The organism is Kocuria sp. ICS0012, from assembly GCF_001665945.1.
Classification (GTDB): Bacteria; Actinomycetota; Actinomycetes; order Actinomycetales; family Micrococcaceae; genus Kocuria; species Kocuria marina.
The window spans coordinates 1-40,467 of the sequence record NZ_LZMM01000020.1 but is presented as its reverse complement, the minus strand read 5'-3'; the positions used below and the strand labels follow the sequence as shown (position 1 = coordinate 40,467).

The following is a 40,467-nucleotide window of genomic DNA, read 5'->3' as shown; positions in this document are numbered from 1 at the left end:
ACACTCATAAATATACCTCATGTAAGAACTAGAGTCAAGGCCGGCGGGTGATGCGGACATGAAGAACGGCCGGGGGGGGATCCCCCCGGCCGTCCGTCTGGTGGTGGCTACTCGGTCGGTGCGCTGACCTGGTACATGATGGCCAGGGCTCCGAGCTGGCGGTGGCAGCCGTCGCAGGTGGTGGGCGCGGGGGTCTCCACCTGCTCCCCGGTCACCACGGCCCCGGCGTCGAGGTCGCACTCGATGTGTCCGTGTTCGTAGTGGTCGCGGCACGCGGTCTCATCGTTGCTGGCGATCAGCAGCGCGCAGCACTCGCACACGAAGACGAGCATCGTCTCGGTGATCTGCTTGGCGTCCATGTCCGTTCCTTTCGTTGGTGTGGCGGGCCTGTCCCCCGCCTGAACACTCATAAATATGCCTCATGTAAGAACTAGAGTCAAGGCCGGCGGCTAGTTTCCGGGCATGAAAAAGCGGCCGGGGGACCACTCCCCCGGCCGCCGTGTAGGTGGATCAGCCGGTGATTTCCTCGGTCTGACTCACGTCGAACACGCTCACCATGATGTAGGTCAATTCCTTCTCGGGCTTGCCGGTCTTGGGGTCGATCACCGGGTTTCCGTCGTCGTCCTTCTTGGTGCGCTCGGTCGGGGCCATGATCTTGATGGACCGCTCACCCTTGCGGACAGCTCGCCCCAACTCCTTCCACTTGTTGAATCCGGCGCACTGGGTCGCCCCCTCGAACTGGGAAAAGATCAGTTCCTGATTCTTGGGGCTGTAGCTGGGCATACGGGCCGCGAACGCGGCGAACCGGCGGGCGGTGTCCGGGTCGTTCTTGATCTGCTCGGCCACGGCCGCAGCCTTCTCCGAGACCTCCTTGCGCTTGGCGATGGCAGCCGCCTTGCGCTCCTGCTGCTTCTTGGTGGGCTGCTTCTTCGCGGTCTGGGTCTTGGTGGTCATCGTCTGCTGTCCTTCCCGTGTGGTGCGGGCCTGTCTCCCGCTTGAACACTTATAATCTTACCTAAAGTAAGATTAGGAAGCAAGGAGAAAGGGCAGATGATGGGCATTTTTTCGAGGCGAAGTTGGATGCTGCGCTCGGGTCCGTGCGCGGCTCGGACCAGATGGGACCGCCCGTGTAGCCTGGCCCGTCGTCCTGATAGCTGGAAGCAGGATGGGCGGAAGTGGAGCGGGGTCAAGGGTGCGCGTAGCGCATCGCGTAGCGACGCCGTAGGCGCCCTTGACGCCGCGGAGCGTGCCCATACAATTCCGCGTCAGGACGACGGACAGCGGAGGTGAGCCGTGTCGTGAACGCTCCCCCGCACATGGGAAGGCCCCCCACATACGTGAGGGGCCCTCCCATGTACCGTCATGCCGTCACAGCGGTTCAACGGCATGACGGGGTGCCGTCATAACGGTACTAAACTTCTAAAGTCTCGATGAATCCGACGATAACCTCCGACATGGTGATGTCCCGGTGCGCGGCGTACAACCGCAGCTTGTCGCGTTGCTCGGGCGTGAGAAGAATGGTGTACTTCCGTTTTTTCACGGTCGGCGCTTCTCCACTAATGGCGGGGTCGAAGCTCCCCTCGAACGCGGGCTTCTTACGAGAGGCTGTAGTCTCCGGGTTCGCCGTCGGGCGGTTTCGCCGTAACGGGTTCGGGGTCTTGCGTTCTGTCACTGTTCGTTCTCCTTCATCATGTGCAACAGGTCCAGGGCGATGTCCCCATAACCAAACAACTTGTTGGGGTAGCTCCCGCCCTGGGCGCGCAGCTTTTCACTTGGCTTGATCGGCTTGGCAAAAACGGGGATGTTCTCTTCATCCAGCGCGTCCACGGCTGATCGATAGAGGACCGTGCGTGGGTCCGTGTGAGTCAGCAGGACAATGCTGGGGACGTCCCCTAGTGCATCCAAGGTGGTCCACGCTCGGGCAATGTCCAGGGAGGCTGCCGCGGTGGGGATGATGGCTAGGTCCGCGCGCGCGGCGGCTGCGTTCATGATCTGTGGCTGCTGGGGCGGAGTGTCGATGAGGACAACATCGGTGGTGGCGGGTTCAGTCTTCAGCGTGGCCACGTTGGCGGGAGTCACGGTAAAAGGAAGGGGGTGGCCGTTCTCGGCGGTGGTGGCTGCCCACTCGCACGCGCTGCCCTGCGGGTCCGAGTCCCACACGGCCACGCTGACGTTGCGCTCTAGCGCGGCAGCTAGGTGAATGGCGGTCGTCGTTTTGGCCACGCCGCCCTTGGCGTTGGTGATCGCGATAATGAACGTCATGGGACTAGTCTGCCGTCATAACGTCAGAACGGCAAGCCGTAGTGCCGTCATGGCGGCACTACGGCGAACCGTCACGGTATAGTGAATACTATGTGTTTGCATTGACTAGAACGCACGGTGGGGCCTAAACGTCGACAGCGTATAGCGCTAGGCCGGTGGGTGCAGGTAGCTGGCTAGGGCGTGCTCCAGCTCATGCAGTTTGCCGGACTGGAGGCGGTGGAGAGTCGGGCGGCCACGGCCGCCAAGCACGTCTGTGCTAACTACCCCCTTGTCCTCCAGGAACGCGATTTGGCGCGAAAGGCTTTGCTCGGAGACACCCAGTGCGCTGCTGATGCTGGCGCGCGTTGCGGGTCCGAGGGCGAGGTGGCCCAGAATCGCCACGCGCAGAGTGTTGCCAAGTACCTGGACGGCGGCATGGACCTCCTCGCTCTGGCCAGAGATTCTCATCATGAAGGGCACGCTTCCAGTTTCTCATTACATGCAACGTCTAGAGATTCGTACAATAAAACAACCATACCGTGATAGAATGTCGTATAGCTGATGCGATGGTACAGGAGGTGATGCGGCATGGCTGATTCAGGCGGCGGGTCGATGGGTAAGAGCGTCGGCGTAGTGGGCGGTCTCGGCTGTCTGGTGGTGGTCGCGCTGGTCGCGGTTGTCCTGGTCGTTCCCCTCCTCATCGCGGTGCTGGTAGGCGGCATCGCGGGGCAATTGAGCCTCGACACGGGTAGCAGTTGCACGAACGCGGTTGCAGCGGGTGACGGCGGGAAGACCGTCAACGTCCCAAAAGATTTTCAGGAGCCGATCAAGAAGGCGGCTAAGGCATCCGGGTTGCCCGAGCAGACTGTGGCCGCTCAGATCGAGGCAGAGTCGCAGTTCAACACTCAAGCGGGTTCAAGCGCCGGCGCTCAGGGGCCGGCACAGTTCATGCCCGAGACATGGGCCCGCTACGGTCAGGGTGGCGATATTCACGACATCGAGGATGCGATGGCGGCGTATGGGCGGTACATGAAGGCTCTGCGCGAAGAGGTCAAGGATCTCGCTGGCGACGATGCGAACAAGCTCGTGCGTCTGACCCTCGCGGCGTACAACGCTGGTCCAGGGGCCGTTGAGAAGTACAAGGGTGTGCCACCGTTCGAGGAAACACAGACCTACGTCTCGAAGATCACCGGGTCAGCCCAAATGTCGTTCTCCGGCGATTGCAAGGCCGTGGAGGGCGGTAAGTCCTGGAACGGGGACTTGGGTAAAGGGGAGTGGACGGCGCCCTTGCCGGGCGGCTCCTTCACCAGTGGTTACGGCGGCCGCAATGTGCCTGGGCTGCCTGCCTGGGCACAGAACCACGTGGGTGTGGACCTCAGCACCGGGGGCGGCGCACCCATCATCGCCCCCACGGACATGACGGTCACCGGGACACTGACCAACGATCACTGCGTCATGGCCAAAATGGACAGTAAGCCGGGCTTCCAGTTTGCGTTCTGCCACATGAAGTCCCTGGACGTGAGGAAGGGCGAGAAGATCAAGCGCGGGAAGCAAATCGGCGTCGAGTCTGGGTTCATGGGAGGTAACGCCAGTGGAGCAGCGGCGCACCTGCATTTTGAGGTGTACAAGCCCAATTGTGCCGGTGGGAAGAATGGCGGGATGAATATTCCCTATGACGGGTGCAATCTTGACCCGGAACCGATTTTGAAAGAGAAAGGTGCGTGGGTGAAGTGAAGCGGTACATTCCTATCGCATTAGTGCTGTTGTGCGCCGCAGGGTGTTCTAGTAATTCGGAACCAGCACCTGTTACAAGCAGCTCAGCCGCGGCCACATCTTCCACTCGCAACCTGGCAGATGGCTCGTGCCCCACGAGTAAAGATGCAGATCGCTCTGACCCCTCCGCCACTGCGCGCTACTACGCCAGCATCGGACACTGCTGGGATTCAACGATGGACGAGAACACCATGGCAGGGGTGTTGCGCGCCAAGGACCTTATGAGCGTGTCCTGGTACGAGCAGCAAAAGCAGGGCTCGGCCGCGCGCAACACGCTACAGGTCCAGTTCGGTAGAGCGGCGAAGCACGAGGGTTACTCGGTTCCGGAGGCTACCCCTACAGGTGGAGACGTGGACGAGGACGTAGCTTCCGACAAAGCAGTACGTGGCATCACTACGTCATGGCGGTGGAAGACCCGCGACGGGTCCGAAGATATTGCGGGCGGACGAGACCAGCAAATTATTTACCTGGAAAAGCACGGGGGGCAATGGATCGTCGTAGGCGCTCGAACGACAATGACCGAGGAGCTGGACAAGGCATGAAATTCAGCATGAAAGGTGGCTCGGAAACGTCGAGCAATGTTAAGGTTCCCCGCTTCCCCGTCATCAGCCTGCGCGCCACCACGGGCGAGGTCATCGTAGAAGCACCCGGAGTGTACGAAGAATTCACGCGCGATGAGGGACAATCGCTGTTTGAAGTTGCGGAACCGGCAGCCTTGAAGGTAACGCGGGCGCTTGGTTTGCGTGTGTGCAGGGTGGTCGCCACTGACACGGCCGCTGATGATGCCACGTTTGAGCTGGTGGCCGACGTCGATCTAGAAGAGCTGCAAGAGCTGGCCTCGTATAACGGGCAGCCCGGACAATACGAGGTAGTTGCTCACCCGGAACCCGAAGCCCGCCCCTGGTACGCGCGGATGCGAGGCACGCGCGAGCCGCGCCAGTATGGTGGCCACGGCCGGATGAACCGGCGAACGGTGGGATATGTAGCTGCCGCGAGCTTACTGCTGGTTGCGGCCGCTGTGCCCGTCAGTGGTGCACTGCGACAGGAACCAGAAACCGCGCCTGAGCCGTACCACGCGGTTCCGGCTCAGCTGCCAGTACAAGCCCCTCCAGGGTGGGGGACGTATGCGGGGTGGCATCAGAACATCAATCAAGGGGCGCGCCCTGCGATCATCAATGGGGTACTACTGGTCCCGTCCGGAGGAACCGTCAGTGCCCTGGACCCCGACACGGGAGAACCGAAGTGGAGCGCAGAGGCCGGAATGGATGTGTCCGACTTCGCTCCCATGACAGAGAACGTGGTCGCGATCACCGATGGGAAAACGGTGTCGCTCCTCGATACCTCTTCGCGGCAGGTTACGGCGACTTCTATGCCCAAGGACGGTCAGATCGAGTTCGGATACGGAGACCCGGTGAAGATGACGCCATCCTCACCTGTGGTGTACGTGCTGGGGGAGGACGGGCAGTGGAGGAAACGGACGATGCCCGCTGGTTCGGAAATCGCTGGTGCCCTGGATGGTGCTGTGACAGCGGTCAGCACGGACGGACCCTCGGCCCGGGTGTGGTCGATCACCGAAGACAGCGCCACGCTGCCCAAACCGGGCACAATCACCGGTGCCGGCGGCAAGGGCGGCAAGACGTCGCCGGTGGATTCCTGCACCGGTTCCTTCGATACGGTGCTTTGCCAGGCAAAGAAAGGAACCGGGACCGAGTGGACCAGCTCCAAGATTGAGCGGAAGGGCAAGGCTACCTCAGTGACCCGGGTCCATACCGCGACATTCAAGGGGTCCTCTGCGGCGGCGGCGACGGCTCCAGAAGTAGACCGCTCAACGGGTTGGTTCCTGGCACGCGGTATTTGGGTGACGGACAAAGCACTTGTGCCGGTGGGCTCTGAGGCCCATATCGGCGGAGGCCGCGCGGTCCGGTCATCTCAAAAGGAGTCCGAGCTGCTGGACTCGCGGGGAAAGACCGTGGCCACAGGAACGAAAACAAAGACCTACCCTGCGGCGGTGAGCAAAAAGGTGACTGCCATCGTAGTAGCTGCTGACCCATCGGACCCGGCAGCTACCAACGTCTACGGACTGCCAACGAATCCGAAGGAAGAGGAATAAGTGACCGGGACACAAGGGGTGACGACGACGGCAAGGAAACGAACGATGCCAGGGAAGAAGTACCGCGGGAAAGAACGAGCGGAAACGGCACAGGAAAATGCCAATCCGTTCGTGCGGCCGGTAACGACGGTAGAAGCCGAGCCGGACTTGGACCGATCCCCGATTCTGGGCGACCAGCTCATGATGATGGGTGCTACGCACATGGTCTCGCATGACCACGAGCCCGGAAACGATGTACCCGGGGCAGCACCAGACGCCGGGCATCTGAACCTCATCGGGGCAAGTGGGGGAGTGGGAGTCAGCACCATCGCGGATGTTTGCTCGGATCGGGTAATCGACACGGGGGAGATGGACCCAATGGAGGGGGCGGCCGGCGTTGTGGTGGCGGCGGTGACGCGGCACTCGCTCCGGGCCGCGGAACAGCTGCGCGTCGATGATGCGGCCAACACCCTCCGCGGGCTGATCCTGGTACATCACCGCAGACACGAAGACGTCTCAGCTGAAACCCGCAGCTACGCCAAGCGGGTAGCACGTCTCTACCCCCGATCTTTCGAGGTCCGGTACGAACGGCGGTGGCCCGATAGCACCGGACCTGTAACAGCCTCCTGGGCACACAAGCGGCGCTTCACCTACCTGGTGAAGTCGCTCAATGCCTGGGCCGACCCAACACCCCCCACAGAGAAGGAGTGAAGGAATGCCCTCACCTACGTACTCGCCCAGCAACCACGCAAAAGCCCACCACAAGGAGAACACCATGACCTCAACTGCTACGAAGCGCCGCGTCTCGACCGCCATCGCCCTCAGCTCTGCCCTCATCCTGGGCGGCCTGTCCCCGGCGCTGGCCATCGACGGTAAGCCGACCCAGCCTCCCGGCTTCGATTTCGTCTCCACGCTCGTGGGATGGGCCCTCTACGTCGCGGCCTTCGTGCTTTTCATCTACTTCATCATTGGCATCGTCACGGCCGCCAAAGCACGGCGCTCTGGCGACCAAGAGATCACCGCCCCGCTCTGGCCGCTGCTCGGAGGCGCTGCACTGACCGTCGTGGGCGTGGTCTGGCAGAACGTCGTGGGCATCTAGGCGCTAGCCCACCAGCACACTCAGCGATGACAGAAGGGAACCGACCAGTGAACAAGAGGAACACGCGCAATCGATCCGTGGCCGCCGTAACGGTAGGGCTCGTGAGCTTGCTGGCAGTATCCGGGTGCAGCCACCAACCCACGGAGGACTACGCCTACGCCTGCCAATCCGATCTTGACCACGGGGACACATCTTCTGTCACCGACAAGGCCCCCGAAACGGACTCGTGGACACCGGGCAAGGACGGGGTGCGCTACCCGGTGTCCACGAAGTTCGGCGGCTGCGAGAATCTGAGTTCGGGATGGAAGGTCGGGCACGCGCACAACACAGCGGGCGCGTTGTTCGCCGCGACGGACTACATGGCTGGTCCTACCCGTGAAGACCAGAAGAACGCTTCAGAAGAAGACTTGAAGAAGGTCTACGCCGCGGGAGAAGTACGGGACCAGATCATCACAAGTGCCAAGGCCCCTGCCTCGCCCGAACCGACGGGGGAGGGCTACGTGACGGAATCCCCGGGAAGTGAAGGCTCCGCGCAGCTGCGCGGCTACGAAATCCAACAGGAGAACCCCGAGAAGGTTCATGTTCTGCTCTACGGGCAGTCGGACAGCGTCTTCAGCGGTACTTTCGGTCTCACGATGGTGTGGCAAGACGGGGACTGGAAGGTAGACCCGGTGTCGCCAGAGAAGCCGATGGAATTGCAGATGACCACGGCATCTGACCCAGCCGTTACCTGGAGCTCCTGATGCCAGGGTGGCTCACAGACGGCATTGGAGGGCTGATCGAGAAGGGCTTGGACGCGGCCATGCGATGGCTGCTCAAATCCCTTCTCAGCGCCCTGGAGGTAGTGCTCAACGGTATCTCCGAATGGTGGCTTGGTATCTCTGGGCCGGGTATGGGCGAAGGTTCCCCCGCCGCAGCGGTGCAAAACAGCACCCTCTACTTCGTGGCTGTGGCCGGGATCATCGGTACGGCATTCGGCATCGTGCGCGTTGTAAGGACACACTCGAAAGACGCCTCAGTAGACCTTGTAATGGCAATTTTTGCCACGGTAGCGGTGACCGCCATCGGTGGAACGGCCGCCACGTACCTACTGAAAGCTAGCGACGCGGTAGCTCCATGGCTGCTAAGCAACATCACCGGCGAAGGAGAAGACGAGCGAAAATCGCTGTATCAAATGCTCGACATCATGCCGGGAGACCAAAGCGCTAAATTCGTTATCGGGCTCGCCATTGTTTCAGTGATCTTGGTCTTAGTAGCGGCTTTGGCCTCTGTAGTAAACGCGTTGTTCGTAATTTTTAGTTATGGCATGGTGGCTGTCCTCGTGGGCTTACTGCCCATCTTGGCCGCGCAATCTCAGACACAGGCCGGAAAAGAACGCTTCTGGAAGGTGATGGGGTGGATTTTTGCGGCCGTGCTGTACAAGCCGACCGCGGCCATCATCTACGGTGTGGGTTCGCTGTGGATTAAGGGGATGGTGGCAGAAGACCAAAAAGGAGATGCGTTCGCCGAGCTGGTATCGCTTATCTCAGGGATGGTCGTCATCGTCATGGCGTGCTTGGCTTTGCCCGCACTTATCAAGATCGTGACGGTAGCTACAACGGACCAGGCCCGCGGTGTAGGAGCGGGTGGCGCGATTGCAGCCGGTGCCGGTGCGATAGCCGTGGGTTCACTGGGGTTAGCTGCCGCAGCGGGGGGTGGTGCCGCCAGTGGCGCTAGTGCCGCGTCTACTGGGGGAGGCAGCACCGGTCTGGGCAGCGGCGCAAGCGCAGCGGCGTCCAGCGATGGCAGCGCCTCCGCGATGGGATCGGGCATGGCCTCAGGTGGGGAAGCCAGTTCTCCGGGAGGGCCCGGTTCTTCGGGGCAGCTGGCTTCTACGGGCTCCAGCGGCAGCGGGAGCAGTAGCGGCTCGGCATCCGGGCCGGAGGCGGGGAGTGGTGGGAACAGCACCGGCTCGGCGTCCGGCTCGGAAGGCGGGAACGGTGGAAGTGGTAGTGGTTTGACCCCGGGAGCTATCCCCGCGTCTGCCGCCAGTTCCGATACAGCAGGTGCTCCCAGCAGCGGGACGGGAAGTGGCAGTAGCTCGGGCGGATTTTCCGGTGGCAGTGCGGCACCGGGATCGGTAGGCGAATCGGCACCGGCTAGTGAATCCGCTTCCGAGGGAGAGTCCAGTACCGGAGGCAGTCCCGCCAGCAGCGGTGCAGCCGGAGCGGCTTCCAGCGGGGGAGAACCTGCAAGCGCGGCCCCCGTGGGTGGCAGCGGCGGAGGTGGTTCTTCTGCGGTGCCCACAGGCGCAAATGACTCGGGACATGTGATGTCGCCAAATATGGCCCGTGCTCTAGCCGAGGCGGGCAGGTTCACCGCGACGTCTGCCGGACGGCAGCTCCAAGACCTCGAACACGTAGAGAACTAACGACGGAGATCACTCATGGCAGACCACGCACAACACCGCATACGGATGTACGGGAACATCACGAGTCCCCGTAAAGAAGGCGTGCTCGGGCTTTCCGCCCTGGCAACGCTTATTGGCCTCGTGCTCGCCGTTCTTGTCTTTGTAACGATGCCTCTGGGCATCTGGGTGCAAACAGCCATTGTGCTCTTGGGCGTCGGAGCTATGATCGCAATTTCTTGGAATGGCCGTAACGGCCGCAAAAAGTTTGAGGAGATTCTGGCGAAGCGCCACTTCAAAAAGGCAGAGCAAAAAGGTTTTACGAATTATGCAGCCGGTCCCACGTCCCAACTACCGTCCGGCGATTTTCCCCCCGTGGGGCTTCTTGCTCGCACGGAACTGGTAGGCACCACGCCAGCGGGATCAGACACGGAAAAGGCGATGATCTGGAATCCTGCGAACCGTACGGGAACGGTGATTTTCAGTGTGCAGTCACCGGGTATGGGTCTGCTGGACCAGGGGTCTATCGATTTGATGGTGGACCAATGGGGCATCTTCCAGCGCGAAGCTGGGGTGTCGTCCTCACTAGTCCAAGTCGCTGCGACCACACAAGCAACCCGTGACCCCGGGAACAGGCTGCCTGACGCCGTACGCGTGACCCGCGAACAGTCCCAGGTCCAAGACACGCCGCAGTTCGCTCGTGAGGCGATGAATGACATTGTCCGTGACCTGAACCAGGGAGTGCCGAAGATCGACCAGTGGGTCGCGGCGACGTTCACCGCCCGCCCCAACCGCGACGCTGGAACCGGCCCACGATCCAAAGAGGATTTGGCGGAAGACATCTCTACCCTGCTGCCCGGGATGCTTGCTCAGCTGAAGGTGGCGTGCGGCGGCACGGTGAGCGTGTTGGGTATGGACGATGTGGTGGATCAAGTCCACACCGCATACAACCCGGCTGTGGCACCCGCTGTGGAGACAGCCCGCCTAGCCGGTGAAGGCACGGGATTGACATGGGGTGAGGTTGGTCCCACAAATGCCAAGCTCACCGCTGGCTGGTGGGAACACGCCGGGTACTTCTCGAAGTCATGGCAGATGTACCAGCCCCCTGCTGCGAACTTTCGCGAAACGGGCCTGGCGGGCCTGCTTTCGGCTCACGGAGTCTTCGAGCAGAAGCGTGTCACGCTGCTCTTCCGCCCCATGAGCCCCGGCAGCTCACAGAAGGCCGTGCAGGACCAAGTGACGAACGCGAGATTCGGCAACAACCAGAAGGGTCAGAAGGCGTCTCAGATCAAGCGTGTAGCCCTGGAGAAAGCGGAGTACAGCGAGCGTGAGCAAGCCGAAGGCGCCGCCATGGTGCGTTTCGGTCTCGTGGTCACGGCCACGGTAGACGATCCGTCCAAGTTCCCCCGGGTCGAAGCGATCCTGCGAGATCAGGCGGTCTCGGGCATCCAGCTGCGGCTACGCGACTGCGAGTACTCAGATGATGCGGCGTTCGCATTCGGGCTCGGCATCGGCTCGGTACCGAAGGACTTCACGCGCTTGTCGAACACCCTGCGCGAGAGCGTCTGAGAAGGAGAAGCATCATGTCACTAGTGGACAAGTTGGTCGACGGCTTGGCCTTCGGCTGGGGCAAGAACAAAGAGGGCCAGCAGAACGAGGCGCTGGAGGCTCGGGAAAAGAAGGTCCCGACGCTGACGAAGTATGGCTACGAGCGGCCAGGAGGCGGCGCGTGCGGATGGGTCGAGGCCCCGGTGGAGTACCAGGCCACCTCACGCCAAACAGCGGGTCTGTGGCCGTTCTGCGGGGCTGCATCATCGCCGCTCGTGGGTGCTCCCCTCGGCCGTAATACGATCAACGGTCAAATCACCTGCGGAGACCCGATTAGCTTGTACATCAAGGGCATCGTTTCCGCTCCATCTGGCTTCATCATGGCGCTGAACGGGCGCGGTAAGTCCACCATCGCGGTCCGGTGGGCGCTCTCGCTGATCGACGCCGGGTTCCTAATCCTGGTTCTCGGCGATTTGAAACCGGACTACGCGGGCGTCGTGAAGGAGACCGGGGGGCAGGTTCTCACAGTCGCTCCCGGTCTATCTGCAATCAACCCCCTTGACGCCGGCCCGGCGTGGGCGCTGCTCGAAAAGCTCCCGCCCAAGATGCAGGCCGCACAGCGGTCCGAAATTCACAACCGCCGGCTGAACACCCTACGGGGTCTGGTTGAGCTGGCGCTGGGTGACGTTCTGACGGAGAAGAAGAACGAGGGCACGGTGCTCTCCATGGCGATCCGTCATGCCTCCGAGAAGGCAGAGTCCGAAGATCGGCAGCCATTGGTCTCCGATGTCCAAGACGTGCTGCGCGACCCTCCAAGGGACATCATCGACATGCTCGTGTTCGACCCCGAGCTGGACGAAAAAACGCGGAACCGCAAATACTTCGAGCTCACTGAAACGCTACAGCGAGGCTTGAACTCCCTCGGACCAGAAGGCCCGTTCGGTGACGTGTTCTGCCGGGAAACGACGGAGCCGATGCGCCTAGACCGCAGCGTTTCGTTCGATGTGTCAGCCATCGACGAAGCCAATGGAACGTTGCGTGCCGCCGTGCAGCTGGTGTGCTGGAGCTACGGCCAAGCAGGAGCCTCAGCGTTGAAGGACTTGGCCTCAGAAGGCCTCATTCCAGAACGTCACCACCTGATGATTATGGACGAACTGTGGCAAGTTCTCAGCGCGGATGAACAGCTTGTGCACCGCGTTAATGCGCTCACCAAGCTCAACCGGACGAAGGGTCTGGGGCAGGTTCTCATTACCCACAGCATGAAAGACTTGCAGTTGTCCACCCCGGCGCTGACCTCCATTGCTACCGGGTTCTTAGAACGATCATCGGTCAAGGTGTTCGGCGGGCTGGCCCGCAACGAAATGGCGGACTTGACGCAGGTTGTCCCGATGTCACAGAAAGAACAAGACCTCCTTGTGTCTCTGTCGGCGGAAGGCGGTGTGGACCCCAAAACAAACCGCACACTGCCACCCCCAGGTCGCGGGCGGTTCCTCCTGAAATTAGGCGAGACAACGGGCAGCCCGTTCTACATGAACCTCACCGCCATGGAACGCAAAATTCACGACACCAACGAAGCCTGGGCCAACAGTATGGCCGCGCACCGCTTGGAACGCGAAATGGCGTAGCCCAGAACGGATAAGGGGTAAGTATTATGTTCAAATTCGCGTCATTTCCGGCACTCACCATTGTGGCTATCCTTGTCATATTCGTCGCATCAGTATTGGCGTGGTTTTGGCCAAGTAACAACAAAGCACCCCAAGCTATGGCGAACAAGCGGCTAGGGAAAAACGCAAACTTCACAGTGTCAAAAGCGAATTCTCGGCTTAAGGATGCACGCACTAATTTGCACCCTGAATGCCCAGACATCGGACCGGGGTTAGCCATCGGTTCCTTGGATTCGGAAACGGTATTCCAGGGGTGGCGTCAATGCGCGGTTCAAATACAGGCACCAGGACGAGGCAAAACAACCGCCCAAGTCGTGCCACATGCGACCCAGGCACCCGGCCCTCTTGTGATGACCTCCAACAAGGCTGACGGTATATGGGAAGTGTTCGCCGCGCGAATGTTTCATGGGAACGTGTGGATTTTTGATCCGACGAACATTCTGAATCGTAAAGAGCCAAGCACCGACCACTTCAACATCATCGGTCTGGTGAAAACGAGCACGGACGCCGAAAAAGTAGGGGCCATATTCGAGTCCGCAACCCATGGTGATGGCAGCAGAGACGGTAACCCTAACGCCCACTTTGACTTGATGGGTTCCAAAATTATCGGCGCGCTTTTACTTGCCGCCAATGCTGCGGGCAAAGACGACCGCGATGTGTTCCGGTGGGCAATGACTACGAACGAGGACGAGCCAGCAGCAATCTTGGAGAGCCATGGGTTCAACAATCAAGCGGCAACCCTGCGCGGCCTAAAGAAACAACCGGAAGAAACCCGTGGGTCTGTATGGGCGACAGCGCAACGATGCGCTTCCCCCTTCGAACACGAAGACTATTTAGCGTCAATCCGGCCAGTGAACGACCGGCACAGAGTGTTTGATCCGGTGGCTTTTGCTTCCAGTACAGACACGCTCATTCTGTTGGGCAGTAAGACGGCAGGAGCCACCTCCGCGTTGGTGTCTTGCCTGGTGTGGAGCGTTTTCATGAGCGCCAAAACCCAAGCATCGACCGGACCCAACGAGCGGCTGCGCGTACCCCTGGTCATGGAGCTGGACGAAGTGGGCAACACGGTGATGTTGCCGGAGCTACCCGAGTGGTACTCATACAGCGGGGCACTGGGTATCGTCATCAGCTCCTATTTCCAGTCCGTAGCCCAGGGTCGCGGACTCTTCGGGGAAAACGGCATGAATACACTTCTGGGTGCCGCCAACTACCTGGTGTATGGAGGGGGTGGAACGGAAACGGATTTTGTCTCGTCATTGTCAAAAATTATTGGTCAGTATGACCACAAGACAATTTCGCATTCATCATCTTACAATGGGCGGTCGGGTCATGGACGCAGCACGTCGGACCAAATCCAGAGACGCGACATCCTTTCAGCTTCAGACCTATCGAACCTCTCACCGGGCACTATGTATGTCAGGACAAGCGACGGCGAAAACGGGATACTCAAGGCGCAATACTGGTTCGAAAACAAGCGTCTCGCCGAGGAACTTACCCCGCAAGTGGGTCAATTGAAGCTGGGATTTAAAAACTCTGGCCCGGAAGATAGGGATCTAGTTGATGTCAGACAACACAAGCGTTGACGTAGAGACGAGCGAGACCGCATACGAGCCGCCCGCCTTCGATGAGTGGATTCAAGCGACGCTGGCGATCATAGAACATCCCGCCTCGAGTGGTGGCGTATTCTGTCCGCAGTGGTGGAATCACCCCGAAGCGGTAGCGCGCTTTAGGGCTCTGCACCAGCAGTACGTGCGTTCGCAGCAACAGGGGGAGATGTCTGATTGGTGGGTGCACCATTGGGACCTGCACGCGAAGAGCTTGTTTGACTCGCGGACTGGTGTATTTCGAGACTGTGCCTCGGGTCACCGGGCGGGAGATGATCCCCGCATCCGTGACGTAAGCGGAAAAGAATCGGAATCACCTGATTTTCTCGAAATTACTGCCACGGGATCACCAGACTGGGTTTAGTGCATTGTGATCTGGTGCCCGCGAGTTAGAGGCTGCGTCCGCGGCGGTGGGCCTGCTGTGCGTGGTGCTGCTGAATGCTGCGCGCGGTTCGGGTCGCGCTGGTTTGGGCTGGCGGGGCGGACTTCGCGGCCTCGGCGCGGAGGCGTGCTCGTGCTTCGCCGGGGCGGGTGCCAGCCGCAAGATGACGGTGGTCCTTGGCGGCTTGGAGGTCGGTAACTCGGGCCATCTGCTCGCTGTTCATCCGCGAAGTACCGACGCGGGTGCGGGGGTTCTCGTCCCGGGCTGTGGTGTATGCCTGGTAGGACTGCTCGCGTGTGGCGGTCGCTGTCTGCGCGTGGCGTTCTGCCACCTCGGCCACGGTCTCCGCGGTGGCAAGCTCTGAGCGGTCCTCGGTGACCTGCTGCTGGGCGCGGGCGTAGTCGGGGTGCTGGCTGAGCCACTGCTCGTCGTCCCGGGGCGGGGGAGTGTCCTGCCCGTACTGCTGGTGGTAGTCCGTCACAGCGTGCTGGTAGTCGGCTTCGCGTGCTGAACGGGTGAAAAAGTTCGCGGCCTCGACCCGGGCGGCGGCGGCTTCCACGGGGGCGTAGTCCGCCCTGGCGGTGTCGATCAGCTGATCCGCGACACTGTCCCTGTGCTGCGTGGACTCCTGGAGCTTTACTCGGGCCGCCTCCAGGGCGGCGCGAGCCGCGTCGCGGTCTGCGTGGGTGGCTTGCTCGGCCTTGTAGTCGCGTTCTACGACGTCCCAGAGGTTTTCCACGGCTTGTGTCCTTTCGTCGGTGCTGACGGTGACCTCGGCCTCGGCGGGAGTGACCGTCTCGCCCTGGGCGCGCTCACTGGTCGCCGTGGCCGCAGTGGCCTCCACCTGCTCCCCAGTCGGGCCGGGCTTGTTCGACAGCGCCCCGCGCTTGTGCACGTCGGTAATCTGCCCGGCAAGGTACTGGCCCCGTTCGGATTCGGCGTACTGTTTCGGGATCGCATTCTCGTCGGTGATCCGGTAGGTCGCCCGGTAGGCGTCGACCTCCCCGGCGACCCGGTACCACCGGGCGGCGTTGGTCGGATTCGCGGGCACCTCACCCAACGCTTCAACCCACGCGGGTTTCTCGGCGGCGAGCTGCTTGCCGCGCAGCACCGCCAGTTCTCCGATGTCGGTGTGGTGGGCGTCCAGGATCGTGCGCATCGCCTCGGGGGTGTGCCGGTGCTGGAGCCAGTAGGTGCCCGCGGTGTGCCCGCTGACCCCGTGGGTCAGCGTCTCCGGGTTCTGCTCCGCCAGGGCGTGCCCGGTGGTGGGCAGGGCGGCGTCGCGGATGGCCTTCTCCTGGGCCAGTCCTTCGGCCAGAGTGTGAGCGGTCTCCGAGCGTGGCCGTTCCCCACGGGTGACCTCCTCCAGGGACTTCTGGGTGGGGGAGAGGAACGCCCGGCGGGACAGTTCCGCGTCGATGGAAGCCAGTTCCCACCGGTATTCGGCGGAGTCGTGGGCGGTAGCGCCCTCGGCCATCCCGGCCCGGCGTGAGCGTAGGTGCTCAGTGGTTTCCAGCGCGTGCGGGCGGGTGTGCCAGTTCGGGTCTTCCACCGCCGCAGCGGGCTTCTCGGTGGGTTTCTGAGCGGCGCGTGCGCGGGCGGTGGCTTCCAGTCGGTCCAGGTGCTCGTCGGGGATCGCCGCGAACGGCCGGGGTCCGGTGGTGTCGTGCAGCGTCTCGTTCTCGGCGCGCAGTCCCTTCACGCGCCAGTGCAGCACCGCGGCGTCATCGGCGGAGTCCGCGAAGTTCCGTTGGGAGTGCGCTCGTGCCAGCAGCGCGGCCGGTTCCAGGCCGGCCTCGGTGGCGTTGGCCAGTTCCGTGGCCAGCGCACCCCACGCCGGTGCTGCGCGCAGCTGCGCGGCGCGGGTGATCCCTACGGCTTCGATGGCGGCGTGTTCCATCGCCTGGGACCGGGCCTGGTCGGTGAGCGCGGTGTAGAGGCCCACACGTTCGGCCACGGACCGGTTCTCGGCCCGCAGCCGCCCCACCTGCTCGTGCACGGACAGGTTCGTTTCATAGGCGCCGGTGATGGAGTCCAGCACCTCATCGCGGGTGCTGTTCTCCCCGGTGACGACGTACAGGTGGTTGCCGAACTGCCCGCGGGTCGCCCCCACGTAGGCCCCGGCCCGGTCGGTGGAGGCATCCAGCACGGTGTGGGCGGTGTCCACGGTGGCACCTTGGGCGCGGTTGATCGTGGCCGCGTAGCCCAGCTCCACGTTCTCGGCCACGTAGGCGGCCGGGAGGGTGATCTTCCCGCCGTGGCCGGTGTGGGTGACCGTGAGCCGCCCGTCGGGGTGAACCTGGTTCACGTCCCAGGTGTCGCCGTTCTTCACGAAGTCCTTGCCCTGGTTCAACCCCAACGCCCGAGCGTTGCGGCGGGTCACCACACGGTCGTGGCCGTAGATCGTGACATCGGCCTCGGTCGTCACCTGGGCGGTGGTGTCCAGTTCCCCGCGGTGCAGCGCCCGGGCTTGGGCCAGCTCGTTCAACGCGGTGACCTGCGCGTTGGTTGGGGCCATCATCAGCGTGTTGCGCCCGGCCTCGGTGTCGGTGACCCACGCGGAGAAGACTTCGCGCAGCACGGTCTCCTCGTCCCCGGCGCGCACCCGGCCCTGACCCACGTACCAGTCGAAGGGCCGGTCCTCACCAGCCACCGGGGGCTCACGCAGCGCCAGGGAGGCGGCCACCTCGGCCTCGTTGACCTCGGCAGGATTCGCCGGGTTGCGGAAGCGGTAGACCTCTTCCAACCGGGGGAGGGCGGTGGCGCTGTCGATCATCCGCAGCGCCCCACCAGACCCGATGGCGGCCAGCTGCCGGTCATCACCGACACCGCGGACCACGGCCCCGGCGGCCTCCGCCGTGGCCACCAGCTCCGCGAGTTTCGGGGTGGCCACCATCCCAATCTCGTCCACCATCAGCACATCCCCCACGGCCAGGGGGGAGGTCTCGGCGTGCAGGAAGGCGTCCACGGTGGTGGCGGTGATCCCCATGGAATCGCCCATGACATCGGCGGCCGCCGCGGTCGGGGCCACCCCGTACACCTGGTGGCCGGCGGCCTCGGCGGTGTCCACGACAAGGCGGGTCAGCGAGGTCTTCCCGGCACCGGCGGGACCGATGCCCAAGGCGAGCAGCCGGTCACTGGTCACGAACTCGCGGGCCATGTTCGCCTGAGCGTCAGAGAGCTGCACCCCGGCCTCACGGGCCTTCTCCAGCTCGGTGGTGAACACGTCGGTGGTGGCCGCGGGGATCACCTGCGAGGTGGTGGCCGCCTCCACCAACAACGTCTCCGCGGCAATAATCCCGTGGGACGTGAACACCTCCCGGTTCGCCGTCTGGTAGATGCTCGTGCCATCCGCGCGGACCAGCTCACGGTCGGTGGGCAGGGGCACGTTCAGCTCTGGTGTCATCGACACCGAGGCAGCCTTCACCGCCTGAACCGTGGCCGTAATGGCTTCCGGGTCGGCGGTCACACCGCCGGTGGCTTCGCGGTAGTAGCGCAGCGTCTCGGCCTCTATGTTCGAGCCCCGCCACGAGGACCGCGACTCGGCCAGCCGGTCGATGATCGTCGCCACCCGCTCGTGCTCCGGGGTGGCCTCCAGTCCCGCGGCGGCCACCGTGACCTCCTTCGCCCGCGCCGTAGACGCCGCCCGCAAGTGCTCAGCCAGGGCCTCCCCGGTGGGCAGGTTCGGCGTCACCATTGCGGCCTTCTCACGCCACATCTCGTTCAGCTCAGCCAACGAGTGCGGGCCGTCTTTCGCCGGTCGAGTGGCCAACGTGGCCTGCTGAGCCAGGGCAATGCGCTGCTTGGCGGTCGGCGCGTGGCCGTGGTCAGCGATGAACGCAGCCTCCACCTCGGCCATCGTCTCCTTGATCGAGGCCGACCGGGAGGAGAACGCGGCGACCTCGGTGCGGGTGATCCCGGCCAGCTCGAAAATCTGCTTCCCGCGCGCCTCTACCGGGGTGAACTCCAAGCCCAGACGATCATGGATGTGGTGCATGATCCGCGAGTTGTACAGCTCGGAGGCGGCGACGCCGTACTGGTGGATCATCCGCCCGTCGAGGGTGGACCACTTGCCGTCTGCGCCCTTGACCCGGTTGGCGACCACGAGGTGATCGTGGAGGTTCGGGTCACCGTTGCGGGAGTCGTAGTGCCGGAACTTCGTCGCAACCAGGCCCTTGTTCGTGTCGATCTGCTCAACACCACCACGGCCGCGGCGGGCGTAGATTGCGTTGTCCTCCAGGTAGGACACGACGTCAGCGATGGCCGCTTCATGGGCGGCCTCGATGCCGGTTCGTAGGTTCTCGTCCCCGAGTCCCCAGGCCATCGAGATGGACTTCGTGGGGGTGAACACGAGGTCATACCCAGCCACGGACTGCTGCCGGGGCGCGGTGTTGTTGGCGATGAATGTTGCCAGCTCCACCCCGGTGGCGTCGCGGCCGTGGGTGTCCCGGAACATCTGGCCAGCGACCCGGTTGCGTATCTCCTTGCGCTCGGCATCGGTCGGAGGAGCGTCGTGGGTCTTGAAGTGGCGACGGTGCTCTTCATCCAGTGCGCGGGTGAAGTCGTTGGCTGGTTCCTGCACGTACTCACCCGGCTTTTTGCCCAGCCGGGTGGCGTCGATCCAGTCGTCGTTGCCTTCGGTGATGGCCGCCTTCGCGGCCGCGATGGCCGAGCGGGATTCGGCCGGAGTCATCACGTACCCGTCGATGAATCCCTGGGTGTCGCCGGACTCTCGTGCCGCGTCGAAGCGCCCCCGGTTACCCAGTTCCTCATGCTTGGAGAGCATCCGGTACAGCGTCGCCCGATGCACTCCCAGAGCACGCACAACCGCTGACTCTCCGCCGCCATCAGCGTGGATGGATAGTGCCTCAAACGCCTTATGCGCTGCCGAGACCCGCGCGGCTTCCCACGCGGCGTCGTAACTGGCGGACTGTTCCTCTGCCAGCTTCGCCGGGTCGATGGGGGAGTAGCCGTCACCGTAGAGCGCGTCCATCTGCGCCTCGGTCACCGCCCCGTCCAGGCCGAAGTGCTCCACCCCGGAACCGACCCACTGGCCTGGGGGCATCCCCGTGACTTGGTAGTAGTCGCCCAGCTCACGGTCCCCGGAGCGCAGCTGATCGCCCGAGGCCACCTCCTGCGTGTAGTAGAGGTGACCGTCGCCCGTGGAGAGCTTATGAACGGTCATCATAGGCTCAACGTTAACGCAGCTGGGCGGTAATGTCGCACCTTGGGTTACTGAGTGCAAGAGGTGTGACGTCTGAGTGGTCTTTAGTCAGTGAGCGAGGTACGAGCGAGATGGCGTAAGGCCGCGAGAAGTCCGGGCATCTATTGATGCCCGCGATTGTGCCCATGAGGCCGCGCCGGTGGGCAGGTTCGTGGCCTGTCCGGTGCGAGGAACGAGAGAGGCCGGCCACGAAGCTGTCCACGGGTGCGAGGTGTGCACAGGAGACCGGAGGAGGAACGGGGGAGGTCTTCCTGGGTGCAGCGTGCCGACTGGGTACAATCGAGGCCACCAGGCCGGGGTCCCGCATCGCGGGGTGCCGGTGGCCGCTAGGTGAGGGAGAGAGACAAGGACATGGCAGCACCACGGAAGTCAGCGACGAAAACTGCGGCTCGGGAGAAAGCGCGCGCGGCCGCCGCCGCGCGCGCTGAACGTGAGCGGGCGGTGCTCGCGGCGTCGGAGTCGTTCTTCACGAAGACGCTGGGCACCGAAGACGAGAAGGAGCAGCTGCGCGAGAGGATCGCGCAGCTCCAATCCCAGCTCGATGCCCTGGACGGTCCCCGCGCGGACGCGGCCGAAGACGTGGCGACGATGAAGAACCTTGGGCTGTCGAACAAGGAGATAGCCGAGCTGCTAGAACTGTCCACCGCTCGGGTGGGGCAATACCTCAAACTCAGTCCAGTAGCCGCGGAGAGCCAAGAGAGATCGCAAACTGCGGGAGGTGCCGAAAGCATCGTGCCCGCATGATGTGGGATACCTGGATACAGGTAGCCGTCTTGACGGTTTCCGTTGTCAGCGTGTGGGCGAACGTGTGGGTGCTTCGAGCACCAGCAGCACGAGCGCAGTACCTGTCCCTGTGTCTTTCAAACTTGGAAGCGCTCACAAGACTTAGCGAATCATCTCAGGGGCTAAAGCTGTCTGTCTTGAAACAGGCGGCGCTAGAGGATGAAGTCAAGGCCAGCTGCACCCGGTGGTTGAACGCCTCTAGGTCTATGCCGCGATGGCCAATGATTTTGGCGGCCATCAACTCTGCGATACCCGTGCTACTCGTCCTTCTTCCCATACAAAATTTTTTCCCAGACGGGATCGGAGTCGCACCGATATGGTTCGTAACCGGCACTTCTCTCCTGGTGGTGCTCGGTTCGTTACAAGGCTTCTTACGAGTGCGCTCTAGAAGAGTCGCTGCTGACCAGTGGTGACCTTGCGGAGTAGTACGGCCACGGCTTCGGGGTCGTAGCCGTGGGCTCGCACGTGATCGCGCAGCACGCGCGCGGTGGCCGCGCGTTCTTGTTTGGTCTCGTAGCGGAAGAACGCCGCGGCGGGCTGCTTGTTGTGGTGCCCGCGGCGTGAGCGGTCGGCCATGTTCTGCGCCGCAGTCCCGGCGTACAGGTGCGAGGACGGGCCGTCCTCGGCGCGCACACAGATGGGGTTGTCACAGGTGTGGCACACGTGGAATTCGTCCAGCTCATCGAGGCTGCCGGTGAGCAGGGCCAGGGCGTAGCGGTGGGCGCGGATCATGCGCTGCCCGCCCTCGGGTGCGGGGGTCCAGAAGCGGCCGTATCCGTCGTCTCCGATGGCTCCGGTCCATATCCAGCAGTCGTGTGCCTCGGGGCCGGCAACGATCTTGGAGCGGAAGCGGGCCGCGGCGTTCTCGTCCATGCCACCAACTTAACCCGGTGCCCGCGCGGGCCGGGTGCCTTCGTGGTGGTGGCGCGCTCCGCTTACTGCGCGGCGCCCAGTGCCTCGTCGTCGTTGAAGACGTAGCTGCCCATCACGGTGAGCAGCTGCCGCAGCCTCGAAGGGTCGGTGGCGTAGCGGATGCTGCGCCCGCGGCGCTGATCCGTAGGCAGGTCCGCGGTTACCGCGCCTGCGTGTTCGAGCTCCGCGAGGTGGCTGCCCAGTGTCGGGGTGGCTATCTCGGTGGCGTCGGTGATGTCGGCTCGTAGGGCCGGGCCGTGGTGATTCAGGTAGCGCAGGATCGCCAGCTTCCCCCGGTTGCCGAACACGCTCACGGCGGCGTCGATGACGGCGGGCTGGTCTGCGGGTCGCACGAGTTTGGGCATACTCCCCAGCATGGGCCTTCCCGCGGTGCTGCGTGAGGACCTACGCCTCATGTCGTGGCCGCCTCTTGTGCTTTGGCCAGGGCGGTGCGGAACCAGGCGGGCATCGTGGTTTTGGTCTTCGCCTCGGCCGCGCGCTGTGCGACCTCGGCCGCCCGGGCCGCACGACGCGCGTCCTCAGCCGCCTGGCGTGCTCGCGCGGGGGGTTTTTGGCCGCTGATGGCGCGTTTGATCTGGTGCAGCAGCAGCGCCCGCGGGTTCTTCTGGCTGTCCGGGGGTAGGGAGAGCAACCCGAGACCCTGGTGGTCGGCTTCCACGGCATTCATCAGGTCTTGGGTGGTCCATTCCTCGGTTACCCCACACGCTGCCAACCCTCGGGAGAGTCCCATCAGGTGGCCTTGTGCTCGATCCAGCCACGGCATCCGCTGCACCAGCCGCGCAGCGATCCTCTGCACGCCCACGGACGGGTTTCGCCGCGTCAGCGGCCGCTTTTTCGTTCTCGGTGTGCTCGTACCGGCCGCGCGTAAGCGCGAGCTAGGTACCTGTTGGGAAGGTAGTTCCCGGGAAGACTTAACCCCACAGGGGTAGGGGTGCATGGCTCGTACTCGTGCCGGGATCGTCAGGCACCGGGTGGAGGCGAAACGGCGTTGGTGGGAGCCGTGCTCGCGGGTGGCAGCTTCGCGCTCCTCAGTGGTCATGTACCGGCCGCGAACAACCTCAACGGAGAATCCCAGATCGCGCAGCACGCGTCGGGCACGGCGCACGGTGTCCACGCTGCATCCCAGGGCGCGGGCCACGGTGGCATGTGCGGTACGCACGTTGCGGCCGGTGGTGGTGTCGGCGGCTGCGGCGTCCATGCGTGCAACGCGGTAGACGGTGTGCGGGGCGGCGTGGTGCTTCTTCAGGACGTCGGCGGCGGTCTCACCGCTCAGCTCGGTCTCCAACAGCTTCAGCCAGCTCGAGCGGGTGGCCCAGCACGGGATACGCCCCTGAGTGCCGGCCTCGGGCTCACGAGACCAGGACAGACCCGTGCGCGGGTTCGGGGTGTGCAGCTCGGGGACGGGGCGATGATGCCCGCGGCGGGCGCGTGTGGGTCGTTGTGCCGTCTGTACCGGCGCGCGCGTGACTGCTAAGGTTGACATAGCAACCTCTTGTGGATGGCTCTAGGGTTCATCTACTGGTCCAGAAGTTGTGTGGAACACCGGAGAAGTTTGGTCGCTTAGGCCGGTGTTCAAGACTTAGAAGGCGGTCCCCTCGGGGGCCGCCTTCAGTCTTGGGCGGGTGGGATGCTGTCGTGCTCGGGGTAGTTCAGGTGACGGGCCACGATGCTGATGATCCACGCAGTGCGGGACAGCCCCGCGTCCTGTGCCGCCTGGGTGACGGCTTCGTAGAGATCACCCGGCATCCGGAACGTCATACGCATGAGCGGTTCGCCCATCCGGTTCTGACGCTTTGCCCCGTCCAAATGCATGGACACCACTGTCGCATACTTTGCGGTTCACGTCACGCTGGTGGAGTCGTGTTGCGTTGGTCGCGGCGCAGCCGAGAGATTGTGGATCGGCTGACGTTGTGGAACTTGGCCACCTCTTGCTCCTTCATTCCTCCGGCCAGGGCCACCAGCGCCGCGTTCCGAGCTTCGGGATCAAGGGCAGGTCTACGTCCGCCGTGGCGGTTGTTCCTGCGTGCATGCTCCAGGCCGACTCGGGTGCGTTCCCGAATCAGCTCGAGTTCCTGTTCGGCCAACGCGGACATGATGCGGATCATCAAGCGTCCTTCGGTGGTGCCTGAGTGGACTCCAAGAGACAGGATTTCCACAAGCACGCCACGTTCGCTCAGCTCATCGACGGTTCTCACCGTGTCCAGGGTGGATCGTCCTAGCCGGTCCAGGCGGGTCACCACGAGTACATCGTCGCCGTGAATGAAGTCCAGGGCAGCGGCCAGTCCAGGACGCTTGGACTTCGCTCCGCTGATGGTGTCCCGGTAGACCCGCTCGCAGCCGGCAGCGCGTAGCTGCACCTCCTGGGCATCCAAGCTTCCGGTTTGCTCGCGGGTGCTCACTCGGGCGTAGCCGACTCTCACGTGCTGCTCTCCATGCTTCATAGATAAGGGGGTCTAGGGCATGACCCCAAGGTGTGCCATAGTAAATATATGACTCAAGATGTGACTCTCGTCGTGGCCGTAAACATCACCAACGAGAAAACTGAACGCGTGACATCATCCAATGCCCAACACGCGACCTTGTTCGTGAGCGGACGGATCATCACGGGATACATGATCCCCGCCTGGCAGATGATGGAACAGTTCGGACGCTACGAGACCGGTGAGCCCGGGGGCACAGGTCCATACAAATCTCTGGCTCAGATCATGAAAGACCGGGAGGCTAGGGCAACGGAGCTCACGGAGAAGGAAGATCGCACAGAAGAGGAGCAGGAATTTCTTGACGACTTCGGGCCACACTTCGTCAACTTGGCTGACGCCAGGTGGGAAACCGCGAACGGGTCGCTCGGGCCGGACACGGGGATCCTTTTGAGGGTGAAAATTGATTCTGTGGATGCCTGGACTCCTGGAGTGATGACAGTCAGCCAAACGGACTGACCATGGCAACTGGTGGTCGGCGCAGCTGGTCAGAAACGATTGTTTCTGCACCACTTCCCCGTGCCTGGCCCTCGGGGGAGTGACTCGCTGCGATAAGTATCCGGCCCCTGCGGCGTTCGCTGCCGGTCGGTGCGCTGACGCGACCGGATGCCCGCCTCGGACGGGGCAGCATGTCAAGAAATGGTGTATCAGGGTGGGTCCCTTGACACTATTATCCTCGACGTAGATTTTTGACACTCTTAGCGCGCCTCGATCCTCCCAGCCGCTGTGATGGGAGACTGTCAAGAGATCGACCGATTTCCGACACCAGAAGGGCAGACGTGGCAGATCAGCGGGAGGCCGCACGTAAGCGCGCGGCCAAGCAGTTCGCGGAGAAGTGGGCCGGTCGCGGCTACGAGAAGGGCGACACGTCCTCGTTCTGGCTCGAGCTGCTGCGCGATGTGGTCGGCATGGAGGATGTGACCACCAACGTCCGGTTCGAGAACCGCACCACCGAGCGTGGGTTCATCGACGTCGTCATCCGCGACGCCAAGACCGTGATCGAGCAGAAGTCCCTCGGTATCGGCCTGGACAAGGCCGAGACGCGTCAGGGCGTGGCCGTGACCCCGTTCGGCCAGGCCAAGCGGTACGCGGATTCCCTGCGCAACTCGGAACGCCCGGACACGATCATCGTTTGCGACTTCGACCACTTCCGAATCCACGACCTGGACCATGAGCACCCCGAGCAGCACTATGAACACTTCCGCCTGGCCGAACTGCCCGAGCAATTGCACCAGCTGGACTTCCTTGTGGACCCCCAGCTCGAACGCCAACGCCGCGAGGCCCAGGTCTCCCTGGACGCCGGCGCCCTGATCGGCAAGCTCTACGACCTGCTCCGCGAGCAGTACATCGACCCCGACTCCGAGGAGTCCAAGCACTCCCTGAACGTGCTGTGCGTGCGGCTGGTCTTCCTGCTCTTCGCCGAGGACGCCGGACTGTTCTCCAAGAACGCCTTCTACCGGTACCTCAAACCCGTGCCGGCCGACCGGGCACGCGCCGCGCTCAAAGAGCTGTTCGCCTATCTCAACACCGGCCCCGCGGAGAGGGACCCCTACGCCTCAGAAGCGCTGAAAACCTTCCCCTATGTCAACGGAGGCTTATTCGCCGCGGACGTGGAGATTCCCCAGCTGACCCAGCAGATCGTCGACGTCCTGTTGGACGAGGTCAGCGAGGGCACCGACTGGTCCCAGATCAGCCCCACCGTGTTCGGCGGGGTATTCGAGTCCACCCTGAACCCCGAGACCCGACGCTCCGGGGGCATGCACTACACCTCCCCGCAAAACATCCACCGGCTGATCGACCCGCTGTTCCTGGTCGATCTCAAGGCCGAGCTAGACGGCATCCTTACAGCCGAGGACATCGGGGACCGCAAGCGGCGCAACGACCTGAACAGGTTCCATAACAAGATCGCGGCCCTGCGGTTCTTCGACCCGGCGTGCGGGTCCGGGAACTTCCTCACCGAGACCTACATCCAGCTGCGCAAGCTCGAGAACAAGATCCTCTCGGCGTTGCTGCACGACCAGGGCGTCTTTGAGCTCCAAGAGCAGCACTCCCCGCTGAAAGTCTCCCTGCAGCAGTTCCACGGGATCGAGATCAACGACTTCGCCGTGAACGTGGCGACCACGGCGATGTGGATCGCCGAGCTGCAGGCCAACGCCGAAACCGAGACCATCGTCTACGGCATGGTTAAAGACCTGCCCTTGCAGGACTCCGCCCACGTCGTGCTCGGCAACGCGTTGACCGTGGACTGGACCCAGGTGCTTGAGCCGGCCGAGTGCGACTACATCATCGGCAACCCCCCGTTCCGCGGGGCCCGGTTCCAGACCGGGGAACAGAAGGCCGAGCTGATGGCGGTGTTCCACGGCGCCCGCAACGCCGGGAACATCGACTACGTCGCCGGGTGGTACATGAAAGCCGCCCAGTACATGGGCAAGCATCCAGTGCGGGCAGGGTTCGTCTCCACCAACTCGATTTGCCAGGGTGAGCAGGTCGCCAACGTGTGGTCCCCGATCTACGACCTGGGCGTGCGGATCGACTTCGCCCACGACACCTTCCGCTGGACCACGGACGCCTCCGGCGGCGCAGCGGTATTCGTGGTCATCGTCGGGTTCTCCACGCTCGGCGGCCCCAAGCGCCTGTTCCACTACCCCCGGGTAGACGCGGAACCGCAGCAGTCCCAGCCAGCGCAGCTGAACGCGTACCTCAAGGACGCTCCGGACGTGTTCGTCTGGAGCCGCAGCCGACCGCTGAGCGACGTGCCGCACGTAGGCATCGGATCACAGCCGATAGACAATGGCCAGTACCTGTTCACCCCTGAGGAAAAAGCGGACTTCCTAGCCCAGGAACCGGGCGCGGAGCGGTTCTTCCACCGCTGGTACGGCTCCCAGGAGTTCATCCGAGGTATCGAGCGGTGGGTCCTGTGGCTCGGCGAGGCCATCCCCACGGAGCTGGCTTCCATGCCCCGGGTGATGGAGCGGGTGCACGCTGTTCGTGAATACCGTCTTGCATCCAAGCGTGCCCAAACGGTGAAAGCAGCTGCGCGACCGCAGCACTTCGGCACAGAGATCATCCCGCGCGGCAACTCGCTGCTGATCCCGGAGGTGTCCTCCGAGCGGCGCCAGTACATCCCCATAGGATTCATCGGCCCCGAGGTGCTGTGCAGCAACAAGGTCCGCCTGATCCCGAACGCCACCCTCTATCACTTCGGCGTGCTGCACTCTCGGATCCACAACGCCTGGATGCGCGTGGTGGGTGTGAGGCTGAAATCCGACTACAGCTACTCCGGCGCGATCGTCTACAACAACTTCGTCTGGCCCACCGTTGACTCGACGCAGACGGCTGAGATCACCGCCCTAGCACAGGGGATACTGGATGCCCGAAGCCAGCACCCCAAAGCCACCATGGCGAGCTTCTACGATCCGGCCACTGCTTTCCTCTATCCGGACCTTGTGGCCGCCCATAAAGCACTCGACGATGCCGTGGAGCGGGCCTATGGGCTCGAGCCAGGCATGGATGAGACAGACGTGGTCTCGCATCTGTTCGAGCTGTACGGCAAGGCCGTAGGCGCCACATCGTGAAGATCGGTTACGCCCGCGTCTCCACCCGGGACCAGGAAGGCTCCCTCGAGGGACAGGAGGCCGCCCTCACAGCGGCTGGTTGCTCCAAAATCTTCCACGACCGCCTCTCCGGGGCAAGGTCCGACAGACCCGGCCTCACCAATGCCCTGGCCTACCTGCGCGACAGGGAAGACACCTTCGTCGTTCCCCGCTTGGACCGGCTCGGCCGGTCCCTGCCGGACGCACTACGCACCGTCCAGACGCTTGCCGAGCGCGGGATCGGTCTACAGGCCCTGGACGTTCAACTGGACACCTCCACAGCGTCTGGCCGGTTGATGTTGAACATGCTGCTGATGCTCGCAGACTGGGAACGGGACTTGCTGCGCGAACGCACCCGCGAAGGCGTGGCACGCGCCCGGGCAGCGGGCCGGCGTCCGGGACCGAAACCCAAGTTGGATGAGGAGCAGGCCGCAGCGGTCCGTGCTGCGGTGGCAGGCGGGCAGCCTGTGGCCGCCGTTGCTCGTTCGTTCGGAGTCAGTCGACCCACGATCTACAAAGCACTGGAGACGGCCAAAGAGCACGAATTGTAACCGATGGCCATGGACGTTCCATGAATGCCATTTCAACCTCGCTTCGCGCTGGACCCCACTGCAACGAGACTACGGACAATTGTCTCAGCGAGATACAGGCTAGGGACGAAGCCTGCATGCAGGTGTTCACGCGGGTGTGGCTGATCTTCCTGGGTTCTCTGGACGATGGCTGGGGTAAAGGTTTTACTCGCGGATTTCAGAAACTGGAGGGAACCCGTTGTGGGTAAGGCCCCACACATGCCATGACCGGGGCGTGTCAGCGCGAACAACGGTCAGGGAATAGAAATCGTCCAATTTTCCATCTTCGAATGCCTGCCCTAATCCATCACCGGCGTAGTCAATGAACTTGACGTACTTGATGTCCGGGTCATCTTCGTTGTCCTCAACGAATGTCATGATTGCTAGCTTCGACATGAGGCGAGCAACCTGTCTGTAGTCCCCCCAGTCCTCTGGGTTCACCGCAAGCGTGTCGAGGGCGGTTCGATAGAAGTCGACATCTTGAAGTGCGGTATGCCAGAGCCAGGCGGTTCCCAATGGGGTGTCCGTGGTGGGCTCCCCTCCCGTTCCCTTGAACAGTTCTCGGGCCACCTCATCTGGGTCTTGGGATGATTGGGCGATAGGCAAGGGCAGGCGATCGGGCGTCTCATTCATGACAACTCCAAACTGTTTTTCTGGCCTCTATCACCATAGATGTAAAGATGGTGGGTTGAGCCACCGGCTCGCCTCGGTGGTGCAGAACCCTTTGTTTGAGCTACACGCCGAGCGTGCTGGCTGGCGGGCGAACAATCTTGGGTGCGGAAGTTCCAGGGCACCGGGCACTCTGTGAACTATGAGATCATCAGCCACCCAAATCCTCGTCGAGCCGCACGAACAGCTCACCGCGCACCGGATTGATCAGCTCCGGGCGCTTTTCGATAATGAGTACCTCACCACGCACGGCGAGTGGGATCCTGAGCAGCCTTACGGTTACGCACCGCACGACGTCCATCTGATCGCCACCGCTATGGGCGCCGTCGTTGGCCACGTGGGATGGGCCAAGCGCGTCATCACGGTCAATGGGCAGGAAGTGACCATCGCTGGTGTTGGTGGAGTCTTAGTTTCACCTGCTGGCCGTGGTCACCACCTCGGCCAGCAGCTTATGGAAGCCGCTCGCCAGTCGATGCTCGCTGACCCCGACATAGAGTTCGGCTTCCTCGGCTGCGCCGAGTCTGTCGTGCCGTTCTACGCCTCATCTGGCTGGCAGCGCATCAGAGCGCCAGAACGGTGGATCAGCCGAGGGGGGCGCGCGATCGCCTCGCCAGCAGGACACCCCCTCTTCATCCTGCCGGTGCATGGCAATGCTGCTGAGTGGCCGACCGGCGAGGTGGACTTGAAGGGGCGATCGTGGTGACCGTGTGGACGCTACGCGTGTAGCTCAAACGGTGGGTTGAGCCACCGACCCGCCCCGGTGGTGCAGAACCCTTTGTTTGAGCTACACCGTTCAGGCGGGCTGCGATCGCTGCGCGATGATCACGGCTTGCGCGTCTTCTTCCGAGCCCACAGGTGACCGCTTCAGTTGAGCGCTCACCGTGAGTCCATGCTCCTCCAAGAGAGCAGTCAGGCTCTCGACACTTCGGTGGTATCTGTTCATCACCACGTCGTAGCCGCGTGCCGCATATCCGCGACCTACCCGGCGCATGCCGTCTCCCACTTGGAAACCGAGGAGCAGCACCCCTTCCGGGCGCAGTACGCGGGCCATCTCCGCAACCATGACTTCGAGGTCTTCATCCGGGTTGTGAATGGTGGAGTACCAGGAAAAGACGCCATCGAAGTCTTCGTCTGCGTAGGGCAGGTGCGTCAGGCTCCCTACGGCGACGGTGAAGTCAGGGTGATCGGCTCGTGCCCTGCGGACCATGTTGGGTGAGAGATCGATGCCCTCCGGGTGGCATCCGCGCCCAGCCAAATAGGGCAGCATTCGCCCTGCCCCGCAGCCAGCATCCAGGACCACGCGAGGCTCGTGCAGGAGTGCCACGAAGTGGTCGATCATGGCCAAGTCGACGGGCTGTTCGCCTTCGGTGGTACGGAAGTGGTCGGCGTACACGTCGGCCACAACGTTGTAGGCGGTCCTGGTGAGAGCTTCCTCTGTTTCCGGCATGGCTCTAAGCCTGCCAAAACGTCGCGCTCAACCACGAGGGAACTGGTGCACAAACGGTGGGTTGAGCCACCGGCTCGCCTCGGTGGTGCAGAACCCTTCGTTTGAGCTACACCGCTCAACGTGCCTATGTTGCTCAGGTAGCTGCGTCCTCGCCGGGGCCACCCCACAAGAGAGGTTTCGTCGTATGCGTCCAACTGCACTGATCACGGGGGTAGGCCGCCGATCCGGCCTAGGCGCAGCCATAGCGACTCGCCTTGCCAGCGACGGGTGGGACCTAGCTCTCACCCACCTTCCAGGCTATGAAGAACGTGTTGGTCTCCCCTCGAGCCCCGATGACGTTGAAGACATTGCTGCGGAGTGCAGGACGCGCGGAGCAACAGTCACCCTGCTGCCTGCCGATCTGGCTGACCCTGCTGTGCCCCAGCAACTCGTCGAACGCGCCAACGAGCACGGCACTCTCACGGCCCTGGTGTTGTCTCACTCTGAAGGTGTGGGTAGCTCGATCTTAGACACCACTGTGGAGAGCTGGGATCGCCACTACGCGGTCAACGCTCGTGCGGCATGGCTTCTGATCAAAGCATTCGCTGAGACACTTTCTGCCCAGGTCAAGGACAGCAATTCTGCGCGTATCGTCGCGCTGACGAGCGATCACTCCGCATTCAACCTGCCCTACGGAACCAGCAAGGGCGCGTTGGATCGTCTCGTGACGGCAGCATCGATCGAACTTGCATCGCTCGGTGTGCGCGCGAACGCAATCAATCCAGGACCGGTCGATACAGGCTGGATGGATTCACAGACTCGCGACCACCTCACAGCCATGACCCCGGCTGGACGCCTCGGCAACCCCGAAGACACGGCTAACCTCGTCGCATTCCTCCTGTCTGAGCAGGGTGGCTGGGTTACCGGGCAAGTGCTACACAGCAATGGCGGCTTCGGAGTGGGCTAGTGAGCAGTGCGAAAACGGGCCCTTCACAGATGAGCATGGGTAGGAGCCTTTCGCCAGGGCCGGTGACCACCGGCGGCGAGCAGGGCACGTAGCCGGTAGTTGTCGAAGTTCCGAAAGCCGCGGGCGACTCGGCGCATCGTCTCGATGACGCCGTTGATCGCCTCGGTGGGGCCGTTCGAGGCGCCGGCGGTGTCGAAGTAGGCCAGGATCGCGGCCCTCCAGCGGCGCAGGGTCCGCCCGAGCCGGGCGATCTCCGGGATCGGGCAGGTCGGGAAGGCGCCCAGGATCTCGGCGACGAGCCGGCGCCCTTGCTCGGGGCGGGCGTGGTAGACGGCGCGCAGCTTTTGGTAGCAGTGCCAGGCTAGGGTGACCTCGTGGTGTGGGTCCCCGGCCGCCAGCTTCGCGTTCAGGCGGGTGATCTGCTTGGCGGTGAGGTGTTCGGCGCCGATCTGCAGGGTCCGGCGGATCCCGTAGAGCGGGTCTCCGGCCCGGCCGCGGTGCCCCAGGGTGTCCTGCTGCACGCGGCGGCGGACCTCGTCGACGACCTGGCCACCGAGTTTCACCACGTGGAAGGCGTCGAGCACCGTGATGGCCTCGGGGAGCTCGTCGCGGATCGCGTTGGCGTAGCCGTGGAACGGGTCCAGCGTCGCGGTGCGGATCCCGCTCGTGAACCTCGGCCCCTGCTCGATGAGCCAGTCGCCGTAGGCGGCCCCGGTGCGACCCTTGACCAGGTCCAGCAGTCGCGCCCTGGGTCGGTCGTCTTCACCGCGGGAGTGGTCCACGATGCCGGTGACCAGCCCGGTGCCGGGCGGACCCACGTGGCGCCAGACGTGCTCGTCCACGCCCAAGGCGTTGACCCCGGCCAGCCGGTCCTCTGCGGCCAACTGGTCCTCGATGACGGGGGCGATGGCGTGCCAGACGGTGTTCCAGGCGACCCCGAGCATATCCGCCAGGGCCGAGACGGCGATGTCGTGGGAGCGCAGCTGAGCCACCGCCCAAGCGATCGCCCGGGTGGTGAGCTTGCCCCGCGGTGCGGCCAGCTCGTGAACCTCGCTGAACGTCGAGATCTCGCAGGCGTCCTCAAGGCACCGGTAGATTCGCTTGCGCCACACCACCCGAACCGGCACTCCGGCGCAGGGTAGGTCGTGCAGCAAAACCTTCCGCCGGCCGTGGCCGGTTGCAAGCACACCGCAGGACGGACAGCCAACCAGTGCCGGCACCGTCTCTACGGCCAGGGCGAACGAGCGCAGCCCGCGGTCCACGGCAAGCACGTGGACATCGGGCAGGTCGAAGAGCGCGCACGCGGGCGCGCAGATAGCATGAGACACGTCGAGGCCTTACAAGATGGGTAGATTCAGCACCTCTCATCCTGGAGGCCTCGACCTTCACCCGGCCCTCACAACACGCCCTCCGGAACGTCCCCGCGCACCCCGCTACCCATGCTCATCTGTGAAGGGCCCGAAAACGGTGGGTTGAGCCACCGGCTCGCCTCGGTGGTGCAGAACCCTTCGTTTGAGCTACACCGGTCGGACGGCTTCGATGATGATGACGCAGGCAAGAACGGCGTAGACCGTGGCCGCAAGGTAGTTCAACGCGGCGCTAGCTCGCGGACTGCTAGTGAATCGCTCATGAAAAGTGCCCGCGAGAGCACCGATGGTGCCGTAGAGCACCAACTCGGCGCACACGTTGACTGTGCCGAGCAGGGCCATCTGCGCTGTCGTGTTGGTGGCGTGGCCGGCGAAACGCGGGAGGACGGCGAGGAAGAACAGGATGATCTTGGGGTTCGTCAGGCTGACCGACAGACCCCGCAGGTACCACCGCCCGGCGGCGACGTCGCCGATCGCGGAGATCTCGCGAGCATGGCGCACGGTAGTCACCGACAGCCAGAGCAGATAAGTAGCCCCAAGCAGCTTCAGGCCGGTCAGCAAATCAGGGTGACTTTTGGCGACCTCACCCAGGCCAACAACGACTGCGGCGGCGTAGACGCTCATTCCGGTAGCGATGCCAAGGATCGCTTTGAGCGCGGCTCTCCGCCCTCCCTCGAGTCCGACCGCGAGCATGTACGCCATGTCTGGGCCGGGTGGGATGAGGAATACCAGAATGACACCGAGGAAGCCCGGTAGTACGGACAGGTCGACCACGAGCGTCCTCTCCGCCGGCGACGCCCTCGTGGCGCCGCCTTCACGCTACGACACCTTCTACCTAGGACAGGTGCGCTGGTTCCTGCCCCCGTTACCTTTTCGGCGGCGCCTGGATCGATCAGGATGAGCAGGTGCCGGCCAGCCGGTCCTCGGCATGATCGTTGCCCCCAGTCGCACTCATGATCCGGGGGGTGTTGTCACCGAGGACCGGTCTGGTGATCACGGATCGCTGATAGAGGCGGGAGCTCTTCTTCGGGAGGGCCTTTGTAACGTGGATGCCGAGCGTGATCACCTCTGAGCTGGCCAGCACGACCATGGCCTAGCTGCCCAGGAGGAACGCCATGACCACCCCAGCACCGGCCGTGTACATCGGCCTGGACGTCGGCAAGTCCGATCACCACGCCGTCGCCCTCACCAGCAACGGCGAGACGGTCTACGACAAGGCCCTGCCCAACGACGAGACTCGCCTGCGAGCCATCCTCGACGAACTCTTGAAGACCCATGGGCCCGTGCTGCTTGTCGTCGATCAGCCGGCCACGATCGGTGCCCTTCCGGTCGCCGTGGCCCAGTCATGTGCCGGTGTTGAGGTGGCGTATCTGCCGGGACTGGCCATGCGCCGGATCGCGGATCTGCACCCGGGCTCGGCCAAGACTGATGCCCGTGATGCCGCGATCATCGCCGAAGCCGCACGCACCATGCCTCATACGTTGCGCGCCATTCGCGTCGATGACGAGCAGATCGCTGAGCTGGCCATGCTCGCCGGCGCTGACGATGATCTCGCCGCCCAGATCACCGCGGCCTCCAACCGGCTGCGCGGGCTGCTGACCCAGATCCACCCGGCCCTGGAGCGGGTCCTTGGGCCGAGAATCACCCACCCGGCGGTAGCTGATCTGCTGGGCCGCTACCCGACCCCGGCCAAGCTGAAGACCGCAGGACCAGGCCATGTGCGCGCCCGGCTGCGCAAGCACGCACCCCGACTGGCAGCACCGCTCACCGAGGAGATCTTCCAGGCATTGGGCCAGCAGACCGTGGTCGTGGCTGGCACCGAGGCCGCAGCCACCGTGGTGCCGATCCTGGCCGAACAGCTCGCCGGACTGATCCACCAGCGCAACAAGCTCGCCACCCAGGTCGAAGCTGTCGTGGAGGCCCACCCTCTTCACCCGGTCCTGATCTCGATGCCCGGGGTAGGGGTCAGGACCGCTGCACGGATCCTCACCGAGGTCGTCGGCAAGGACTTCGCCGATGCCGGGCACCTGGCCTCCTACGCCGGCATCGCCCCGATCACCAGACGCTCCGGGACCTCGATCCGCGGCGAACACGCACCCCGCGGCGGCAACAAGCGCCTCAAGCGAGCCCTGTTCCTCTCGGCCTTCGCCTCCTTGCATCACCCGGCCTCGAGGGCGTACTACGACCGCAAGCGCGCTCAGGGCAAACGGCATAACCAAGCACTGATCGCTCTGGCCCGGCGCCGCACCGACGTGCTCTACGCGATGCTGCGCGATGGCACCCTGTACGAAGACCCGACCATGCCTCAGACCCCGTCGACAGTCGCCCTAGCGGCTTGACGAAAACCATAGAGGCACCCCCCCCGCGAAAACGTTCGTTTGGGCTACTGCTTGTCGGCGCATGAAAGAGAACCTTCCCAGCGCGTCTCTCCGTCGACAACGACACCGGTCGGCGACATTGCGAGGTGTGTAGCGACGCGTTGCGAGGCGACATGCTCGGGGTGAATGTGCGCGACGACGTCTACGACGCCCATGCGTCGAAGTTCGTCCGCCAGGAGTTCCGCAGCGGTACGCGCGTACCCGCGTCCCTGCCACGGTTCACCGATGACCCACGCGATCTCTGTCGGCCCTGAAGATTGCGGGATGGTGGCTTGCACGTACCCGATCGCCTGCCCGCCAGGTTCGAGCGTAACGATGAGGTTGAGCCATCTCTGTGAACCATCGGTGGAGCACCCACGGGTCTGGACGGCATAGCGGCGTCGAAGCTCCGCTTCGTCTGGCGGTTCACCGCCAGTGAAGACGTACAGTCGCGGGCTGCTGAGGACGTTGGCCATCTCTGGGGCATCCGATACCGCCAGGGGGCGAAGAGTGACTACATCGTTCATGGCTGGAGCCAACCCCACGCCTCCGCCAGATGCAATCGAAATAGCGGTCCGAGTCCAGCTGTGCATAAGCGGTCGTTTGAGCTACACCAGCAGGAACGAGCCCAACACCGATGCGAGCTGATGCGGGTTCTCTTCAGCCATGTGGTGGCCCGACTCGATCACGGCCGTTCGAGGTGACTGCTCACACCAGGACTCCCAGATAGCACCTGGGTCTGCGTAGAGGTCTTGCATGTCGTCGTCGCGTGACCAGGCGACGAGGGTGGGGCACGCGATGCGTCGGCCGGCGTCACGGTCAGCTTCGTCATGGCCGCGGTCGACGTGCAGGCCGGCGCGGTAGTCCTCGAGCATGGCCCGCACAGTTGCGGGGCTACTGATAGCGGCGACCATGTCGTCGTAGTTCTCTAGCCCCATGCGCCGAGCATCAGGGCGATACCAGGCCATTGGGTCTGCGGTGATCACACGTTCAGCTTGCTCGGTGGCGAAGAAGAACCAGTGCCACCACAATTCGGCGAAGCGAGCATCCGCGCGCTCGAGCGCCTCCACGAGGGGGACACAGTCAAGGACGGCAAGTTTCTCCACCTGCCCGGGGTGATCGAGTGCCGTGCGGTAGGCGACGTAGCTGCCCCGGTCGTGACCGACGACGCTAAAGCGTTCATGCCCTAGCTGTTGCATGAGACTGGCGATGTCGCCTGGGAAAAGGGGTTTGAGGTGGCCGCGCTCAGGATGTCAGGACGGCGGAGCTGTTCCTGGGGCTGGCGTTTCAAACATCATCTGCCCTCGCTGGAGGATGGGCAGGGTGAAATCGACTCCGACCCGGCGGCCAAGATCGGCCATAGACTCGCGGATGTACGGAAGCAAAGTCATCACAGCGACATGGTTGGCGTACTCGGTAATAATCTCGTCCGTGAGGAGGTCACCCAGGTCAACAGGGGCGCTGTACTGAGCGACAAACACCGTTCGCAGATCCGCGGACGGAAGGTGCGCGGCCAGGTCGAGAGTGATCCGAAAATCGCGCGTCTGATCGTCGGGGGCACCCTTGCGGCGGCCGATCGTTAGGCCCGCAAGTAATGGAGATTCGCCCCCCTCGCGCTCTTCATCCAGCAGTTCGACAGAGGCCAGGCGGCAAAAAACTTTGTCGAGCTGTGCCCCTTGAACCAGTTCTCGGACGTCAGCGCTCGGCTCACTCAGCAACGAGGGCCGCCCTCAGGTCCGTGCGGGACTCATCCCACTTGTGGTGGACACTGATCGGCATGCGCGGAGCGGGGATGAAGGTCTCAGGTGCCGTGGTGCGGGTTTCGAGTACTTCCCATTCCGAGTGCGCCTGCCCGACGCAATCGTCAACGACTCGTAGCTCGAAGCGGGCGCCCACCGCCAGCGCGTAGCGGCGCAGAGTGGCTAGGGTCGGATTCGACCCCTCGCTCTCGAACTTGCTGATGGCCGTTTGGGATACGCCGATAGCATCAGCGACCTGCTGCTGGGTGTAACCGTGCTTGCCGCGCAGCGCAACAAGTGCGTCCAGGAAGTCGTCCTGCGCTTCAACGAGCGCGTCAGCGCGTGCCATGAGGACGTCTCGGCTGTCAGTGATGGGTGCGGTCGACATGAGCTAAAGGTTATACCACGTTCCTATGAGGCGAGCGGGGTGTCACCAAACCGTTGTGAAAGCTCCGGAACCCCGCAGTGGTCATGGGCACCTGCGTCCAAGATGGCAATGGCCCGGTCGATGTGGAGCTGCTGCTGCTCGTCGGTCGCCTCCTGGTCGACCCCACTGCGGCCTCTCTCGCCCGCCATGACGAGAGTCTTCTCATGCACGTGCAGGCCAAGAAACCACGCGCCAGAGTCAGGCTGCTCCACGTAATAGAGACGGAGCAGGGCTCGGTGCGCGGGGGTCAGAAGGTGTCCTAGCGCGTCGTAGCGTGACACGATCAGGTCATCGTCGCGGTCATCTTCATGGCCCCAGCGCAGCTCGAACATGTCCACCAGCTCCGGCGCCGAGCGGATCGTCTTCACGTGGGCTGGAGAACGCAGCTTTCCTTGCCTGGCTCGGTTGATCCGCCTCTTGACGCGGCTGGCAGCGTCTGCCTCTTGGATGGGGTTGAGCCGCCCGCCATTGGCCTGGAGGGCTGCCAGAGATGCTGTCACGGCGGCGGCAACGTGTTGGCCGTCGACGCAACTACGCCAGTAGAAGTCCAGGGACTTCTTGCCGCAGCACTGGGAGGTCTTATCCACGTCGGCGAGTCTACCGAGCAGCACCGACAGTGGAAGTGCGTTCTACCCCCGCGCCAACAGCTGCCCGCCAAGGCGCACCTAGCTGGCTCGCTGGCTCGCGGGGGAAATCTGCAAACCGCGAAGGGGAAACCCGCCATGGCGGGTTCATGAGACGCCTGTGACCATGCGACGAATTGAGTTAACCGAACTGTCCAGGCATCGAGGTTCCCAAGGAACCCCTCCAGGACTGTCAGCTCGTCGGGGGTCAGGGCATGGAAGAAGGCATCACGCCTCTGGCGCAGGCCGAGCTGCAGTGGGTCGGCGCTCAGACGTATGGTCGAGGCCGTTGGACGGTCGGAGTGGTGAGCGCGGATCTCGAGCCTTGGCGTGTTGAACGACGCTTTGCTTTGCACCGGCGGGTGCCGGCTGAGGATGTCTCACGTGTCATGGCTGATCTGGCCAACAATGCCGAGTCGGGACGCTTGCGGATCCCGCCTCGTAAGCGCCTGCGCAGGCAATGAAGCCCGGCGTGCCGCGTGATAATCCGGCGTAGCCAAAACGGTCGTTTTTGCACCACTCCCCCGCGCCTGGCGCTCGGGGGCCTTCCATCCCTCGGAGGGTGTAGCAAAAGCCGGTGCATAACCAGGGGGTGCGGAACCGCCTTACGGTGACGGGTTTTGCTCCACGTCGGAGCCCGCCCAGCCGGTGCACACCTCGTGATAGAGGATGTGCGCCGTGGGCAGTCCAGTGGTGTCCCTGATCCGGTCCCATGCCGTAGCGAGTGCTCGGGGCGGGGTGGGGGCCTCCCCCGGCCCGCGCCACGTCGCCGCGACGATCTGCCACGGCGGGTTAGGCGGGGGCAGGGCGGAGCGGCCGCCCATGTGGTCCGGTGGTGGGGGTGGAGGTAACACGGTCTCCGCATGTAGGCGGCCGTCTCCGGTGATCAGAACGCCACGGTTGGTGAGTCTTTGGGCGGCCGCGTACTCGGCCCACCGGGCGAGTTGGTGATGGTTGTCCCGGTTCATGCCGTGGTTCATCATGGCGACCGCGGCTAGGCGCGCGTAATAGGCGCTGCTCACTGCTTCTCGGCGGCACGGATGCGGATGACGGATGCTTTGCTGATCCCGCATTCCTCGGCAGTCTGGGCGATGCTGTACCCCTCGCGGTCCATCTGGACGATGCGCGCGCGTTTCTCAGCGGTGATCTTCTGCCGCCGGTTCCGGGTGCGGTCCCACTCGCGCAGCGTCTCGGTGGTCCATCCGCGGGTGTCTCCGATCCAGACATCCGGCTCGGGCTGTCCGGCGTCCTTGAAGCCTTGGCGGGTCATGCCCAGTAGCTCGGCTGCTTCGGTGACGCCGTGGAGGTGGGAACCGTGTGGGATAGAATCAGGCATTGCGCCGTCCTTTCGGTGTAGCCCCCGGCCTCCTGTCCTGGCACCTATTGCCAGATGGTCGGGGGCATTTCTCTGTCTAGGTCGTGGCCGGGCGGGCGGTGAGCAGGTCACACGCGGTCTCGTAGGCCCGTGTGGCCGCTTTGGCCAGCTCCAGGGCCATGTCTACGTGCTCGAGGCTGTCCACGCGCCCAGCTGCGCGTGTGGCCGCTCCCGCGACCTCCAGTGCTGCGGTCTTGGTGAGCTGCGGATCACCGCAGCGCGGATCGGTGGACAGCACCAGGCAACGGGGAATCTCTGCCAGGTGCGGGGCGAGCGGGGTCCGGGCTGCGCGGCGCTGGAGGGCTCGCAAGTTGCCCAGGTGGTCCGCGCAAATTTCGCGGCGCTCGGTCTCGGTCAATGGCTGGGGGGTCATGGTCTCGTCCTCTCTGGTGCGGCGGGCCTGTCTCCCGCCTGGACACTCATAAATTTACTCAACGTAATAACTAGCTTCAAGGCCGGCGGATGGTGGTGGCGGCCGCCGGGCCCCGGGCGGGGGGGCCCGGCGGCCGCGCCCGGGGTTACCTGGTGGGGCTCAGCTGCATTCCCAGTCGGGGTGACCGTCCCAGGTGATGCGGGTGCATCCTGCGGCCGGGGCTCCGAAGTCCAACAGCGGGGCGGATACCCCGGCCTCTAGGGCCATGTGGTCATCCGGGCGGAAGATACCGCGGCCGGTGTAGTACAGCTCCCCGTCATCGTCGTACATGCGGAAGATATGCCGCTCGTAGCCTTCTGCCAGCGGCGCGCCCGCTGGGAGCATGGCCAGCTGTCGCGCGGTGGCCGTGCCCGGACCGGTGCACCACTTGTCTCCGCGCTGGTCCGGGTTTGCGAGGTGGTCACGGGTGATGGTCCATGCGTGGCCCGTGTCGTCGTCCGCAGGGGCGAGCAGCACGGCCTTCACCTCGAAAGGCTCGGAGGGGGCAAGCTCGTCCATCAGCCGCTCAATCTCGGTGCCCCAGTAGGGGAACTCTCCGGCGTCGGTCTCGATGCTCAGCCCGTCGCCGTGACGGATCGCGCGGTGCGCCAGCTCGAAGGATTCCTGATAGGTGGTCGGTGCAGTCATAGCGTCCGGTCCTTTCGGTCGGTGTGGCGGGCCTGTCCCCCGCCTGAACACTCATAAATATACCTCATGTAAGAACTAGAGTCAAGGCCGGC

42 protein-coding genes are annotated in these 40,467 nt (G+C 63.6%); 18 read left to right on the top strand and 24 right to left on the bottom strand.

The window, feature by feature from the left end; translation table 11 throughout:
* Positions 1-107 precede the first annotated feature (107 nt).
* The 5 genes from A5728_RS02530 to A5728_RS15045 form a co-directional block, all read right to left on the bottom strand.
* Positions 108-359 (bottom strand): hypothetical protein, encoded by a 252-nt coding sequence (locus A5728_RS02530; RefSeq protein WP_064845557.1) that lies wholly within the window; start codon positions 357-359, stop codon positions 108-110.
* 151 nt (positions 360-510) lie between these two features.
* Entirely contained in the window at positions 511-954 is a 444-nt protein-coding gene (locus A5728_RS02525; protein WP_064845556.1) for an ArdC family protein, read from the bottom strand.
* Positions 955-1,411: 457 nt separating this feature from the next.
* A complete protein-coding gene (locus tag A5728_RS13995) occupies positions 1,412-1,672 on the bottom strand; it encodes a hypothetical protein (protein ID WP_156523360.1) in 261 nt (86 codons plus the stop codon).
* On the bottom strand, positions 1,669-2,262 hold the full coding sequence (locus A5728_RS02520; protein ID WP_064845555.1) for a ParA family protein: 594 nt from the start codon (positions 2,260-2,262) through the stop codon (positions 1,669-1,671). Before A5728_RS02520 ends, A5728_RS13995 begins: the two co-directional genes overlap by 4 nt.
* Before the next feature lie 147 nt (positions 2,263-2,409).
* A complete protein-coding gene (locus A5728_RS15045; protein WP_369795600.1) occupies positions 2,410-2,709 on the bottom strand; it encodes an ArsR/SmtB family transcription factor in 300 nt (99 codons plus the stop codon).
* 120 nt (positions 2,710-2,829) lie between these two features.
* Between A5728_RS15045 and A5728_RS02510 the strand changes: the two genes are divergently transcribed.
* From A5728_RS02510 to A5728_RS15040, 11 genes are all read left to right on the top strand, one after another.
* Entirely contained in the window at positions 2,830-3,975 is a 1,146-nt protein-coding gene (locus A5728_RS02510) for a transglycosylase SLT domain-containing protein (protein WP_231885478.1), read from the top strand.
* 215 nt (positions 3,976-4,190) lie between these two features.
* Entirely contained in the window at positions 4,191-4,556 is a 366-nt protein-coding gene (locus A5728_RS02505; protein ID WP_064845552.1) for a hypothetical protein, read from the top strand.
* Positions 4,553-6,124, top strand: coding sequence for a hypothetical protein (locus tag A5728_RS13990; RefSeq protein ID WP_156523359.1), 1,572 nt, complete (start codon positions 4,553-4,555; stop codon positions 6,122-6,124). The genes A5728_RS02505 and A5728_RS13990 overlap by 4 nt, the downstream gene beginning before the upstream one ends.
* On the top strand, positions 6,125-6,814 hold the full coding sequence (locus tag A5728_RS02495) for a DUF6668 family protein (RefSeq protein ID WP_156523358.1): 690 nt from the start codon (positions 6,125-6,127) through the stop codon (positions 6,812-6,814).
* 64 nt (positions 6,815-6,878) lie between these two features.
* Entirely contained in the window at positions 6,879-7,202 is a 324-nt protein-coding gene (locus tag A5728_RS02490) for a hypothetical protein (protein ID WP_064845549.1), read from the top strand.
* A 101-nt stretch (positions 7,203-7,303) separates the two neighbouring features.
* On the top strand, positions 7,304-7,945 hold the full coding sequence (locus A5728_RS02485) for a hypothetical protein (RefSeq protein WP_156523357.1): 642 nt from the start codon (positions 7,304-7,306) through the stop codon (positions 7,943-7,945).
* Positions 7,945-9,612: a hypothetical protein gene (locus A5728_RS13985; protein WP_156523356.1), complete on the top strand. Its 1,668-nt coding sequence runs from the start codon at positions 7,945-7,947 to the stop codon at positions 9,610-9,612. The genes A5728_RS02485 and A5728_RS13985 overlap by 1 nt, the downstream gene beginning before the upstream one ends.
* Before the next feature lie 15 nt (positions 9,613-9,627).
* Positions 9,628-11,157, top strand: coding sequence for an SCO6880 family protein (locus tag A5728_RS02480; RefSeq protein WP_156523355.1), 1,530 nt, complete (start codon positions 9,628-9,630; stop codon positions 11,155-11,157).
* A gap of 14 nt (positions 11,158-11,171) precedes the next feature.
* Positions 11,172-12,761 carry a hypothetical protein gene (locus A5728_RS02475; protein ID WP_064845546.1) on the top strand — a complete coding sequence of 530 codons (1,590 nt, stop codon included), beginning with the start codon at positions 11,172-11,174 and terminating at the stop codon, positions 12,759-12,761.
* Positions 12,762-12,787: 26 nt separating this feature from the next.
* A complete protein-coding gene (locus A5728_RS13355) occupies positions 12,788-14,383 on the top strand; it encodes a type IV secretory system conjugative DNA transfer family protein (protein ID WP_082943180.1) in 1,596 nt (531 codons plus the stop codon).
* Positions 14,361-14,768, top strand: a complete 408-nt coding sequence (locus A5728_RS15040; RefSeq protein ID WP_082943179.1) for a DUF4913 domain-containing protein — start codon at positions 14,361-14,363, stop codon at positions 14,766-14,768. The genes A5728_RS13355 and A5728_RS15040 overlap by 23 nt, the downstream gene beginning before the upstream one ends.
* 25 nt (positions 14,769-14,793) lie before the next feature.
* On the opposite strand, the gene mobF is transcribed toward A5728_RS15040, so the two are convergent.
* Positions 14,794-19,974, bottom strand: a complete 5,181-nt coding sequence (mobF, locus tag A5728_RS02470; RefSeq protein WP_064845545.1) for a MobF family relaxase — start codon at positions 19,972-19,974, stop codon at positions 14,794-14,796.
* 387 nt (positions 19,975-20,361) lie between these two features.
* On the opposite strand from mobF, the gene A5728_RS02465 reads away from it, so the two are divergent.
* Positions 20,362-20,754, top strand: coding sequence for an ECF-type sigma factor (locus A5728_RS02465; RefSeq protein ID WP_156523354.1), 393 nt, complete (start codon positions 20,362-20,364; stop codon positions 20,752-20,754).
* A 423-nt stretch (positions 20,755-21,177) separates the two neighbouring features.
* Here A5728_RS02465 and A5728_RS02460 read toward each other — a convergent pair whose 3' ends face one another.
* From A5728_RS02460 to A5728_RS02445, 5 genes are all read right to left on the bottom strand, one after another.
* Positions 21,178-21,666 (bottom strand): hypothetical protein, encoded by a 489-nt coding sequence (locus A5728_RS02460; protein WP_064845543.1) that lies wholly within the window; start codon positions 21,664-21,666, stop codon positions 21,178-21,180.
* 62 nt (positions 21,667-21,728) lie between these two features.
* Positions 21,729-22,070 (bottom strand): helix-turn-helix transcriptional regulator, encoded by a 342-nt coding sequence (locus tag A5728_RS02455; protein WP_156523353.1) that lies wholly within the window; start codon positions 22,068-22,070, stop codon positions 21,729-21,731.
* Between the two features lie 47 nt (positions 22,071-22,117).
* The gene (locus A5728_RS13980) at positions 22,118-23,209 is read right to left on the bottom strand and encodes a hypothetical protein (protein ID WP_156523352.1); all 1,092 of its coding nucleotides are present in this window, start codon (positions 23,207-23,209) and stop codon (positions 22,118-22,120) included.
* 125 nt (positions 23,210-23,334) lie between these two features.
* Positions 23,335-23,538, bottom strand: a complete 204-nt coding sequence (locus tag A5728_RS13975) for a hypothetical protein (protein ID WP_156523351.1) — start codon at positions 23,536-23,538, stop codon at positions 23,335-23,337.
* A gap of 32 nt (positions 23,539-23,570) precedes the next feature.
* Positions 23,571-24,146, bottom strand: coding sequence for a recombinase family protein (locus A5728_RS02445; protein WP_064845540.1), 576 nt, complete (start codon positions 24,144-24,146; stop codon positions 23,571-23,573).
* Between the two features lie 69 nt (positions 24,147-24,215).
* Here A5728_RS02445 and A5728_RS02440 point away from each other — a divergent pair, with 69 nt between their 5' ends.
* From A5728_RS02440 to A5728_RS02430, 3 genes are all read left to right on the top strand, one after another.
* Positions 24,216-24,662 (top strand): hypothetical protein, encoded by a 447-nt coding sequence (locus tag A5728_RS02440; RefSeq protein WP_064845539.1) that lies wholly within the window; start codon positions 24,216-24,218, stop codon positions 24,660-24,662.
* Between the two features lie 320 nt (positions 24,663-24,982).
* A complete protein-coding gene (locus tag A5728_RS02435) occupies positions 24,983-27,778 on the top strand; it encodes a DNA methyltransferase (protein WP_064845538.1) in 2,796 nt (931 codons plus the stop codon).
* Positions 27,775-28,347 carry a recombinase family protein gene (locus A5728_RS02430; RefSeq protein WP_064845537.1) on the top strand — a complete coding sequence of 191 codons (573 nt, stop codon included), beginning with the start codon at positions 27,775-27,777 and terminating at the stop codon, positions 28,345-28,347. The genes A5728_RS02435 and A5728_RS02430 overlap by 4 nt, the downstream gene beginning before the upstream one ends.
* A 183-nt stretch (positions 28,348-28,530) precedes the next feature.
* Here A5728_RS02430 and A5728_RS02425 read toward each other — a convergent pair whose 3' ends face one another.
* Entirely contained in the window at positions 28,531-28,998 is a 468-nt protein-coding gene (locus tag A5728_RS02425) for a hypothetical protein (protein ID WP_064845536.1), read from the bottom strand.
* A 178-nt stretch (positions 28,999-29,176) separates the two neighbouring features.
* On the opposite strand from A5728_RS02425, the gene A5728_RS02420 reads away from it, so the two are divergent.
* A complete protein-coding gene (locus A5728_RS02420; protein ID WP_064845535.1) occupies positions 29,177-29,737 on the top strand; it encodes a GNAT family N-acetyltransferase in 561 nt (186 codons plus the stop codon).
* 90 nt (positions 29,738-29,827) lie between these two features.
* Here A5728_RS02420 and A5728_RS02415 read toward each other — a convergent pair whose 3' ends face one another.
* Entirely contained in the window at positions 29,828-30,481 is a 654-nt protein-coding gene (locus A5728_RS02415) for a class I SAM-dependent methyltransferase (protein WP_064845534.1), read from the bottom strand.
* Here A5728_RS02415 and A5728_RS13345 point away from each other — a divergent pair.
* Positions 30,480-31,427, top strand: coding sequence for an SDR family oxidoreductase (locus tag A5728_RS13345; RefSeq protein WP_369795599.1), 948 nt, complete (start codon positions 30,480-30,482; stop codon positions 31,425-31,427). The two genes, A5728_RS02415 and A5728_RS13345, sit on opposite strands and share 2 nt — an antisense overlap.
* Positions 31,428-31,450: 23 nt before the next feature.
* Here A5728_RS13345 and A5728_RS02410 read toward each other — a convergent pair whose 3' ends face one another.
* Both A5728_RS02410 and A5728_RS02405 read right to left on the bottom strand, forming a co-directional pair.
* Complete coding sequence (locus A5728_RS02410) at positions 31,451-32,755, bottom strand: ISL3 family transposase (protein ID WP_231885477.1); 1,305 nt, start codon at positions 32,753-32,755, stop codon at positions 31,451-31,453.
* A gap of 189 nt (positions 32,756-32,944) precedes the next feature.
* Positions 32,945-33,568, bottom strand: a complete 624-nt coding sequence (locus tag A5728_RS02405) for a LysE family translocator (RefSeq protein ID WP_064845533.1) — start codon at positions 33,566-33,568, stop codon at positions 32,945-32,947.
* A 341-nt stretch (positions 33,569-33,909) separates the two neighbouring features.
* Between A5728_RS02405 and A5728_RS02395 the strand changes: the two genes are divergently transcribed.
* The gene (locus A5728_RS02395; RefSeq protein WP_064845532.1) at positions 33,910-35,133 is read left to right on the top strand and encodes an IS110 family transposase; all 1,224 of its coding nucleotides are present in this window, start codon (positions 33,910-33,912) and stop codon (positions 35,131-35,133) included.
* A 44-nt stretch (positions 35,134-35,177) separates the two neighbouring features.
* On the opposite strand, the gene A5728_RS13340 is transcribed toward A5728_RS02395, so the two are convergent.
* The 9 genes from A5728_RS13340 to A5728_RS02360 form a co-directional block, all read right to left on the bottom strand.
* On the bottom strand, positions 35,178-35,678 hold the full coding sequence (locus tag A5728_RS13340; protein ID WP_082943176.1) for a GNAT family N-acetyltransferase: 501 nt from the start codon (positions 35,676-35,678) through the stop codon (positions 35,178-35,180).
* Positions 35,679-35,759: 81 nt separating this feature from the next.
* Positions 35,760-36,362: an alpha/beta fold hydrolase gene (locus A5728_RS02390; protein ID WP_255359870.1), complete on the bottom strand. Its 603-nt coding sequence runs from the start codon at positions 36,360-36,362 to the stop codon at positions 35,760-35,762.
* Between the two features lie 42 nt (positions 36,363-36,404).
* Positions 36,405-36,869: a hypothetical protein gene (locus A5728_RS02385; protein ID WP_064845530.1), complete on the bottom strand. Its 465-nt coding sequence runs from the start codon at positions 36,867-36,869 to the stop codon at positions 36,405-36,407.
* Complete coding sequence (locus tag A5728_RS02380; protein WP_064845529.1) at positions 36,859-37,278, bottom strand: helix-turn-helix domain-containing protein; 420 nt, start codon at positions 37,276-37,278, stop codon at positions 36,859-36,861. Before A5728_RS02380 ends, A5728_RS02385 begins: the two co-directional genes overlap by 11 nt.
* 23 nt (positions 37,279-37,301) lie before the next feature.
* Positions 37,302-37,904: a hypothetical protein gene (locus A5728_RS13970; protein ID WP_144999253.1), complete on the bottom strand. Its 603-nt coding sequence runs from the start codon at positions 37,902-37,904 to the stop codon at positions 37,302-37,304.
* A 641-nt stretch (positions 37,905-38,545) separates the two neighbouring features.
* Complete coding sequence (locus A5728_RS13965; protein ID WP_156523349.1) at positions 38,546-38,962, bottom strand: hypothetical protein; 417 nt, start codon at positions 38,960-38,962, stop codon at positions 38,546-38,548.
* Positions 38,959-39,276, bottom strand: coding sequence for a helix-turn-helix domain-containing protein (locus A5728_RS02370; protein ID WP_064845527.1), 318 nt, complete (start codon positions 39,274-39,276; stop codon positions 38,959-38,961). Before A5728_RS02370 ends, A5728_RS13965 begins: the two co-directional genes overlap by 4 nt.
* A 76-nt stretch (positions 39,277-39,352) precedes the next feature.
* On the bottom strand, positions 39,353-39,688 hold the full coding sequence (locus A5728_RS02365) for a hypothetical protein (protein WP_064845526.1): 336 nt from the start codon (positions 39,686-39,688) through the stop codon (positions 39,353-39,355).
* A gap of 159 nt (positions 39,689-39,847) precedes the next feature.
* On the bottom strand, positions 39,848-40,375 hold the full coding sequence (locus A5728_RS02360) for a hypothetical protein (RefSeq protein ID WP_064845525.1): 528 nt from the start codon (positions 40,373-40,375) through the stop codon (positions 39,848-39,850).
* Between the last annotated feature and the right edge of the window lie 92 nt (positions 40,376-40,467).

Excerpts from the sequence above, each read along its gene's own strand:
- A5728_RS02530 (WP_064845557.1), bottom strand. The coding sequence starts at position 359 with ATGGACGCCAAGCAGATCACCGAGACGATGCTCGTCTTCGTGTGCGAG.
- A5728_RS02525 (WP_064845556.1), bottom strand. The coding sequence starts at position 954 with ATGACCACCAAGACCCAGACCGCGAAGAAGCAGCCCACCAAGAAGCAG.
- A5728_RS02520 (WP_064845555.1), bottom strand. The coding sequence starts at position 2,262 with ATGACGTTCATTATCGCGATCACCAACGCCAAGGGCGGCGTGGCCAAA.
- A5728_RS15045 (WP_369795600.1), bottom strand. The coding sequence starts at position 2,709 with ATGAGAATCTCTGGCCAGAGCGAGGAGGTCCATGCCGCCGTCCAGGTA.
- A5728_RS02510 (WP_231885478.1), top strand. The coding sequence starts at position 2,830 with ATGGCTGATTCAGGCGGCGGGTCGATGGGTAAGAGCGTCGGCGTAGTG.
- A5728_RS02505 (WP_064845552.1), top strand. The coding sequence starts at position 4,191 with ATGGACGAGAACACCATGGCAGGGGTGTTGCGCGCCAAGGACCTTATG.
- A5728_RS13990 (WP_156523359.1), top strand. The coding sequence starts at position 4,553 with ATGAAATTCAGCATGAAAGGTGGCTCGGAAACGTCGAGCAATGTTAAG.
- A5728_RS02490 (WP_064845549.1), top strand. The coding sequence starts at position 6,879 with ATGACCTCAACTGCTACGAAGCGCCGCGTCTCGACCGCCATCGCCCTC.
- A5728_RS13985 (WP_156523356.1), top strand. The coding sequence starts at position 7,945 with ATGCCAGGGTGGCTCACAGACGGCATTGGAGGGCTGATCGAGAAGGGC.
- A5728_RS02480 (WP_156523355.1), top strand. The coding sequence starts at position 9,628 with ATGGCAGACCACGCACAACACCGCATACGGATGTACGGGAACATCACG.
- A5728_RS02475 (WP_064845546.1), top strand. The coding sequence starts at position 11,172 with ATGTCACTAGTGGACAAGTTGGTCGACGGCTTGGCCTTCGGCTGGGGC.
- A5728_RS13355 (WP_082943180.1), top strand. The coding sequence starts at position 12,788 with ATGTTCAAATTCGCGTCATTTCCGGCACTCACCATTGTGGCTATCCTT.
- A5728_RS15040 (WP_082943179.1), top strand. The coding sequence starts at position 14,361 with ATGTCAGACAACACAAGCGTTGACGTAGAGACGAGCGAGACCGCATAC.
- mobF (WP_064845545.1), bottom strand. The coding sequence starts at position 19,974 with ATGATGACCGTTCATAAGCTCTCCACGGGCGACGGTCACCTCTACTAC.
- A5728_RS02465 (WP_156523354.1), top strand. The coding sequence starts at position 20,362 with ATGGCAGCACCACGGAAGTCAGCGACGAAAACTGCGGCTCGGGAGAAA.
- A5728_RS02460 (WP_064845543.1), bottom strand. The coding sequence starts at position 21,666 with ATGGACGAGAACGCCGCGGCCCGCTTCCGCTCCAAGATCGTTGCCGGC.
- A5728_RS02455 (WP_156523353.1), bottom strand. The coding sequence starts at position 22,070 with ATGCCCAAACTCGTGCGACCCGCAGACCAGCCCGCCGTCATCGACGCC.
- A5728_RS13980 (WP_156523352.1), bottom strand. The coding sequence starts at position 23,209 with ATGTCAACCTTAGCAGTCACGCGCGCGCCGGTACAGACGGCACAACGA.
- A5728_RS13975 (WP_156523351.1), bottom strand. The coding sequence starts at position 23,538 with ATGCATTTGGACGGGGCAAAGCGTCAGAACCGGATGGGCGAACCGCTC.
- A5728_RS02440 (WP_064845539.1), top strand. The coding sequence starts at position 24,216 with ATGACTCAAGATGTGACTCTCGTCGTGGCCGTAAACATCACCAACGAG.
- A5728_RS02425 (WP_064845536.1), bottom strand. The coding sequence starts at position 28,998 with ATGAATGAGACGCCCGATCGCCTGCCCTTGCCTATCGCCCAATCATCC.
- A5728_RS02420 (WP_064845535.1), top strand. The coding sequence starts at position 29,177 with ATGAGATCATCAGCCACCCAAATCCTCGTCGAGCCGCACGAACAGCTC.
- A5728_RS13345 (WP_369795599.1), top strand. The coding sequence starts at position 30,480 with ATGGCTCTAAGCCTGCCAAAACGTCGCGCTCAACCACGAGGGAACTGG.
- A5728_RS02415 (WP_064845534.1), bottom strand. The coding sequence starts at position 30,481 with ATGCCGGAAACAGAGGAAGCTCTCACCAGGACCGCCTACAACGTTGTG.
- A5728_RS02395 (WP_064845532.1), top strand. The coding sequence starts at position 33,910 with ATGACCACCCCAGCACCGGCCGTGTACATCGGCCTGGACGTCGGCAAG.
- A5728_RS13340 (WP_082943176.1), bottom strand. The coding sequence starts at position 35,678 with ATGAACGATGTAGTCACTCTTCGCCCCCTGGCGGTATCGGATGCCCCA.
- A5728_RS02380 (WP_064845529.1), bottom strand. The coding sequence starts at position 37,278 with ATGTCGACCGCACCCATCACTGACAGCCGAGACGTCCTCATGGCACGC.
- A5728_RS02370 (WP_064845527.1), bottom strand. The coding sequence starts at position 39,276 with ATGCCTGATTCTATCCCACACGGTTCCCACCTCCACGGCGTCACCGAA.
- A5728_RS02365 (WP_064845526.1), bottom strand. The coding sequence starts at position 39,688 with ATGACCCCCCAGCCATTGACCGAGACCGAGCGCCGCGAAATTTGCGCG.
- A5728_RS02360 (WP_064845525.1), bottom strand. The coding sequence starts at position 40,375 with ATGACTGCACCGACCACCTATCAGGAATCCTTCGAGCTGGCGCACCGC.